The 57,671-nt window shown below is 43.1% G+C and carries 48 protein-coding genes (2 of these 48 cut by a window edge); 17 read left to right on the forward strand and 31 right to left on the reverse strand.

All coding sequences use genetic code 11. The features are described from left to right. On the reverse strand, positions 1-678 hold the 5' portion of the coding sequence (locus tag LAQ65_RS00230) for a glycosyl hydrolase family 95 catalytic domain-containing protein (RefSeq protein WP_224114912.1). 1,521 nt of this gene lie to the left of the window's left edge; the window shows 678 of its 2,199 coding nt (coding positions 1-678); its start codon is at positions 676-678; its stop codon lies beyond the left edge, outside the window. A gap of 315 nt (positions 679-993) precedes the next feature. Between LAQ65_RS00230 and LAQ65_RS00235 the strand changes: the two genes are divergently transcribed. From LAQ65_RS00235 to LAQ65_RS00255, 5 genes are read left to right on the forward strand one after another with little or no spacing between them, the layout of a single operon-like run. Then, positions 994-4,083 (forward strand): SusC/RagA family TonB-linked outer membrane protein, encoded by a 3,090-nt coding sequence (locus LAQ65_RS00235; RefSeq protein ID WP_224114913.1) that lies wholly within the window; start codon positions 994-996, stop codon positions 4,081-4,083. 29 nt (positions 4,084-4,112) lie between these two features. Continuing rightward, positions 4,113-5,789 (forward strand): RagB/SusD family nutrient uptake outer membrane protein, encoded by a 1,677-nt coding sequence (locus LAQ65_RS00240; RefSeq protein WP_224114914.1) that lies wholly within the window; start codon positions 4,113-4,115, stop codon positions 5,787-5,789. Positions 5,790-5,820: 31 nt separating this feature from the next. Then, positions 5,821-7,251: a trehalase family glycosidase gene (locus LAQ65_RS00245; RefSeq protein ID WP_224114915.1), complete on the forward strand. Its 1,431-nt coding sequence runs from the start codon at positions 5,821-5,823 to the stop codon at positions 7,249-7,251. A gap of 11 nt (positions 7,252-7,262) precedes the next feature. Beyond that, positions 7,263-8,273, forward strand: coding sequence for a GntR family transcriptional regulator (locus LAQ65_RS00250; protein WP_224114916.1), 1,011 nt, complete (start codon positions 7,263-7,265; stop codon positions 8,271-8,273). A 35-nt stretch (positions 8,274-8,308) separates the two neighbouring features. Beyond that, positions 8,309-9,907, forward strand: coding sequence for a solute:sodium symporter family transporter (locus tag LAQ65_RS00255; RefSeq protein WP_224114917.1), 1,599 nt, complete (start codon positions 8,309-8,311; stop codon positions 9,905-9,907). 29 nt (positions 9,908-9,936) lie between these two features. On the opposite strand, the gene LAQ65_RS00260 is transcribed toward LAQ65_RS00255, so the two are convergent. The 16 genes from LAQ65_RS00260 to LAQ65_RS00335 form a co-directional block, all read right to left on the reverse strand. Next, the gene (locus tag LAQ65_RS00260; RefSeq protein ID WP_224114918.1) at positions 9,937-10,500 is read right to left on the reverse strand and encodes a PhnA domain-containing protein; all 564 of its coding nucleotides are present in this window, start codon (positions 10,498-10,500) and stop codon (positions 9,937-9,939) included. 92 nt (positions 10,501-10,592) lie between these two features. Continuing rightward, positions 10,593-12,137, reverse strand: coding sequence for a long-chain-fatty-acid--CoA ligase (locus LAQ65_RS00265; protein WP_224114919.1), 1,545 nt, complete (start codon positions 12,135-12,137; stop codon positions 10,593-10,595). A gap of 30 nt (positions 12,138-12,167) precedes the next feature. Next, entirely contained in the window at positions 12,168-12,605 is a 438-nt protein-coding gene (locus LAQ65_RS00270) for a hypothetical protein (RefSeq protein ID WP_224114920.1), read from the reverse strand. A 6-nt stretch (positions 12,606-12,611) separates the two neighbouring features. Further along, positions 12,612-13,427 carry a polysaccharide deacetylase family protein gene (locus tag LAQ65_RS00275; protein ID WP_224114921.1) on the reverse strand — a complete coding sequence of 272 codons (816 nt, stop codon included), beginning with the start codon at positions 13,425-13,427 and terminating at the stop codon, positions 12,612-12,614. A 20-nt stretch (positions 13,428-13,447) separates the two neighbouring features. Then, positions 13,448-16,471 (reverse strand): PVC-type heme-binding CxxCH protein, encoded by a 3,024-nt coding sequence (locus LAQ65_RS00280; protein WP_224114922.1) that lies wholly within the window; start codon positions 16,469-16,471, stop codon positions 13,448-13,450. A gap of 21 nt (positions 16,472-16,492) precedes the next feature. Beyond that, positions 16,493-17,107: a bifunctional nicotinamidase/pyrazinamidase gene (pncA, locus tag LAQ65_RS00285; protein WP_224114923.1), complete on the reverse strand. Its 615-nt coding sequence runs from the start codon at positions 17,105-17,107 to the stop codon at positions 16,493-16,495. 4 nt (positions 17,108-17,111) lie between these two features. Then, the gene (locus tag LAQ65_RS00290; RefSeq protein WP_224114924.1) at positions 17,112-18,521 is read right to left on the reverse strand and encodes a nicotinate phosphoribosyltransferase; all 1,410 of its coding nucleotides are present in this window, start codon (positions 18,519-18,521) and stop codon (positions 17,112-17,114) included. Positions 18,522-18,539: 18 nt separating this feature from the next. Next, complete coding sequence (locus LAQ65_RS00295; protein WP_224114925.1) at positions 18,540-19,070, reverse strand: O-acetyl-ADP-ribose deacetylase; 531 nt, start codon at positions 19,068-19,070, stop codon at positions 18,540-18,542. Between the two features lie 31 nt (positions 19,071-19,101). Next, positions 19,102-19,470, reverse strand: coding sequence for a cupin domain-containing protein (locus LAQ65_RS00300; RefSeq protein WP_224114926.1), 369 nt, complete (start codon positions 19,468-19,470; stop codon positions 19,102-19,104). 659 nt (positions 19,471-20,129) lie between these two features. Continuing rightward, positions 20,130-21,485, reverse strand: a complete 1,356-nt coding sequence (locus LAQ65_RS00305; protein WP_224114927.1) for a vanadium-dependent haloperoxidase — start codon at positions 21,483-21,485, stop codon at positions 20,130-20,132. A gap of 132 nt (positions 21,486-21,617) precedes the next feature. Beyond that, positions 21,618-22,103, reverse strand: a complete 486-nt coding sequence (locus LAQ65_RS00310; protein ID WP_224114928.1) for a GNAT family N-acetyltransferase — start codon at positions 22,101-22,103, stop codon at positions 21,618-21,620. Between the two features lie 288 nt (positions 22,104-22,391). After that, positions 22,392-24,620, reverse strand: coding sequence for a right-handed parallel beta-helix repeat-containing protein (locus LAQ65_RS00315; protein ID WP_224114929.1), 2,229 nt, complete (start codon positions 24,618-24,620; stop codon positions 22,392-22,394). A gap of 41 nt (positions 24,621-24,661) precedes the next feature. Beyond that, on the reverse strand, positions 24,662-25,984 hold the full coding sequence (locus tag LAQ65_RS00320) for a serine hydrolase domain-containing protein (RefSeq protein WP_224114930.1): 1,323 nt from the start codon (positions 25,982-25,984) through the stop codon (positions 24,662-24,664). 32 nt (positions 25,985-26,016) lie between these two features. Next, on the reverse strand, positions 26,017-26,409 hold the full coding sequence (locus LAQ65_RS00325; RefSeq protein ID WP_224114931.1) for a DoxX family protein: 393 nt from the start codon (positions 26,407-26,409) through the stop codon (positions 26,017-26,019). 97 nt (positions 26,410-26,506) lie between these two features. Further along, complete coding sequence (locus tag LAQ65_RS00330; RefSeq protein ID WP_224114932.1) at positions 26,507-26,968, reverse strand: hypothetical protein; 462 nt, start codon at positions 26,966-26,968, stop codon at positions 26,507-26,509. 186 nt (positions 26,969-27,154) lie between these two features. Next, a complete protein-coding gene (locus tag LAQ65_RS00335) occupies positions 27,155-27,478 on the reverse strand; it encodes a hypothetical protein (protein ID WP_224114933.1) in 324 nt (107 codons plus the stop codon). Between the two features lie 289 nt (positions 27,479-27,767). Between LAQ65_RS00335 and LAQ65_RS00340 the strand changes: the two genes are divergently transcribed. The 4 genes from LAQ65_RS00340 (at position 27,768) to LAQ65_RS00355 (ending at position 31,820) form a co-directional block, all read left to right on the forward strand. Beyond that, the gene (locus LAQ65_RS00340) at positions 27,768-28,052 is read left to right on the forward strand and encodes a hypothetical protein (protein ID WP_224114934.1); all 285 of its coding nucleotides are present in this window, start codon (positions 27,768-27,770) and stop codon (positions 28,050-28,052) included. Between the two features lie 293 nt (positions 28,053-28,345). Further along, positions 28,346-28,771 carry a hypothetical protein gene (locus LAQ65_RS00345; RefSeq protein ID WP_224114935.1) on the forward strand — a complete coding sequence of 142 codons (426 nt, stop codon included), beginning with the start codon at positions 28,346-28,348 and terminating at the stop codon, positions 28,769-28,771. A gap of 133 nt (positions 28,772-28,904) precedes the next feature. Further along, complete coding sequence (locus LAQ65_RS00350; RefSeq protein WP_224114936.1) at positions 28,905-30,254, forward strand: sugar porter family MFS transporter; 1,350 nt, start codon at positions 28,905-28,907, stop codon at positions 30,252-30,254. 27 nt (positions 30,255-30,281) lie between these two features. Beyond that, positions 30,282-31,820, forward strand: coding sequence for a family 43 glycosylhydrolase (locus LAQ65_RS00355; RefSeq protein WP_224114937.1), 1,539 nt, complete (start codon positions 30,282-30,284; stop codon positions 31,818-31,820). Between the two features lie 32 nt (positions 31,821-31,852). Here LAQ65_RS00355 and LAQ65_RS00360 read toward each other — a convergent pair whose 3' ends face one another. Further along, entirely contained in the window at positions 31,853-32,587 is a 735-nt protein-coding gene (locus LAQ65_RS00360; RefSeq protein WP_224114938.1) for a class I SAM-dependent methyltransferase, read from the reverse strand. Positions 32,588-32,763: 176 nt separating this feature from the next. Between LAQ65_RS00360 and mgtA the strand changes: the two genes are divergently transcribed. Further along, positions 32,764-35,346 (forward strand): magnesium-translocating P-type ATPase, encoded by a 2,583-nt coding sequence (gene mgtA, locus LAQ65_RS00365; protein ID WP_224114939.1) that lies wholly within the window; start codon positions 32,764-32,766, stop codon positions 35,344-35,346. Between the two features lie 100 nt (positions 35,347-35,446). On the opposite strand, the gene LAQ65_RS00370 is transcribed toward mgtA, so the two are convergent. From LAQ65_RS00370 to LAQ65_RS00390, 5 genes are all read right to left on the reverse strand, one after another. After that, positions 35,447-36,214 (reverse strand): glucose 1-dehydrogenase, encoded by a 768-nt coding sequence (locus LAQ65_RS00370; protein ID WP_224114940.1) that lies wholly within the window; start codon positions 36,212-36,214, stop codon positions 35,447-35,449. A 114-nt stretch (positions 36,215-36,328) separates the two neighbouring features. Then, positions 36,329-38,350, reverse strand: coding sequence for a M1 family metallopeptidase (locus LAQ65_RS00375; RefSeq protein ID WP_224114941.1), 2,022 nt, complete (start codon positions 38,348-38,350; stop codon positions 36,329-36,331). An 87-nt stretch (positions 38,351-38,437) separates the two neighbouring features. After that, on the reverse strand, positions 38,438-38,848 hold the full coding sequence (locus LAQ65_RS00380) for a hypothetical protein (protein WP_224114942.1): 411 nt from the start codon (positions 38,846-38,848) through the stop codon (positions 38,438-38,440). A 59-nt stretch (positions 38,849-38,907) separates the two neighbouring features. After that, positions 38,908-40,290 carry an APC family permease gene (locus tag LAQ65_RS00385; protein WP_224114943.1) on the reverse strand — a complete coding sequence of 461 codons (1,383 nt, stop codon included), beginning with the start codon at positions 40,288-40,290 and terminating at the stop codon, positions 38,908-38,910. Positions 40,291-40,299: 9 nt separating this feature from the next. Continuing rightward, positions 40,300-41,265 (reverse strand): hypothetical protein, encoded by a 966-nt coding sequence (locus tag LAQ65_RS00390; RefSeq protein ID WP_224114944.1) that lies wholly within the window; start codon positions 41,263-41,265, stop codon positions 40,300-40,302. A gap of 955 nt (positions 41,266-42,220) precedes the next feature. On the opposite strand from LAQ65_RS00390, the gene LAQ65_RS00395 reads away from it, so the two are divergent. Beyond that, positions 42,221-44,005 (forward strand): CocE/NonD family hydrolase, encoded by a 1,785-nt coding sequence (locus LAQ65_RS00395; protein WP_224114945.1) that lies wholly within the window; start codon positions 42,221-42,223, stop codon positions 44,003-44,005. A gap of 96 nt (positions 44,006-44,101) precedes the next feature. Here LAQ65_RS00395 and fabV read toward each other — a convergent pair whose 3' ends face one another. After that, positions 44,102-45,292, reverse strand: a complete 1,191-nt coding sequence (gene fabV, locus LAQ65_RS00400) for an enoyl-ACP reductase FabV (protein WP_224114946.1) — start codon at positions 45,290-45,292, stop codon at positions 44,102-44,104. Between the two features lie 364 nt (positions 45,293-45,656). Between fabV and LAQ65_RS00405 the strand changes: the two genes are divergently transcribed. Together LAQ65_RS00405 and LAQ65_RS00410 are read left to right on the forward strand one after the other, a co-directional pair. Next, the gene (locus tag LAQ65_RS00405) at positions 45,657-48,035 is read left to right on the forward strand and encodes a hypothetical protein (protein ID WP_224114947.1); all 2,379 of its coding nucleotides are present in this window, start codon (positions 45,657-45,659) and stop codon (positions 48,033-48,035) included. A gap of 94 nt (positions 48,036-48,129) precedes the next feature. Continuing rightward, positions 48,130-48,459 carry a hypothetical protein gene (locus tag LAQ65_RS00410; RefSeq protein WP_224114948.1) on the forward strand — a complete coding sequence of 110 codons (330 nt, stop codon included), beginning with the start codon at positions 48,130-48,132 and terminating at the stop codon, positions 48,457-48,459. Here LAQ65_RS00410 and LAQ65_RS00415 read toward each other — a convergent pair whose 3' ends face one another. The 4 genes from LAQ65_RS00415 to LAQ65_RS00430 form a co-directional block, all read right to left on the reverse strand. Then, positions 48,460-49,149, reverse strand: a complete 690-nt coding sequence (locus LAQ65_RS00415; RefSeq protein WP_224114949.1) for a DUF6629 family protein — start codon at positions 49,147-49,149, stop codon at positions 48,460-48,462. Between the two features lie 113 nt (positions 49,150-49,262). After that, positions 49,263-49,535 carry a DUF4242 domain-containing protein gene (locus tag LAQ65_RS00420; RefSeq protein WP_224114950.1) on the reverse strand — a complete coding sequence of 91 codons (273 nt, stop codon included), beginning with the start codon at positions 49,533-49,535 and terminating at the stop codon, positions 49,263-49,265. Between the two features lie 158 nt (positions 49,536-49,693). Beyond that, the gene (locus LAQ65_RS00425; protein ID WP_224114951.1) at positions 49,694-50,047 is read right to left on the reverse strand and encodes a YciI family protein; all 354 of its coding nucleotides are present in this window, start codon (positions 50,045-50,047) and stop codon (positions 49,694-49,696) included. Positions 50,048-50,300: 253 nt separating this feature from the next. Beyond that, positions 50,301-50,765: a GNAT family N-acetyltransferase gene (locus LAQ65_RS00430; RefSeq protein WP_224114952.1), complete on the reverse strand. Its 465-nt coding sequence runs from the start codon at positions 50,763-50,765 to the stop codon at positions 50,301-50,303. Between the two features lie 84 nt (positions 50,766-50,849). On the opposite strand from LAQ65_RS00430, the gene LAQ65_RS00435 reads away from it, so the two are divergent. After that, positions 50,850-51,788, forward strand: a complete 939-nt coding sequence (locus LAQ65_RS00435; protein WP_224114953.1) for a sugar phosphate isomerase/epimerase family protein — start codon at positions 50,850-50,852, stop codon at positions 51,786-51,788. On the opposite strand, the gene LAQ65_RS00440 is transcribed toward LAQ65_RS00435, so the two are convergent. Then, the gene (locus LAQ65_RS00440; protein WP_224114954.1) at positions 51,782-52,162 is read right to left on the reverse strand and encodes a hypothetical protein; all 381 of its coding nucleotides are present in this window, start codon (positions 52,160-52,162) and stop codon (positions 51,782-51,784) included. The genes LAQ65_RS00435 and LAQ65_RS00440 overlap by 7 nt on opposite strands. Positions 52,163-52,326: 164 nt before the next feature. Between LAQ65_RS00440 and LAQ65_RS00445 the strand changes: the two genes are divergently transcribed. Further along, positions 52,327-53,265, forward strand: coding sequence for an alpha/beta hydrolase family esterase (locus LAQ65_RS00445; RefSeq protein WP_224114955.1), 939 nt, complete (start codon positions 52,327-52,329; stop codon positions 53,263-53,265). Here LAQ65_RS00445 and LAQ65_RS00450 read toward each other — a convergent pair. Beyond that, a complete protein-coding gene (locus LAQ65_RS00450) occupies positions 53,257-53,397 on the reverse strand; it encodes a hypothetical protein (RefSeq protein WP_224114956.1) in 141 nt (46 codons plus the stop codon). The genes LAQ65_RS00445 and LAQ65_RS00450 overlap by 9 nt on opposite strands. A gap of 469 nt (positions 53,398-53,866) precedes the next feature. Continuing rightward, complete coding sequence (locus LAQ65_RS00455) at positions 53,867-54,640, reverse strand: GDSL-type esterase/lipase family protein (protein WP_224114957.1); 774 nt, start codon at positions 54,638-54,640, stop codon at positions 53,867-53,869. 184 nt (positions 54,641-54,824) lie between these two features. On the opposite strand from LAQ65_RS00455, the gene LAQ65_RS00460 reads away from it, so the two are divergent. Then, positions 54,825-56,606, forward strand: coding sequence for a chloride channel protein (locus LAQ65_RS00460; protein ID WP_224114958.1), 1,782 nt, complete (start codon positions 54,825-54,827; stop codon positions 56,604-56,606). Positions 56,607-56,843: 237 nt separating this feature from the next. Then, positions 56,844-57,671 carry the start of a DNA-directed RNA polymerase subunit beta' gene (gene rpoC, locus LAQ65_RS00465; protein WP_224114959.1) on the forward strand. 3,462 nt of this gene lie beyond the right edge of the window, so the window shows 828 of its 4,290 coding nt (coding positions 1-828); it begins with the start codon at positions 56,844-56,846; its stop codon lies beyond the right edge, outside the window.

Below are 57,671 nucleotides of genomic sequence, written 5' to 3' on the forward strand. Positions count from 1 at the left end.
AGTACATATTGCCAATACCATTTTTTTGCCAGGCCGCAATGATATTTCGGGTCCGGTGCCTGATAATATCTTTAAGCCCACTGCCACTTCGGACACAATATCAACACTGTCAGTAAAGGCACGAGTAAGCCATTGGATTTTGTCCTTTGTCCCGGTTTTCATCTCAGCCTGGTTGTTTTCGGGAGCTGTTAATCTGATACTGAGTTTTATCTCCTTTCTTACTGAGGATAATTCAATAAAAACCATGTCCTCAGTTGCTGAAACCCATGACCTGGCGACCAGTTCCTGATTATTTCCTGTTGACAGGCGGCATGTTGTAATGCCGTTTTGTAAGAGCTGTTCGGCTGAAAAACCTTCAGCCTTGGAGCCAATAATATTGATATTGAGCCAGGCTGCCACACGCGGACCGGATAGGTTGTCGGCCTGGGAACGGAGCCGCCAGAAATCATTCCTGGAAAGGTAATAACGAAGGCAATGATCATTATAGCCAACACTCATGGTCATGCGCCCGTTTCCCATCAGTGGTGCATCAATTGAAGCATTATCAGGGATATGTGCAGGAGGAGTGGTCCAGGTATTTTTAAAGGATCCGGGCTGAGCTATGGCTGGGGAGGAAACCATAGCAGAAACAAACAAAAACCAAAATGATAATGAGGCTGCCAGCGCGTACTTTTTCATGATTGTATTCTTGGGTAGTAATTTTTCTGTTTAAAGATATGTCCCGGGAACTAACCCGTCATCATTAATCCTGTCAGGGCAATTTTTTTACAGGGGAATGCCCATTTTTCTTCCCCTTAAAAAATATTTTTTGTATCAGATAATTTATATATTTACACTAGAACAGACTAGACCAGAATAATAGTCATTCGCCAACCAAAATGATTGCCATGCAAACTATTTTCGCTCGCGTCCCAGGCGACACCAGCTGACCAGCTGCACCATACCTGCATTTATCCCTTTCTACGATCACCATCATTTAATCAAAACAAAAGTATGAGAAAGTGTTCCTTGAGGGCAGCGCTATGCCTGCACCTCCGGTTATCTGCATGCCCGATACTGGCATCTGCACTATTCCAGGCAGCCATATTACTTCCGTCTGCCACCAATGCCCAGCAGCAAAAACAACAACTTACGGGCATTATCAGAAACGACAAGGGAGAACCGGTGCCCGGCGCTTCCATAATCGAAAAGAAACAACTAAATGGTACTACTTCCGGGGAAGATGGCCGGTTCTCCATCTCTGTTAATAACAGCAATCCAACCCTTGTTATCAGCCATGCAGGCTTCGTGCCAGTTGAGCTAAAGGCCGGCAATAACAAGTCGTTGGAAATTGTGATAACCCCCGATGGAAAGTCTATGAACGAGGTAGTGGTAGTTGGTTACGGCACCCAGAAAAAAGGTAGTGTAACCGGCGCAGTTGCTACAGTTAAAGGTGCTGACCTCACACAAAGTCCATCCGTGAATGTTGCTAATGCCATTGCCGGCCGCGTACCGGGTGTGATTGCCAATAACAGGTCGGGCAGGCCCGGCGAAGACGGATCTACCATCCTCATCAGGGGACTGAATTCTTTCGGCGGGGGCACCAGTCCGCTGTTCGTAGTGGATGGAATTCCTGACCGCGACTTCTCCCGAATCAATCCGGCCGATATTGAAAATATCACCGTGCTGAAAGATGCCTCTGCCGCTATCTATGGCGTTCGCTCTGCAAATGGTGTGATTCTGGTAACTACTAAAAGGGGAAAGACGGGCAAACCAACTATTGAATATGACGGTTCCTATGGTGTGCAGCAATTGACACGACTACCCCAGATCGTGAATGCCTGGCAGTACATGACCTACTACAACGAGATTAACCCCAATACTTATGCGCAATCTGAAATTGATAAATACAAAGCAGGCAATGACCCAAACTACACCAGTACAGAATGGATAAATGAAGTGTTCCGCAAAAACGCACCGCAAACATCCCATTCCCTATCGGTACGGGGTGGTTCAGATAATGTGAAATACTTTTTCTCCGGCCAGTTCCTGGCCCAGGGTAGTAATTTCAATAACAGCATCGAAAACTATAAGCAATTCAATATCCGCTCCAATATTGATGCGCGTATTTCAAAAAACCTGAAAGTAAACCTCGACATCGCAGCCCGGTCCGAATTGCGCGAATACCCTACGTATGGGGTGAACAGCATCCTTCATGAAACGCGTTCGATCTATCCTTTCATCCCGGTACACTGGCCAAATGGCTCATTGAGTGCAGGTGTGTCCAATGGCAGGAACCCGGTTATATTAACAACGGGCGATCCGGGCTATAATGATATAGGTAGTTATATCCTGACACCAACCGCTGGCTTCGACTGGCAGTTGCCCTTCATTACCAAAGGATTGTCAGTTAGCGGCTATGGTGCATTTGATATCAATTTCAGGAACCAGAAAATCTTCACTAAACCATGGGACGCATACTCCTATAACAAAACAACTGATACTTACGCTAACCAGTATTCGTCCACTGCAATTACCAGCGTAACGCAGGACAACCGCTACACGAATGCGCAAACCCTTTTCTTTAAAATTGGTTACGACAGGCAGTTTGGTTTACACGGTGTGCAGGCGTTTGTTGGCTATGAACAAAATTCCTCCAACTATACGCAGACTTATGCCTACCGTAAAAACTTACTGAGCAGCCAGGTCGACCAGATCTTTACCGGTAGTTCAGAAGGCCAGATCGGAACCGGGTCAGCAGCGCAGGATGGCCGCCTCAGCTACCTGGGAAGGGTAGCCTACAACTACGATAACAAGTACCTCGCAGAATTTACATTCCGGCAGAATGGTTCCTTTAATTTCCCTTCGGGCCAGCGATGGGGATTCTTCCCAGCTGTTTCAGCAGGCTGGCGTGTTTCTGAAGAAAAGTTTTTCAAGGAGAATATCCATTTCATCGACCAGCTAAAGTTGCGGGCTTCATGGGGACTGATGGGTAATGATGCTGTTGCCCAGTACCTTTTCCTCACCCGGTACCAGATTGTTAACAACATGAACTATAACACGTATTTCGGTAGCGATTATGCTTTGGCAACAACCCTGCAATTATCCAGCACGCCGAACCCCAATATTACCTGGGAAACACAGGATACCCGGAATATTGGCATTGACCTGTCACTCCTGAAGAATAAACTTAATATCAGCGCAGACTTCTTCCAGTACCTGAGAAAAGATATACTTGCCCAACGGAGTGCATCGATCCCCTTATATACCGGTATGGCACTGCCACCAGAAAATATTGGCAAATCACAGAACAGGGGAGTTGATTTCTCTGCCTTGTATACCGACCGCGTCGGGGAATTCACCTATTCTATTGGAGCAAACCTGACCTACGCAAAAAGCAAAGTGATCTTCCGCGATGAAGCGGCCAATGTTCCGGAATGGCAAAAATCAGAAGGATACCCGATCGATTCCTGGCTTGTATATACCACCAATGGTATTTACCACGACCAAAAGGAAATTGAAGAATCCGTTCACCTGCCTGGTGTAAAACCCGGAGACCTTTGGATCATTGATGTTGATAATAACGGAACCATCACCAGCAATGATATGGTCCGCAAATATGAGTCAGCGACACCTAAGATGGTTTACGGCCTTACACTTGGCGGTTCCTATAAAGGATTTGGTTTTAACCTGTTGTTTTCCGGACAGGCAATGGCCAGGCAAATGATTTTGTCGCAGATGCAGGGATCACTTATCGCACCACCGGAGTGGATGTATGATGGCCGCTGGACAGCGGATCATCCCGAAGCCAGTTTGCCCAGGGCATTCAATTCAAATAGTCAGTATAACAGCATATATGCAGACTACTGGTTGAAGTCTGCCGCCTTCCTTCGTTTGAAGACGCTGGAAATTTCCTATTCGTTCCCAAGAGAAACTTTCTCAAAGTTGGGTATTGGCAGCTTCCGTATATATGCGAGTGGCTTTAACCTCTTCTCAATTGACGACATGAAGCAATACGGGATAGATCCGGAAACAAACAATATAACCGGGGTAAACTATCCACAGTCAAAGATATTTCGGTTCGGCGTGAACGTTAGTTTTTAATTCATCCCACCATCATTAATACAGATCATATGAAATATAAAATATTCATAGCAACAAGTATAGCGCTATCCGCCTTATTCGGCACCGGATGTACCAAAGTACTCGACAAAGCGCCATTAGATTCCTATACCGACCAGTCGGTCTGGTCTGACCTTACACTGACAGAAGCATTCGCTGATAATATTTACAACCTGTTGCCAACAAGTACTTACGATTGGGGGAATTCCATCAACCGCAGCTATATACTATCCTGCGCATCAGATGAGGGCTTCAACAAATTTGATTATGCGGGCGTGAGAAGTGTAATTACCAAAGGCATCCTTTCCCCGGATAATGCGGGCGACTTTGATATCTGGGCAAAGAACTATTACCACATCCAGAATGCCAACCTCTTGTTGTCAAAAATAGATGGGGTGCCCGGTGATGAATCAACCCGCAACAGGATCAAAGGGGAAGTGACTTTCCTGAGGGCCTATGCTTACTACCAGCTGGTTAGTGATTACGGTGGTGTTCCCCTGGTGAAAACACCATTTGACCTGAATTCAGATTTCACTGTGCCGAGGAGCAGCTATGAAGAATGTGTGAAGTTCATAGTTGATGAACTGGACCTGGCTGCACAATTATTGCCGGCAAGCAATAACAGTTCCAATATTGGCAAGGTGACATCTGCATTGGCCATGGCGATCAAGTCGAGGGTATTGCTGTATGCCGCAAGTGCGCAGTGGAATCCAACTAACGACCGGGCCAAATGGGAAGCAGCATCGGCTGCTGCAAAAGCGGTAATAGACCTTGGCCAGTTTGCCTTGTATACCGGCAATTACGCAGATATATTTACCACCTTCAATGAAGAACTGATCGGTGTAAAACTATCGGGAAAACAATATAACTGGAACGCTTTCGATGGAGTGGAAATGATGTCATATCCAAGTGGCTTCCACGGATGGGCTGCGTTTGCCCCAACGCAGAACCTGGTGGATGCCTTTGGTATGGCAGATGGCAAGTCCATCGCAGATGCAGGATCAGGCTATAATCCGCAGAAGCCCTATACCAACAGGGATCCGCGCTTCTATGCTGATATTGTATATGATGGCCGTCCACTTGGAAACCCGGCCTATGTTGATTACCGGGTGAGCAGTACGAATCCAACAGGCACCCAGGCAGAATTCTATGAGGGCGGATTGGATTCACCACAGGGATTGGATACCTGGAACAACAGTGAAACAAGGTATACCTTCAGGAAATACATGGATACCACCTACGATTTCAATGCAACAACGCAAACCAATAAATTCTGGATATTATCGAGGCTGGGAGAGATCTACCTGAACTACGCGGAGGCCGAGTTCCACCTCGGTCGCGAAGACAATGCCAGGAAGTACCTGGACCTCATCAGGCAAAGGGCAGGAATTGCAAATCCCCTTACAGAAAGCGGGGCGGCACTTGAAAAAAGGATCCAGAATGAAAGGGAGGTAGAGCTTTGTTTTGAAGGACACCGGTACTATGATGTACGCAGGTGGAAGATCGCAGAAGCCACGCAGAATGTAGATATCGGCCAGGTGATTATCAACAGGGCGGCTGATGGAACCAAAACTTATACCTACCAGACACTGGAACAGCGGATTTTCCAACCGGCCAATTACCTGTTGCCGATCCCTAAAACAGAAATTAACCGGACAAGCCTGCAACAAAATCCCGGATATAATTAAATTGGGCCAGCAGTTGTAAAATCATCCACACATGAGATTTATTTATTGTTTATTGTTTCAACTATTCTTAAATGCGGCGATGGGACAATCATCAACCATTGCCTTCAGTTCAACAGATACAAGCCTTCAAAACGCCTTCCGGGAAGCAAGGAAGATGGCCTTATCGTACCGGGGAAACCCGGCAGACCCTGTGGGTCCCTGGTATGAAGCGGCCTTGCCTTCCCGGAATGCGTTCTGTATGAGGGATGTATCACACCAATGTATAGCCGCAGAGATACTTTCAATGCCGGAAGAAAACAAAAACATGTTCACCCATTTTGTTTCCAATATTTCGGATAGTAAGGACTGGTGTTCTTATTGGGAAATGAATATCAAGGGCCTTCCGGCACCGGAAGACTATCGCAATGATACTGCCTTCTGGTATAACCTGAATGGGAACTTCGACCTGGTTTATGCTAGCTGGCGGCTTTTTCTATGGACAGGCGACAGTACTTATATTTTCAACCCGGCTTTCGAAAAGTTCCGGAATATTTCATCTTCTGAGTTTATTGAAAGGTGGATACTGCAGGCAGATTCCCTGGTGAACCGGCCACCCTACCCCAATACGCCCCTTCATTTTAATTTGGAAGATTATTTCCATCGTTGCCGTGGACTCCCTTCTTATTCGGAGGGCGTGGAGGACCTGCGCATTGGTGTAGACCTGATTGCGGCACTTTACCAGGGAATGCTGACCTGTTCCTCAATTGAAATCATGAAAGGCAATAATAAAGCGGCTGCCCAATACAGTGAAAAGGCCGAAGCTTACCGGAAGCACCTTGATAAATACTGGTGGGACCCATCAGCCGGTTTGTATAATACCCATATCACCAATAATGGCGTTTATGGTAAAGGGGAAGGGGAGACCTACCTGCTTTGGTTCAATGCATTGACCGATACTGCAAGGATAAGGCAAACCCTCAATCACCTTGCCGGTAACAAATGGAATGTTGAGAACCTTTCCTATCATCCTGCCATATTGTACAAGTATGGCTATTGGGAAAAAGCCTATGAAGACATCCTGTACCTGGCCAATCCCGCTACCCCAAGAAGGGATTACCCGGAAGTTTCCTATGGTGTGATAGACGGTATTGTGCAGGGCCTTATGGGTGTTGAAGCAGATGCCCGTTATAACACCATCAAAACGATTTACAGGAGCAGTAATGGCCACAGCGCCACACTTCAACAATTGCCGGTATTACAAACGAGGGTAACCATTATCCATGAGGCAGTTAAGAGTTCCTTCAAAAATGAAGGCAACAAAAACATCGTCTGGCGGGCGGCTTTCAACGGACGGCATAAATTCATTTATGTTGGAGGGCGGAAGTCAAGGGCAAAACAGCAGCAGGAAAAAATGGGTAATATTGTATCTTATATAGATTTGATGGTAGCGCCACAACAGCAAGTGACAGCAGCATTGAAATAATACAACATAAAATGGCCACTGTTTTCCAGAAGATAAAAGAACTAGAAAAAATATCCTCCTTTTCAAAACATGATAGCCTTGTACAGGGTATCATCAATGCAATTGATGATACGGTCATCAGCAAAAATGACACGCTGCCATCGGTGAATACCATGATCAGGGAACTGCATTATTCCAGGGAAACCGTTATGAAAGGATACCGCGAACTGGTTAGCAGGGGAATAATTGAATCGAAGAACCGGCTTGGTTATTTTGTATCCGGCGGGAATACGCTGCAGATGCTGAAAGTGGCGCTGGTGATGTATAATCTCGACACTTTTGAAGAACAATTCTACCGGAATTTCAGGGATACACTGGGTAAGGAAGTTGATGTGCAGATATTTTTTCACCATGGGAATATCGACATCTTTGAAACCATCTTGCAGCGGATCAAAGGACATTTTGGGATATATGTAATTGCACCAATCCCCCATCCCAGGTCCAAAGAACTGCTGGAAACTGTGCCTGGTAATAAACTCCTGATGTTCGACCGGTATGAACCGATTTCCGGTGAGTTCAGCCATATCACCCAGGAATTCGAAGCATCATCCTTCAAAGTATTCAGTGAGCTGGCAGATAACATCAAAAAGTTTGGGGAGATTGTTTTCATTCATTCACCCGATTCCCTGGACCCCAAAGAAATTGTGACTGCGTTTAAGAGGTTTCTTAAGAAGTATAAGATTAAAGGAAGCATTATTCCGGAGTTTGTCCCTGGATCCGTTAGAAAAGGCACTGTGTATTTCACCCTGGATAACTTTATCATGTGGGAGATACTGAAAGAGTGTGTTGCGAAAAAACTCAAGCCGGGAAAAGATGTCGGTATCCTTTCACATAATGACGAGCCTGCGAAAAATTTTGTTGGCATAACAACCTATTCTGCAGATTTCGGTGAAATGGGAAGGCTGGCAGCAAATGCTATTCTCCATAAAGAAAAGGTACAACTGACCGTTCCTATGAACCTGTTCCGGAGAAAGACACTTTGATTTCCGCCTGCAATGGATAAGCCCTATTTTAGGATATGAATTCGATTGTCTTGCTGACCTTTCTTGCCGTAACGGGAGCAATTGCCTTTGTGTCGTGGATCAAGAGCCGGAAGGAGAAGTTGAATACTATTACTGCATTATTTTTTGCCAACAGGAAGCTTGGCTTTTTAGCTGTGGGCTTTGGGCTCTTGTTTGCGAATATCAATACTGCCATGTTCATCGGTGAAAACGAGCTCGCCTATACGAACAATATGAGTGTCATGGCCTGGGGCCTGACCTCTGTTTTCGCCATGCTGCTGGTAGCTGAATTCATCATGCCGATTTACCTGCGGCATGGTATCTCCACAACACCGGAATACCTGGGGATACGATACGACCACCAGACAAAAACTATTGTTACGGTCATATTCCTGGCCAACTACCTGGTGAATTTCTTACCGGCAGTATTGTACAGCGGGGCTGTGGCCCTGAACGGTATATTCGGCATTTCGGAAAATTTCAAATTAGGTTACTGGACAACCATCTGGATACTCGTCTGGTGCCTGGGTATTGTTGGTGTGCTTTATTCATTGTTAGGCGGTCAAAAAGCTATAACTATTTCGGATACCCTACTGGGTTTTGCCATGTTTACAGCAGGACTACTGCTACCTTACTTCGGCCTGAAAGAATTGGGAGAAGGCGATTGGATCGCAGGATTACAAAAGATACTATCTACAAATACAGGACACCTGAACAGTATCGGCCGCGCAGGTGATGCGGTTCCATTCAGCACCATCTTCACCGGTATGTTTTTAGTGAATCTTTACTATTGGGGCACTGAACAGTATATCGTACAGCAGGTATTAGGATCCAGGGACCTTGCCAGTTGCCAGAAAGGGATTGCCCTGGCCTGCGGTGGTAAAATACTCTGCGTGTTACTTGTCAATATCCCGGGCATCATTGCTGTCCACTTGTATAAAGACCTGCCGAATAGTTCAGAAGTCTTTCCAACTTTTCTGAGTGGTGTCGCTCCGCCAGTCTACACCGGATTAATGGCAGCATTACTATTCGGTGCAGCATTTACTTCATTCAATGCAGGACTAAGCGGGTCAAGTACTTTGTTTATATTGAATATATACAAGCCATGGGCGGAAAAAAGGAATCCGGGGGTAACTGAAAAGACGCTTGTCCGGACAGCAAAAAGGTTTGAGATGTTCATCTGCCTGTCAGCGATGATCGTAGCACCCTTCCTGCTTTTTGCCAGCCAGGGATTTTACCAGCATGTGCAGAAAATATCCGCACTCTTTACCGTACCCATCTTTACTATCCTGGCTGCAGGTTTGTTGACCCGCAGGGTTCCTGCCCTGGCAGCCAAGACAGGGCTCTTCTTTTTCATCTTTTGTTATGGTATATCGCAATTCATAGTTGACCTGGAAATGCATTTTTTGCATGTGATCGCCATACTTTTTATCGCAACATTTTTCCTCATGCTGGCCATTGGGAAATGGAAACCAATGACGGTACCTTATGAACCCAAACGGACAGGTTCATTGAATATGTCGCCGTGGAAAAACAGGCACCTGGTATCTGTTGTACTGCTAACCGTTGTTGTAGTTTTATATGTAATTTTTTCGCCGTTGGTGTTGGTGAAATGATAAGCTAATGCTGTGGTATACTGTTTCGACTATGATTTCTTTACATATTTTGTAAGGATCACAATCGTCTGGTCGTTGATTTTTCCCTCTATCTGTTCAGTATTATCGGGAACCAATCGTATTTTCCTTACAATGGTACCTTTTGCTGCTGAGAAGCTGGTGCCTTTTACATTCAGTCCCTGTGTCAGCACAACAGTATCGCCATTGGCCAATTCATTTCCATTGCTGTCGAGGTGGAGGGCCTGGGTTTGGTATGCACTCATTGCCCAATTTACAACCGCTTCATCAAGATCTACGGAGTTGATAATTTCATTGGCCCATTCCTGGTCCTTATATGCATATAAAATGCGGTAACTTAAAGCCTGAACAGCGGGCTCAGTATTCCAAATGCTGCCAGCCAGGCACTGCCAATGCTGGCCCTGGTCTTTTGCATCGAGGGCAGCCAGGCAGGTATTACATAAGGCCACTTCATTTTCTATGGTATCATGATTTTTTGGGCTCACTGCATATGCCGTAGTCGCTTCTTCTGTGGTACACAATTCACACTTCCCTTCGCAACGTTCATTTAATTTGCTGGTTATCCTGCTATTCATGCTTGCCTGTTTTAAGGCCGCAAAGATAGTTATGTTTTAATTTACTGGATTCAAAAAAGCAAAAGGCATTTTGCTCATGGGTAATTACCACTTCATTTTCGCAATTCTTTTTTCAGGATTTTGCCTGTGGCACTCATGGGCAAGGCAGCTAAGAACTCAATATACCGGGGATATTTGTAAGCGGCTACTTTGTCTTTTGTCCAGGTGATCAAATCAATTTCGGAAATGTTTTCACCTTCTTTTAAAACAACAAAAGCTTTTACTTCTTCTCCCAGTTCATGGTGTGGAATACCGACTACAGCCACTAAGGAAACCGCTTGGTGTTTGATGATCACTTCTTCTATTTCCCGCGGATATACTTTATAGCCACCCCTGTTGATCATGTCTTTTGTGCGGTCCACTATAAAGTAAAATCCATCTTCATCTTTAATCGCAATATCACCAGAGTGAAGCCATCCATTTTGTAAGGCCTTTTCTGTTTCTGCTGGTTTTTTATAATACCCTTTCATTACGTTATGACCCCTGTACAGCAATTCGCCTTTTTCTCCAACAGGTACTTCATTACCTTCCTGGTCTACTAATTTCACATCAACACCCCAGACAGGCGTACCAACAGAACCAGGCTTCCGCCCAATAGCCGGTTGGTTAAAAGTTACCGCCGGCGAGCCTTCAGACATACCATAGCCTTCAAAAATGGGTACATTAAAGCGTGCCTCAAAATCTTCGATCACTTGTACTGGCAATGACGCACCACCTGAAATGCATGATTTTAAGTTTGCAGCAATTTTGGTATAATCAAACTTCGGGTTTTTGTAATTCAGCAAACCCCAGTACATAGTGGGTACACCGGCAAATATTGTCACCTTGTGTTTTTGCATCAGGTCAAAAGCAGCTTCAGCATCGAAACGCGGCAGCAAAATATTTGAGCAACCTTTATAGATGCCTGCATTCATTAAAGCCGTCATACCAAAAATATGGAACAGGGGTAAAACAATTAGTGTTACATCAGTTTGGGTAGTAGCCATCAGGTCGCAGAAAAAAATGGCATTTAAGAGTAAGTTTGTGTGTGTGAGTTCAGCCCCTTTTGGCCGGCCTGTAGTACCTGAGGTATAAATAATCACGCAGGTATCCTCTGCTTTACCCTGGTAAATATCAAATTCAGTTGGTTGTCCCGCGATAAGACTGCCCAAAGTTGCTGCACCACCAATAGAAGCTGGCATGGCAGCATCTGACATTATAAGGAAGAAATTCGTACAGGTTTCAACTGCCAGGAAAGCCGCATACCCCATTTCACCTATGGCAATTTCAGGGGTGCCGGTATAGCAGAAATAAGCTTTTGCATCGCTATCCTGCAAATGGTATTCAATTTCATCTTTCTTCAATAAAACACTCAGGGGAACTACTACCGCCCCTGCTTTAAGAATGCCAAAATATATGATCGGGAATTGGGGAAGGTTTAAACAACTCAGTGCCACCTTATCGCCTGGCTGGATACCTATTTCCACCAAGCCATTGGCTACCATATTAGCTACACCATTGATTTCGGCATAGGTAAGGCAGTTGTCCCTGAAGGTAAATGCAGGCTTTCCTGGATACCGCCTGGCGCTATCTTCAAGTATGGTGGAAAGGTTGAGCATGGACTAAGGAATTTGGTTGTAATAACATACTTATTCCATTCCAATGTTATAAGTTGCTGCTAAGTTTTCCCGGTTAAATATCAATATGATTATCCCAACGCAATCAACTTTATGACCATTTTGTATCGCATAATTCCAGTTGGGCATTGAGTCAATTATTAAATTCAGCTTGTCTTTGTCTAATTTGAAATTAGAATTGTTTTCAATCCATTCACAGGCTGTTTTCCCTGTAGTATCAATTAAGACACTTATTTTAATTTCCCCTTCAGTTTTTGGAATTTGATTTTGTAATTTCTCTGCAAAATATTTTTGAAGGGCTAAGCTGTCTGTTCCAAATGTGGGCGGATGTTCACACTTTGTAAATGTTTTATCAAAAGTATTCTGGTGGTAATAAGTTTTATTTTGTCCAAACGTTATAGTTGAAAATAGTATTGACAAAATCATTGCCAGTAATGCAACAGGTTTCATAAAGAATTATTTTCCATTTTTTATGTACTTCGCAACGGTTCCCATCGGGGCGATCCAGATGCCGTTAGCCGGATCCTTTGCATACTCACAAAGTTTTCTTAACATGGAAAGCCGGGTTGTCTGCTCACCTGATTCGCCCATTTCATGTCCGGCAAGCACCAGCCAGAGCCCTTTTTCACTCGCATCCTTGATTAATGGCAGGATCTCGTCAAAGTTTTTTCCATCCATTTCCATTCCGGTTAATTGGGCGAAATTACCGTAGAGTGGATCATTAGGGGCTTCATCCTTCCAACCCCTGCCCAGTATAAACATATCAGCAACAAGGGGTACATAACTTTTTGTATGCGTTCCACTGCCTACAAATTTCTGTCCGCATGGATATGCAAAAACTTCAGCTTTTACACTTAGCAATGCTTCAATTTGTTTGTTACATTCCTGTAAATTGGCGCGCATTTTCTTCAGCGTATAATCTTCCAGGGCATTATCGCGGGACCAGGAAAAGTTGCCTGTGCAAGGGTGGGTGAGGGAATGGTTCCCGATCTCGTGTCCACTTGCGACTGCTTTTTTCCAGCCTTCCAATTGCTTTTCTACAGATGAAGGGACAACAAAAAATGTGGCCTTAACGCCATAGGCATCAAGCAGGGTAGTGCCAACAATTACCTGGCTCTCGCGGGCATCATCAAAACTTAAACTAATGGCGACTTTTTTTCCCTCTGGCCAGCTGAATGGAGAAGCGGATTTTTGTGCAAAGGTTAGCTGGTTCAACAACATAATACCTGCCAATGGCAGCAAAACACGGAAGTTTTTAAATAGTCTTTTCATTGCCTGATTAAGTTAATGAATTATCTGTTCTGCTTTAAAAAAGCAAGTAAATCAGCCATTTGCTGTTGGTTGACCTGTTTTTCCAGTCCGGATGTCATAGCCGACATATTCAATGCCCTTAATGATTTGATATCGGTCCGGTTGATCATTCTTTCTTCAGCGATGGCATTTTTCAGTTTTATTGCAGTTGCTGTTTCGCTGGCAATGATGCCCTGGAATGTTTCCCCATTGGTTTGTACGACTTCCCATAAATCAAATCCGCTCGATATGGATAAGTTAGGTGCCAGGATATTGGCCATTATAGCATCCACTGACCAATTATGAACAGTGCCCAGATCTGGTCCGAAACTAATTCCCATTTCGCCCCTGACCTGGTGGCAGGTGGCGCAGTTTTTCTGAAATACGGTTTTCCCTTTAGCAATATCCCCATTCATAGTAAGCGACTGTTGGTATGCTTTATTAACCTTTTCGGCTTCTGCTTCGGTTTTAGTTAACAGGAGCCTGGCCTTTTCACGAAGTTTTAAATTCGACTGTGCCATCAGTTGTACACTTCTTTGCCAGCCTACACTTGCGGGCTGAACGATGCCCGCTTCAATAGCATTTAACAGCATAGCTACCCGCCTGTCATCTTCCAAAAAAGTATTCATGGCAGCATCCTGTATTTCCGGCGTCAGGTTATTCCACTGGGTTAAGAGGTAATGGGTAGCAATAGTATCCGGGATGTTACTAAGTGTATACACAGCAGCTACCTGGATGGATGAGCGTTCAAAGGGTGCAATTAACTTTTTTAGCTGGTCGGCATATGGAGCCGGGTTTCCAAGCGCCAAAAACCTGATACATTCCACCCTTTTATCTTCGGGTTGATGCTCATCAACAACAATTGCCATGGCTTTTTTTATGGCTTCATTTTTTGAAGCTACATTGGGCATGCCCATTACTTTCAGGAGGTCCAGGCAAGCCTTTCGTGTGTCCGCAGAAGGATGATCAAAAAATGTTTTCACCAATATATCCTGTTCACCAGTAAAAGCAGCGGGAGTTTTTTGCGATTGAAGTCCCTGTGCCAATCCGGCCAGTAAAGGTGCGGGCCAATCGCCATCCTGAACATTCACGGCCTTTTTAATCAGTCGGTGAATAACAGCTGCGTTTCCGCTTCCACCGATTATAGCACTGATACGATGCACCAATGAAATATAAGCAGGCATCCCTTTATGGAAACTATCCAATACTATATTTAACAGCGATTCGGTATTGGCGGTAGCACCCGATAATGCAGCCAGTTGCACCCATTCATCATTGATGTCTTTAAATAATAGTTTATTCCTGGCCGTTAGCGCTTCGGGGCTATTTACAGATCCAAGCGTGCAAAGCAATTGGAACTTTACTTTGGCATCCGTGTCATCCTGCAGGGAAAAAAGAGCTTTGGATAAACCAGGCGCAGCATCCAAATGAAGTTCAGCCAGTTTGATGGCGTTTTCCCTTACACCAGGCTGGTTATCTTTTAATGCCCCTTCAATTATTTGGGGTGTCAGTGCGTCAATACCTTCAAGGGTCCAGAGTGCATGTAACCGGCCCAATGGCGCTTTGGGATTTTGCGCCATTTGTTCAAGTGCATGCAATACAGATTTATCTTTCCTGTCGACCAATAAGCGCTGGGCATTTAAACGCCACCATATATTCGGATTAGCTAGTTGCGCTACAAGTTGTTCGCTTGTTGCATCGCCCAACTTCAGGCCTTTGGTCCAATCTGCCGCTTTTGTACCTGTAGGCGTTATGCGATAAATGCGACCCATGTCATGACCGTTATACAATTTGCCTGATTTGACTACATCTTCGCCCATCCATTCAGGATGCTCGATGATCTCACGGTAGTAGTCTACTACATAGAGAGCGCCATCTGGACCGATATACATATTAACCGGACGAAACCATGCATCAGTGGAAGCCAGGAATTCTTTATGCGGATGAATGCGACTGGCTATAAAGCTGGCGCCTTTTTCGGTTAATCTATCTACGTGGACCAGGTTACTCACCGGTTCTGCCACAAAAGACGCATTGTTGAAAGGCGCGGGGAAAGCGCCTCCCAGGTAAGCCGTTAATCCGCATGCTGAAGTAATCACCCCAATGTCTGTCAGCAATTGGTGTTCCGGATTTTTAGTGATTGGGAACACTTCTGCAGCATTCCCGTGGTCAGACAACGATTCGGTGGCATCAGTGACAACCAGGTAAGGATTGCGTTTCAGGTAAGTTGCCGGCATAACTTCCTGGATAATATGGTTAGCGTTAGTTACAAGAAGATGATGCCCCCATTGATCAAATGTATGCCCAAACTGCGTAATGCTGGAGGTGGTTTCCAGCAGGTGTTGATCGGGACGAAAACGAACGGAACGGCCACTCGCGTTTTTATCAAGGCGTGGACCATTGGGCTGGGCGGGATAATAAATTTCGGTACCCTCGTCGCCAAATTCTTTCTGGTAGGTTTGTGTGGCAACAGCACCCTCATGGCCAAGGTAAATCCAGTTGTCCATTCCCAGTACAGGGCTGTTGAGGTTGTGTTGGGGATTCGATAAGGCAAAACCCGTAAGCAGGGTATCTTTTATATCTGCTTTACCATCATTATTAGTGTCTTCAAAATACAACACGTTAGGAGCGTCAGTAATAATTACGCCCTTTTTCCAGCGCATGATACTGTTGGGCAAGGTCAGTCCATCGGCAAAAACTGTGCTCTTATCAAGTTGGCCGTCACCGTTAGTGTCGTATAATAGTTTGATTACACCAGAACCAGTTTTGTCCAAAGGGTATCCATGCATTTCAACCACATAGAGCCGGCCGTATTCATCGATCTCCATATCAACAGGGTCGGAGATCAGTGGTTCCGCCGCTAGTAACTCGATCTTAAATCCCGGTTCGAGTTCAAAAGATGAAAGGGCATCTTCTGGTCTTAATCCTTGGTTATTGGCTACAGGCTTATCATGACGATTGTGGCAACCTGCCATTAAAAGGATAGTTAATAGCAGGTACAACTGCTTTTTGAATATTATGCCCATCTAATATATTAATTGATTGATTTAAATTTCAATAATCTCTTTGCTGGAGATTAGTTTTCCACCTTTTTCAATAAAGGCCTGGTTTGTTTTTATAAAGTCTTCGGCTTTCAGAGGACGGGTACCATCTTCAATGATAAAGGTTTCAAAACCTTCCCGGAGACTATCCATTGCTGTATAAAACACACATATATCGCCGCACAAACCGGTTATATAAACCTGGGTTACTTTTTTGCTGTGCAGGTAATCGGCAAGACCCGTCGATTTGCGGTGCCCGTTATCATAAAAGCCACTGTAACTGTCAATCTCGGGGTCAGTGCCTTTCCTGAAAATGGCTTCGGCCTTGTTTGTATGAAGCCCTGCCGGAAAAGCTGCACCAAATGAACCCTGCACACAGTGATCGGGCCAGAGTGTTTGTTGAAGCCCGTCTAATTCAATTACATCAAATGGCTTTTTGCCTGCATTATTTGAAGCGAAACTTTTATGGTTTTGAGGGTGCCAGTCCTGCACTGCAACGACCAGATCAAAATAATTTTGCAGCTTATTGATAACGGGGATGATTTGATCACCCCCCGGCACAGCCAGTGCCCCGCCAGGTAAAAAATCATTTTGGACATCTTCAATCAGGAGCACTTTCATGGACTTATTTTTTATAATGGGCCCTTAATTCATTGCGCAGGTCCAGTAATTTTTTACTCAAGCCGACTTTGTAAATGTGCGGGTTTTCGAATCGTTTATATTCAAGTGGAAGGAGCGACAATCTTTCCTTCGCATAACCGGCAATCTGTTTTAAGGAATGCGGCGCATCAATTATTTTTCCCTGATGCATAACCTTGGAAAGCAAGGGCTGGTGCTGGAAATTATCTATTGATAATGATTCACCAGGTTCAAAGGGATGGTACATGGTGGCAGTTTTTTGTTCCCCGGCAAGCGCAATTACATCGGCACCAAGGAACATTCCATTTTCAGAAATCACACGGCTAACCTGTTTAATTCCGGGTAAGGTTGTTTTTTCGAAGGTTTCAGATAATTTAAGGCGTGGTTTCCCTGAAGCCATAGATAGCTTGTAAACGCCGTCCAGGGCAGCGTCCGGCTGGCCTGTAACAAGGCGGGTACCTACACCGAAAATATCAATTACAGCGCCCTGGTCTTTTAAGCTTTTAATTACAAATTCATCAAGCTGGTTTGATGCGGCAATCTTCATGTAAGGCAATCCTGCTTCATCAAACATTTGCCTGGCTGCTTTAGAGAGATATGCTAGGTCACCGCTATCGAGTCGGATACCCTTAGCGCGATACCCTTCTTTCTCCATTTCCTTTGCAACAGTGATGGCATTGGGCACACCACTTTTCAGTGTGTCGTATGTGTCTGCAAGAAATATACAATCATCGGGTCGTGACCTGGCAAAAGCACGGAAAGCGTCAAGTTCATTGTCATAACTCTCAATAAAAGAATGGGCCATGGTACCTGCCGCGGGGAGTCCATACAGGCGTGCGCCATAGACATTGCTTGTTGAATCAAACCCACCGATCACCGCTGCTTTTGTGGCAAGCATCCCACCCATGCCCTGCGCCCTGCGTAGTCCAAAATCGCTTAAGAGGCTATTACCTGCGACCCCTTTCATACGCGCGGCTTTTGTTGCAATAAGCGATTCAAAATTCAGGATATTCAGCAGCAGGGTTTCCACCATCTGCGCTTCAATAATATTTCCCTCAACCCGAAGGACAGGAGAGTTGGGGAACACAGTTTCACCTTCCTGGCAGGAATAAACATCACCCCTGAACCTGAAGTTTTTTAAGAATTCAAGGAATGAGGGATGAAATTTTATTTCCTTGAGGTAAGCAAGGTCGTCATCGGTAAAATGCAGGTCTGACAATATGTTCAGTACATCCTGTAGTCCTGCGAAAACCACATAACCACCCTTGTTGGGCACTTTGCGAAAGAAGTAATCGAAGCAGGCTGTATCATCTTTCCGTCCTTCCTTGAAATATGTTTCCGCCATTGTTATTTCGTACAGGTCGGTATAGGTTCCGCTTATTGAAAAGGATAACATGCATATAAGTTATGCATTTTATTCCTTATTTAAATCCAGTTGAAGTTTTACCAGTTCAAAATTTTCATCATCAAAACAAACAAATAAAACTTTGTCTATTTTATTTGTCCCGGAGAGGAAATCCTTAACTGTTTTTACGGCAATTTGAGCAGCGGCTTCCTTTGGGAATCCATATATCCCGGTACTAATGTTTGGGAAAGCAATTGACCTGCAATTATTTTCGACGGCCAATTGTAATGAATTTTGATAGCAATGTGCGAGCTTTTCTTTTTCCCCGTGGTTTCCGCCATTCCAGACAGGACCGACTGTGTGAATGACATACTTTGAAGGCATATTTCCCGCTGTAGTAATAACTGCTTCACCAGTCTTGCAACCACCCTGCCTGGCAATAATCTTCCGGCAATCTTCTAATATAGAGGGGCCGCCGGCCCTATGAATGGCACCGTCAACCCCGCCTCCACCCAGGAGGGAAGTGTTTGCCGCATTAACAATACAGTCAACATGGGCCTTTGTAATATCAGCCTTTTGAAGTTCGATTTTTGCATGCATGTTTGATATTGTTTTGCCGCAAATGTTTGCGTTATTTTATTTCGGTAACAATCATTGTAAGGGGTTTTTTGCCAACATTGGTTATTTTATGCGTTACAGCTGCTGACCACATTGCCTGCCCCGCTTTCATTTCGACCGTACTGGCTTCTTTATCTTTTATTTCCACTTTTATTTTTATATCGGTAATAGCATAAACTGTGTGTTGCGGATGTGAATGCCAGTCTGCAATGGCACCCGGCGCAAAAGTTGCTTCTGATATTTTAACCTTGTCATTTTCGGTTAAGACTTTAACAGTAACCCCGGGCCATGGTTGTTTTTTGTCCTGTGCACTGGTGGTTTGCACGGCTACAAATGTCATGATTGTAATCACTGACAGCATTACCAGCATTAACTTTTTCATTTTATTTGTTGTTTTCTTAAAGATAAATTATTGTTGTGTTTTTACCCTTTTTCAACTTCCAGAAGACTGATCATGGGAGGTTCCTTCCCTTTAGCAGGATAGGGCCCGCATATTGATATCCATAAAGATTACCGGGTGTTGTTTTTTGGGCTTGGCCAGGATCCGGATTGAGTTGGCATTATCACAATCCAGTAAAGCGCTTTAATAATACTGCAAGCCCTCATAGAACCGGGCATATTGCTTCCTGGGACCTGGCCATAAGCGATTGCTTTTCAAAAGCCAATTGAGCGGCCGTTCCAGGCTTTCCAGCAACTTGCCGGGAAATAGTAAACTATGTGGCAATATAGATGAAGGAGGAGGCCAAGCCCCAGTTGATTATCCGCATTATTGTTTACTCCTATTGTCGTGATATTATGCACATGCACAAAGAACCAGGAAACCAACATATTTGTGCAGGGTTGTCCTGCGCCTTCACCCTGGACGGTTGAGTTCTTAGATTTGGGTTTGATATGTTTTTCAACCAAATAAGCCTGCATGCAATGGGGTCAGGATCATTTCAATAGCAGCAGCCGTTGTTTTACCTGTAACTAATGACCATGGTTTTGACAAAAAGCCCCAACCTAAACTGGTCGGGGCAATTTTTTTATTAATGGTAAATATTATTTTTCCTTCAACCCATTTTCAAAAATATAATCGCCGATATTAATGCCGGTAGCAGATCCTACCGTAATGGCTTTCCGGAAATGGTAGCCTATATAAATCCTGGATAGCGCATTTTCCCAGATAGCCGATTTTACATCGTCGTAAGTACGGGTACCGGGCCAGTAGCCACTGGTAGTGGTAAAAGGCAAATGGGAAGTTTTGAAGAACCTTATAATGACTTCCCCGGCTGCTGCACCAGTAAGAGCGTGTGCAGAAGAATATTCACCAACTGGTGGAGTTGCCAGTTCCGATTGCCAGGTTGGGTCACCCACGGTGGCTGGATTATTATCATTATCGCCCGAATGAATGGCTGAAATCGGCCGCCAGAAATAATAATGCATTTTAGTATCAAATACAGCAATATAGCCATCTGCAATAGCCAGGTGCAACAATGCCAGTAAGCGGGCTGTTTTCCAGGCATCCATGCTATTAGCTGGCCTTTGTGCCAAAATGTCCCTTGCAACAGAATTCCATCCACGGGATGAATTTTCAGCCCAGAAATACCCGATTGCTTTTTGTTCAGGTGTACGAATTGTACTGTTTAGCTGTCCCAGCGTTTTCACCTCATTGTAATCTGCGGCATAGGCGGCACTGTTAACAGGGTATGGCGGGCCGGGAAGAAACTGGCTGGCGGTTTTAATAATCCAGGGTTGTTGCAGGTGAAAGCCTGCAAGGGCATAGGTATTTAGCGGCGGGAAATAACTGAATTCACCTGGATTAACACCTGAGGCGGGAGTTGGATTAAAACCTACCATCGGTATATAAGGGATATCTGCGCTGCGTTTTGCCAGTACGGCCTGTGCAACCGCCTTACCAAGTGCAATACCTTTAGTTTTAGCATCCCCGTCTGGGATTGCTGCAAGTGAACCAGCCAACAGGTTTTCGAATGGTGCAAAACCTGCTCCCTGTGGACCGACAACTTTTAAAACTTCGTATACCGCCTGCGAAACAGCCGCATCCGGATCTGCATCTTTATCGACCTGGTGGTAAGCGTAAGTTTCAAATTTTGGTTTGATGCAGTTGAGGGCATCGTGCATAGCCACATGGTACATGGCGAAAAGCCTTGAAACAAGCGGGGGCGAAACACCAACATTCACTGGAAATGTATAAGCTTTCTGAATTTCAAGGTTCCAGGCCATAACTAAATCAGGAGAGGTCCAGCCATTATTAAGGTTCTGTGAGAGGCCCTTTGAAATAGAATCCTTAATTAGCAGCTGATCGTTTTTCTGGCAGGAGAAAAGTAATATGGCACAACAGGCTATGCACATGGAATAGCCCAGTCGTTTTGGAAATACGGGAATAATTCTTTGCATAAAAAAAGTTTAATGGTGAATGGTATACAATATGGCTTTTGCGCTATTGTTTCTTAAAGTTCATTCAAATGCAAAGAATTCTGGTGGTACAAAAACGACATATTGAAGAAAAAAATGGCGCCAGGAAATCGCTTATTTTGGCTCTCCCCGCCTATATAAGGGTAGTGAAGTAAGGTGTGCAATGGATTCAGCACCCGAATCCCCTTCTTTACTGAAAGGCCATACAAATAATGCTTTCAGTGGATGGTCTTTGCGGATTTTTTCTATTGCACCAAGAATAAGGTTTGTTGCAATTCCTTTTCTGCGGTACTCTTCCAAAACCATTGCTGAACAAAGGTAGAGCGCCTCATAAGTTGTGTCAAGTGGTGTAAGGTCAAATAGCTCCTTTTCTGAAATTTTATTTGCAAGAAACCTGTCCATTAATTCCAGAGTAGTAGGTATTAGTAAAATCCAGGCAACAGGGCCATTACCATCATCATATTCTGAAACTGTTGCAGGATGTATTTTTTTTAACCGCTCTATTATATCCTGGTTGACATCAAGCTGGTCTGGATCATTTTTTGTGGCGAAAACTTCATCTGCCAGTTGAATCATCCGTTCAAAGTTGCTTAAAGGCATGAGGTGATTTTATTTGAATGAAACAGCTTCTCTTAGGTATAAACAGGCAGCTTGCGGATCCGCTTTCCTGTTGCAGCGAAAACGGGGTTGGTTAATCCAGGTGCATTTGTTGCGAATGTTACTTAACCTGGCATTACCGCAGCGAGTCATTTAACGGTCGCTTGTAAGGCAAAAGATATAATGAGTCCGCCACAAGATGCCCGGTATAACCTATGTAAGATTTTTTAAACGCTAAGATTTATCCGGTAGAACAAATACTTACAGCATGTTATATAGCCAAAGGTACCCCTAGTTTCTATATTCATCCTTATATAAACCCATCTTATCGAATGGGACCAATTCAAAACCCGGGATCATTTGAAATACTTTGGCGTCAGGCTTCAGCATAAAATTGCCATTTTTAAAATCAACGAAACCCGGATCTTCCTTTGTTACAAAATTCTGTTCGCTCTTCATTGTGGCATATTCCCCACCCATTAAATTCACCGGGTTATCCGCACCGCCTACAATAACATTCCGGATAAGTGCATTTCCCCTGGAACGCATGCCTGCCCATTCTTTTCCGGCAACAATGGTGTCTAAATAAGGCAGTAGTGAAGGGTATCTTTCGGCATAGGGTGATTCATTGAAACGGATATTTTGAGTCAGTCTTTTCCTGAGTAGCCCATCCTTGCCAAACATTTCTTCCACTTCGTTAGCGGCCCAGGTATAGTAATGTGCAGAGATAGCAGCTGTATATGAAATCGGGTTTACTACAATATTGTTTTTCATGACCAGGTCCCACCCGGTATTGCTGAACAGTACGCCATGATTTGTGGACATATCATTAAAGACATTGCCAAAAATATATACGTCCGTGGAAGAGTCATCACAATAAATCCCCATATTCATCCTGTTGGGATTGCCACAATGATGGAAATAGTTGTAGCGGATAATATTACCGCGGTCGCTCGGGTCCCGCCCTATATACCAGGGGGAAGTGTCATCTGAATTTAATGTAACATCATGAATGTTATTGTATTCAAATACATGATCATTGCCATGAACGAAAATGGCCTGCCAGTCAGAATTATAGATCTCACAATGTGAGATTTTGTTGCCACAGCCATCTACATTAATACCCGACCATGAATTCTTATTGCGCCGGTTGTAATCATGTATTTTGCAATTGTCCACATAATTATTCCCTTTAATTAGTTTACGTTTACTTCCCCCACTCAGGTAAATACCTCCACTACCTGTATTGTAAACATCACAGCTGATAATTCCATGATCATGCCCCGCTAAACGATCCCAGGAAGTGTAGGTATATAAATGATTGGAGAGGCTTCCGATTTGCCTTGATACTGGTGTGCCGTCATAATCATCTATTGAAGTGTCATCAGCATATTGAGTGGCTCCCTGGCCCATGAAAATACCTGAGGTGCCAACATTCCTTACGGTACAGCCGGTAATTAAATTGTTGTTACCCCTTTCGATGTAAATTCCAATACCGCGGCCAGTTTCAACTGTTAATCCATTCAGGGTAATATAACTGGCACCTTCAAGTGATATGATTGGATCTTCCAGCATAGATACCGTAATATTCGCTGTTTGAAGGTTTGCAGGAGGCCAGAAATACAATATGCCAGTCTTACGGTCCAGGTACCACTCCCCAGGTGCATCCAATTCATCAAGAATATTAGTGGCGATATAATGCTGGAAGTCTTTGCCACTTGCAACTCCATATAAATGGGGATTGGATAATTTAATGGTATTCCTGACAGGATCAATTGTATCAACTGGAATGTAATCATCGGCGAAGCCATAATTAAATGTTCCTTGCAGCCAGATGTCTTTTTGTCCGGCCCATTTTGAATGCCTTGGGTCTTCATACATGAACTTTGCCCCCCTGCCTGACTTGTCGCCAATACGGGGAACGGATCCCTTATCAATAACTTTCCCAATTTTCAGGTAGCCATCATTCGGATACCTTGCAAGAACCATTGGGTTGTCATTGAAATACAATTCCAATGGTGCAGGAACCACCGGTAATCCATGACCGAATTGCTGGTGCTTTCCATAATCATGGATGCCTGATTCGTTTAAATTCACTTGCCATAAATTCTTCCGGGTCTCTTTGGTTAGCCTGTCCAGGATTGATTTTGAATTTACCTGCCGGAATTTACCAGCCGGAATGTTTATTCCTCCTGTAATATTAACCTTCGCCCCCTTTATGGTAGTCCAGGTGATTGGGCAACCCGGAAGGCCACTATCTTTTTCATCAAGCACCAGGGAAGCCCCCTGGTTATAATTACCCTCATTGATCCATACTGTTATCCCGCCTTTGGGAAGGTCATGAAGCGATTTAAATTTCCTGATCCTTTCCCTTGCTGCCTGCAAAGTTGCCAGGGGTTGGTCTTTCGTCCCGGGATATTTATCGTTCCCTTTTTTATCAATGTATATATCCTGGGCATTGGCTAATCTGGTTAATAAACATGTCATCAATAAAAAGGAAAGAAAAATGGATGTCTTCATAAACACAAATATATGCAAGGTGGAAGGAGCATCACGGCCAGTTACCTGTCTCTTTTCAAATAATAGGTATTATCGGTTTCCTTGATCAGCAATTCGTTCTTTTCGGGATGGAAATCGAAGAAATAACCAGTTGAGGAATGCATAAAATAGTTTTTAGCTACTTCTTCTAATTCAAATCTTTTTCCTTTCGTTTCAGCAAATATTTTCAAACCTTCCTTTGTAACGGTCACTATAATTGAGCGCTGATCGGTTGCGTACATTCCTGTCAATTTATTAAGTTCATTGCTGTCAAGAATTGTTTTCCTGGAGAACGGTATAATAAATGTTTCATTATAACAGATTTTCAATATGCCCTCTATGATATCAATTCTTGGGTAGTCGATGCCATTCGTGCAATAGGCAAAGGATAATTGATCACCGGGAAAATACCTGAGCGCGGAATAAAATTCTTCTATGCGGCCATTATGTCCAAAGCCTTTTATCGTGCCATGATCGAAAGGGAACATTCCCATTCCATAGCCATCCACTATGGTTTGCATTTTTTCAAGGCTGGATTTTTTGATCAATTTGCCTGTGAATAATGCTTCCATGAATTTTACCAGGTCCGTTGGGGTAGACACCAGCGAACCCGCACCGCTGTGGATGCTAAGGTCGGTTTCCTTTTCTTTTTTCCAGGTCTTATCACCGTATTTATAGGAAGTGCTTTCGTTTCTACTGTAATCAATAGGTTGACCAAAATAAGTATCAGTTAATCCGATTTTTTTGGTTATTCTTTGCTTCAGTGCCTGTTCATATGGCATGCTGCATATGTGTTCAATGATATAACTTAGTAAGAGGTAATTGGAGTTAGAATAATCCACCTGGGTGCCAGGTTCGAAGTCTGATCCTTTTTCCTTTATAATCTCCAGCATTTCTTCATGTGTTTTGGGCTTATCCATCCAGTCTGGGAAATTGGTATCATGCGTATAATCGTGCAGGCCGCTCCTGTGGTTAAGCAGGTTACTGATGGTGATTTTATTGGCATTGGGGAGGTCCGGGAAATATTGCTCCAGTTTTTGGTTGAGGTTAAGTTTACCTTCTTCCATGAGCTGGAAGATCATCACTGCCGTAAACATTTTGGAGGTAGATCCGATCCTGTATTTTGTATGGATGTCAGCGGGTATTTTTTTTCCGGCATCAATTAAAGCATAACCTATTGCCCGCTGGTACAAAATTTTCCCATTTTTTGAAATGGCAAGGCTGCCCATTGCCAGGTCCTGATTGGCTAAAGCACTAAGAAAGCTATCAAGTTTAGCGACATTGAATGTTTGGCCCCATGTTGTAATACTGGCGAGTAGCAGGATAGAGGTGATCAGCCTTTGCATGGTTGCGTAGGATGTAGTTTATAATTATGGTTCTATCGGTTTTTCCGCCACTCCCGCCATGCGTCGGTGCACCATAATGCCCAGATGACCAATACCGGTTGAAACAGGAGGCGAATCGCGCGGGCATGATCTGTATCCAATCCAAATGCAGGAGTGTGGTTGGTGTATTGGGCGATATTGCCTGGAAAAACAAGTACAAAGAAAGCGGCCACTATCCAGCCCAGTTTAATTTTTAGTTTCGGAAGGGTAATTAATGCTACGCCAAGGGTGATCTCAACAATGCCGGACAGGATTACCACCAGGTTTGCGTTCAGTGGCAACCATTTGGGAACCTGCGCAAAGAATTCTGTTCGGGACCAGCTGAGGTGCCCAATGCCTGCCAGCAGCAGAAACAGGCCCAGTACAATGCGGCCGATGATTCGCATGTTATTGTGGTGGTTTAATTTTCAGTATTGAATATAATGAATAAGTCCCTCTCTTATTAAGGGAAGGACTTATTCATCCTTGAATTATGTAAGAAAACTAATTATTTCTATTCATGGTTTGGTAGGTACCTGTATATGATTGTCCACTCACGTCCTGCCATCTTCCACCCGTTAGTACACCTGAACTATCATATGTCAATTGTCCCTGATTAACAACTATTCCGCCACTATATAATATTGTTGTGTCTTTATATTCAAGGATATTACCTGTGATGGTCCATCTTCCTTTGGTAAGTCCATATTCCCCATTTGCCCCTACTACTTTAGTCCTTTTCATAAAAGTGCCATCCGGGAAGATGATGAAACTGATATATGTAGGGTTGTGAGTGACCTGGTCAGTCTGGTAGGTGCCTTCCCAAAGTCCTGTGACCGGATATTTAGCAACCGGACATGAATTTGGTGGATCCGCCAAAGCTTTTGTACAGCTTGTAATCTGGAATAATCCAATGGACAAAGCGAGTGTAGTAATGGCTAACGATGCCATAAATAATTTTTTCATAGTGAAGTTTTATTATGCCTGCTTTTGTTTATGCTTCAGGTTTAGGCCTTCCTGAATATTAATTTATTTGACAATATATCTTGAACGTATGAAAATCAAAAATATTTTTGATTATATGTACAAAAAAAGCGCTGCATTTGCAGCGCTTAGTCAATTTTGGGAACCCGGCAGTATGTCCGGTTCGGCTTATTGTTTTTTGTTGGCTTTATACCGTTTATCAGGTGTGCCATCTTTTTTAACGGGTCCCGCTGGTTCCTGTGAATTTTTATACCGCTTATCCGGGGTGCCATCTTTCTTCAGGACAACACCAGTGCTTGGAGTGCTACCGGCAGCAGCAGAAGGTTTTTCGGCTGGTTTGGCAGCAGGCGCTTTTGTCGCTGCAGCTTTTGGTTCTGCAGCTTTTGTAGTTGCAGGCTTTACCTCATGTGTTGCAGTAACAGCAGGCGTTTGAGCAAAAGTGAAGCTGAATAAGCCAGTAAGCATAGTAAATACAAGGAGTAACTTTTTCATTGTGTTTGATTTCTTATTGTTTGAAAATATGGCCGATCTTGGTATTGCAAAATTGCTGCCTGTTTAAATAGTGCAGAAAGCATTAACCAACGATTAACGCAGGATTTTTTTGGAACATTGATTGTCTTAATTTTACCCACTGCCATATATAATTTCAGTGCCAATAAAAGCAGTATAGGATTAACAGAAAACCTGCCAACTTTAATAGTCCAACATGGCCTGTATAACCAGGGTAAGAAGTTTATGTAATCTCATTATAGTATTTTATTTAGCCTAATTTTATATGCAAATGGATAGCGTAGAATTTATCTCCTCGGTCAATAAAAAAAAGCTGCCAGTTTCACTAAGCATTTACCTGGAAACACTTTGGTATGCAGGAGCTGGTAACTGGCATAAGGCGCATGAACTGATCCAGGACGAACCCGGAAAAGATGCCGCATTATTACATGCCTACCTGCACCGCGTAGAAGGTGATCAGTGGAATGCCAATTATTGGTACCATAAAGCCGGGGAAAAATTCCCGGAGAACAGTTTGGAAGAAGAATGGGAAGAACTGGTTAAAAGGTTCCTGTAGTCTTACCTCCCCTAAGTCCATAAATAACAACTAAAAGGGAAAATGCCATGGTCAGGCCAACTGAAGCCAACTCTGCTGTAACCAGGTTTTCCTGAAGTTGCGTAACAGTATCATACCAGGTAATTTCAGCTGCCTTGAAATGTGTTCATCCATATGTATTGTTTGATGGCCAGGGCTTGGTTTCTGTCTTACAATTTGGTGAAATCCTGATATAGATCAGTTCGGGTGTTATTGCCCGTCATAGTACAGATAAGAGTGATGTTTTATATTTATTACCAGTAAATCTGTTTATAATGAAAAATATTCTTTTAACTATAGGGGTGATTTTGTTTGGCATTTCAGTATTTGGGCAACAATTGACAAAGCAGGATTACCTGGCTAAAAGTAAAAACCAGAAAACCTGGGCCATTATTTTAACAGCTGGTGGAGGTCTGGCGGTTGTTGGAGGCATAATTTCGTACGGGGCAGAATCCACAACCAGTTATTACCCTGGTCATGAAGTTGGTATTGCCCTGATGATTGGTGGTGCCGCTGCTATTACCGGTGGTATTGTCTTGTTTTCAGCATCAAAAAGAAATGAAAAAAAGGCGAATGAAATGGCCGTGGCATTCCGGTTTAAATTAGAAAGCACGGATATGTATAAATATAATCATGCCGTTAGGAATAGTTATCCTGCAATGTCTGTAAACATCGGCCTTGGAAATCTTGTTCATCGATAAATAATAAAACGCAGGAAATTATTTTACAATATTTATTGCAATGACCGCCTGAAGTGGAAAAGACTTTTGTACATGTGGGAATTAATTGCGATTTTAATAGGAGTTATCCCACTTTACCAAAACGATACTTGCAATGAATAAACGAAAATTACTGCTATGGTCTGTTGTGGCCGCCCTGGCCGGATTTATATTTGGATTTGATACCGTAGTTATATCAGGCGCCAACCTGCCTATAAAAGAGTTGTGGCATACTTCCCCTCTGTTTCATGGCTTCTTTATAATGTCTATGGCCCTTTGGGGTACCGTAGTGGGAGCCCTGTTCGGCGGCATCCCTACAGAGAAATATGGCCGTAAAAAAGTGTTATTATGGGTTGGTATTTTATTCAGTGTTTCTGCTCTCGGTTCGGCATTAGCGCAGGATCCTTACCTTTTTTCAATATTCAGGTTCCTGGGTGGGCTGGGTATTGGTGTGTCTTCTGTAGCAGCACCTACTTATATTTCTGAAATATCTACTGCAAAAACAAGGGGGCGCCTTGTGGGTATGTACCAGTTCAATATCGTATTTGGCATATTGATCGCCTTTTTCTCAAACTACCTGCTGAAAGGTTTTGATGGTGCAAATGACTGGCGCTGGATGCTTGGCGTAATGGCCATACCTTCATTATTGTATACCATTATGGTATTTGGGGTTTCTGAAAGTCCCCGCTGGCTGATCAGTGCGAAAAATGACCTGAAGTCTGCAAAGGAAATACTGATTCAGGCCGGGGCTGATAATCCTGATGAAGAGATCAACAGCATCATTGCTGCAAATAATGAGATCAAAGGATCCGGTAATAACGAACATTTCTTTAGCAGTAAATACAAAGCGGTATTGTGGCTTGCCTTCTTCGTCGCCTTTTTCAACCAATGGTCGGGTATCAATTTTATTTTATACTATGCCCCTGAAATATTGGAAAGTGCAGGCATCGCTTCAAAGGAATCACTGGCAAATTCCATTGCTATTGGTGGTACCCTGCTGGTCTTCACTTTTGTTGGTTTGTATTTTATTGACAGGATCGGTAGAAAGCAATTACTGCTAATTGGCGCTATAGGATATATCATAAGCCTTACTGCTGTGGCCTGGAGTTTCTATGCACATGCGGGGAGCAGTATCCTTATGTTTTCCCTTCTGCTGTTTATAGCTTCACATTCTGTTGGCCAGGGTACGGTGATCTGGGTTTTTATTTCTGAGATATTTCCCAATACAATACGGGCTTTCGGGCAATCATTCGGGGCCAGCGTGCATTGGGTTTTTGCTGCAATGATCACCTTAATCACCCCTTTATTCCTGGATAAGGACAATGGCATATTTGGTGATAATCCTTACCCGATTTTTGCCTTCTTTGCCTTTATGATGGTACTGCAATTAATATGGATAATCAGGAAAGTGCCGGAAACTAAAGGTATTTCATTGGAAGAACTGGAAAAACAGCTGGTGGATTAAGGTGTTATCGTCAATTAAATTGTATTTATGAAAAGAAGGAAATTTATCAAGGCTACAGGTTTGCTTCCCTTTTTGTCCAGTACTGTATTTGTCCAGGCAAATTCTGCCGTAACACCTGAAAAGCGGTTACATAAGGCTGTGGAAGACGGTACCCGGGATTTTTTTTATAAACCTGTCGGGGCCTGGGCCGCAGATTTTATCCCTTTTTATGATAATGGGGAATTTCATTTGTTTTACCTGCTTGACTGGAGGGATACTGATAAGCATGGTGAAGGCACACCCTGGTACAGGATCTCTACCAAAGACTTCGTGCATTTTACGGAACATGGGGAAATGCTTCCCCGTGGAACTGCTGAAGAACAGGACCTGTATGTATTTACAGGTTCGGTTATTAAGGCTAATGGGCAATACCATATTTTCTATACTGGCCATAACGGCAAAATGCGGGAGAAGGGAAAACCAGAACAGGGGATAATGCATGCCGTTAGCAACGATATGGTAAAATGGACAAAGATCCCGGAACATACTTTTTTTGCACCTGCTGATAAGTACGAGCCACATGACTGGCGCGATCCTTTTGTATTCTGGAATGAGGAGGCAAATGAATTCAATATGCTGCTCGCTGCAAGGTTCAAAAAAGGTATTCCAAGGCGAAGGGGATTAACCGGTCTATGCGCTTCAAAAGACCTTATTAAATGGGAAGTGAAAGAACCATTCTACACGCCTGGTTTGTATTACACCCATGAATGTCCTGATTTATTTAAAATGGGCGACTGGTGGTACCTCGTATTTTCTGAATTCACAGATTTGACCCGCACAAGATATCGGATGAGCCGTTCTATGCACGGCCCATGGCTTGCACCTGAAAGGGACAGTTTTGACGGGCATGCCTTTTATGCAGCGAAGACGGCAACAGACGGTAAGGATCGTTATATTTTTGGATGGAACCCAACACGAAGTGAAAGTAAAGACAATGGTGGATGGGAGTGGGGCGGAAACCTTGTTGTGCATAAAATTGTGCAGCAAAAAAATGGTGAATTGGCGGTACGCGTTCCTGATACAGTAACAAAAGCTTTTTCCAATAAATTGGAACATTCATTTGCTACCGGTGCAGGGAACTATAGCACCCATAATGGGGAAGTGACCATTAAAGCACCTGGCAGTTTTGCAGCTGCCAGTGGCGGGAAAATGCCAGCTACCTGTAAAATTTCAGCCAGCATTTCCTTTGAGAAAAATACCAGGGAATGTGGTATTCTTTTGCGGTGCAGCGAGGATTTTAATGACACTTATTATATCAGGCTGGAACCCCGGAAGAACAGGCTGGTGTTTGATATGTGGCCCAGAGACCAAATGACCCACCAGGCTGAGCTGGACCGTGAAATAATACTCACACCTGGTGTCCCTGTCGAAATGCAGGTATTTATAGATGGCAATAAAGGTGTGGTTTATGTCAACAATATCATTGCAATGAACTTCAGGGCATATAATTTAAAAGAAGGGAACTGGGGCTTATTTACAACCGATGGCAATGCTGTGTTTAAAAATTTAAGTATAGCAATGCTTTAAAGTGACACCGCTAAAAATAAGTGCATCAATCCCTATTTTTTCCCATACAATAGAAAATGCTGGATAGGTAAAAATTCCCCTTTATAATTTAAAATAAAGCCGTTCCTGTTCAATTCCCTGTTCAATTGTGCCACGCTGGTTTTATGTAGTTCCTTTATGGGTATTGCCGGATCTTCAAGCCGGTATTCAATCAGCAGGATTTTCCCATCGGGTTTTAAGCATTTTCGAATGGCCTGCAACATTTCCTGCGGGAATTCAAGTTCATGGTAAACATCCACCATAATAGCGAGGTCAACACTATTGTCCGGAAGGTTGGGTGATTTACGGCTACTCTTCACCACTTCAACTATGCTGTCGCGCAATTCCTTTTTTTTGTTTTTAAGATAGCTGATCAGCTCCTCCTGGATATCCACTGCATATACTTTCCCGGCAGGCACTTTGGCTGTTAGCCTGAAACTGTAATAGCCTGTTCCGGCGCCAATATCTGCAATGACCCCATTGGGTGGCACTGTAATTTTTTCGATCGACAATGAGGTGTTTTCTTCCATATTGCGGGTATCCCTTTCGAGCCAGTCGCTGCCTGCAGCGCCCATTACCTGCGCTATTTCACGGCCCATATAAAACTTCCCGATCCCATCCCGGGAAGCGGGGCGATAAGTGTAGGCAGTATCCCCGGCCGTTTTTGGCTGAGTTGTTTTTTGCTGGGATTTGCAGGACGAAAAGCCTCCAAGGAAAATAACAGCGAAAAGGATAATGGCCGGTTTCATATTAAATACTATAACCTGAAAGTAAAAAATGTAATGGGTTATTCTGAAATAATATGACTGAGCATACCAGATAATCTATTTCCAGGCGTAGAAAAGGGAAGCAATCAGGCTATTTAATACTATTTTTAAAAAGCAATGCTGGCAGCAAATTTTAAGGCTAGTCATTATTTTAACAGATGGACCTTCTACAACAATCTGATGCCGACAAAAAAATCCTGGGACTTAGCCTTCCCGAGATGCAATCGGCAGTTGGCTTCATACCCGGGGGGCTCACTGAAGAAGAAGCAAAGCGCCGGTTAATTAAATATGGCTTTAATGAAATTGCCAGCGAAAAACCGTTATCGCCAATTCAGCGTATCCGGAACAATATTAAAAACCCTTTGGTAATTCTCCTGGCAGCTTTAGGTATTGTTTCATTTCTGACCGGCGATATCCGGTCAACAGTGGTCATATTCATTATGGTCATTTTAGGGATTGTGTTGAGGTATATCCAGGAAAACAGGGCAGATAAGGCCGCTGAAAAGTTGAAGGCCATGGTTAGTACGCATGCAACAGTATGCAGGAATGGAAAGGATATTGAAATACCGCTGAAAATGCTGGTCCCGGGTGATACTGTACGATTGGGATCTGGTGATATGGTGCCGGCTGATGTAAGGGTACTTAGTGCCAAAGACCTTTTTATAAACCAGTCTTCGCTAACCGGAGAATCCCTGGCGGTTGAAAAGAAATCCAATCCGTCTTCTTCAGAAATCGAAAACCCGCTGGAATTGGACTATATCTGCTTCCTGGGCTCCAATGTTGAAAGTGGAACTGCCACTGCGATGGTGGTAAATACGGGAGATAAAACCAGCTTTGGTGCTCTTGCATCAGAAATTGTCGGTCAGCAGGAGTCAACCAGTTTCGATATTGGGATCAACAAATTTACCTGGTTAATGATCCGGTTTATTATGGTCATGGTGCCTGCGGTATTCCTTATCAATGGGTTCAGCAGGCATAACTGGCTTGAAGCGTTCCTTTTCGCACTTGCAGTGGCAGTTGGACTAACTCCCGAAATGCTTCCCATGATCGTAACCGTGAACTTATCCAAGGGAGCCATTTCCATGTCACGCAAGAAAGTGATTGTTAAAAGACTGAATGCGATCCAGAATTTCGGGGCGATGGATGTGCTCTGTACCGATAAAACCGGCACGCTTACCCAAGGAAAGATTGTGCTGGAACTACATATCGATCCTTACGGTGAACCCAGCAAGAAAACCCTCGATTTCGGGTTTCTGAACAGCTATTACCAGACGGGTTTAAAGAACCTGATGGATAAGGCGATACTGGACCACGAAGAGCTTGAAGAGGGATTGGGTGTGAAGGAGAAATACAATAAAATTGATGAAATCCCTTTTGATTTTATCCGGAAACGCATGTCCGTTATTTTGGAGGATAAGCAAGGATTAAATATCCTGATCTGTAAGGGGGCAGTAGAAGGGGTAATGGAGCTTTGCAGCAAGGTGGAGATCAATGGTGTTGTTGAGGATATGTCACAAAATCAACACCTGAAATGTGTGGAGAAAGTAAGGTGGTTGAACGGACAGGGTTTCAGGGTTGTAGCATTGGCATATAAAACTATGGAAGGAGCACCTGATGAACCGGTCTATACCGTAAAAGATGAGTCGGACATGGTATTACTTGGTTTCCTTTGTTTTTTAGATCCTCCAAAAGATTCTGCAACCGAAGCACTTAAACGTCTTGCCTCACTTAAAGTTGATGTCAAGATACTTACCGGTGATAACGAAATCATAACAGCATATATCTGTAAAAAAGTGGGCGTGCTGGTAGAGGACCGTTTGTTGCTGGGTGCGCAAATTGAAAAAATGGATGATGGCGAATTGGCAGAAGCAGTAAATAAATATAGTGTGTTTGCAAGGCTGGTGCCAGTTCACAAGCAGCGGATTATCCAGGCCCTTAAAAAAAATGGGCATGTTACCGGTTTTATGGGTGACGGAATTAATGATGCACCTGCTTTAAAAGTGGCGGATGTGGGGATCTCGGTTGACAGTGCTGTTGATATTGCAAAAGAGTCTTCTGATATTATCCTCCTGGAAAACAGCCTGCTCGTATTGGAACAGGGAGTGGCAGAGGGGCGAAGGGTGTTTGGGAATATCATCAAGTATGTTAAGATGGCGGCAAGTTCCAATTTTGGCAATATGTTCAGTGTGGTTGGCGCGAGTGCATTTTTACCCTATTTGCCAATGCTTCCCATCCAGGTGTTAACCAATAACCTGTTGTACGATTTTTCACAAACTACTATTCCAACAGACAATGTTGATGCAGACTGGTTGATCAAACCGCGAAAGTGGGCTATTAATGAGATACAGCGCTTTATTTTATTTGTCGGTCCGATCAGCTCTGTTTTTGATTACGTGACTTTCTTTATTCTCTGGCATTTCTTCGATTGCAAAAATAACCCGGCACTATTCCATACGGGATGGTTTGTTGAATCGTTGTTTACGCAAACCCTGATCATTCATGTGATCCGTACCAACAAGATTCCTTTTATACAGAGCCGCGCAAGTTGGCCACTAATGCTGACATCTTTGGTCATTGTTGCGGTCGGTGCATGGCTTACGGTTTCACCACTAGCCGATACCCTTGGATTTGTTCAATTACCCTTATTGTATTGGGTATGGCTCGCAGGCATTTTAATCTGCTACGTTATGCTTACCCAGTTGATTAAAAACTGGTTTAATAGAAAATACAGTATGCAATAATATTTTCAGGATGCAAAAAAGCAATGATTTATCGGGTAGTAGTACAACTGGCGGGGAGATGGCTTTTTTCTATTGAGCTGTTAAGGAAATCGCTGAATTATTAATAGGCTGTCCATCCACCATCAGCAGTTACCACAGTGCCGTTAATAAAACTGGCTTCATCCGATGCCAGGAAGAGTGCAACACTGGCAACTTCCGATGGATTGGAACTCCTGGGGTTTAAAGCCATACCGGGCATTATCCTTTCATTAGCCAATGGAGAAATTTTAGTGAAATCTATGGTAGCCCCTATATTGGTTTCCATTGCCCCTGGCGCTATGGCATTACAACGGATGCCCGATTTGGCATAAACGTAACCAGTGTTTTTTGTTAGCCCGATTAGTGCATGTTTACTGGCTGTATATGCTGCACCAGCCCTTGCTCCCTGCAAACCGCCTATAGATGCAATATTGACAATAACACCGGATTTTTGTTCCAGCATTATTTTTAAAACGCTTCGCATAGCTTTAAATGGGCCGTTAAGGTTTATGGCCATTACACGATCCCACATCTGGTCAGTCACATCTGAAGCCGGACTAAAATCATCCATAATGCCGGCATTGTTCACCAGGATATCCACTGTTCCATACGAAGCCACAGCAACTTTGACCATGTTTTCGATATCCTCCTCTTTAGCCATGTTTGCAATAACAGTAGTTATTGTGCCGCTTTTTGCCATCACTTCATCTTTCAATGAACCCAGGGCGATTTCATTAATATCTGCTGCCACAACTTTAGCACCTTCTGCCGTATAGAGCAATGTAATTGCCTTTCCAAGTCCGGAAGCTGCGCCCGTAACAATAGCCACTTTATTTTCTAACCGTTTCATTTTTTTTCTAAAAATAAAAGATAATAGCACCCTGAATATTGATTAATATCAGCAGGCGGTTTGATTTTTACCCTGATGTATAATTTTCTTTCGCATGAATAATTAAACCCTGGTTCATTTCAGCGATTTGTAGGAAAAATTGTTATTGTCGCGGTTAACATCAGGGAAAACTTTATTCGGGTCAATGATAATGCTCTGGATGCTCTCAGTGGTATTTGTTTTTAAAATATACTCATGATCATTTTCCCAGATTTCTACCGGTAATTTATACACCTGTTTTATGCCGCTGGTGGTGGTGACTTCAACGGTCATTGGCATGGCAGCTTTTTCCAGGTTGGCGAGGTATATATTGGCGCCCTTAGATGGGGTATTGTCGATATAGCTTAAGCGGGTAACAGCCTGGTCGAGCTTGTAATTTTCAATAAACATGGCTTTCCAGAACCAGGTGAGGTCTTCGCCGGTAGTATTATTTATGCTCCGGAAAAAATCCCAAGGTGTGGGGTGTTTATAAGCCCAGTCGCGGATGTATTTTTTGAGGGCATAATCAAAGCGTTCTTCACCCACAACCTGCTCCCTTAGCAATCGCAAAACATAAGCAGTTTTCAGGTATTGTGTTGTAAAAACCATGAAGCTGCCTTTTAATGCATCGGGGCGGGTTATGATAGGTGTCAGGCTGTCTGTGAAGTACTGATCGTAGGGAAGTTCGTCGGCTGTATATCCTTTAAATTCCCCTTTGTTGAATTGGCCATCTGCTATATAATCAATAAAGACATTAAAGCCTTCATCCATCCAGGCATATTTGCGTTCATTGCTACCAACGATCATAGGGAACCAGGTATGTCCCAGTTCATGTTTCACTACCTTGAAATAATTATTGCCTGTATCTTTTGCGGAACAAAATACAATGCCGGGGTATTCCATGCCATCCAGATTTGAGGCCACATTAACTGCGCAGGGATAAGGGTAGGGATACCATTTATCCGAAAAATATTCTATGCTGAATTTGATATATTCGCTTGACCTGTCCCAACTCTGGGGTTGTTTAGAAGCCACCGGGTAAACCGAAATGCCCATTGCTTTTTTGCCTGCAGGCAGGTTGATATTGATGCCTTCCATCACAAAGGATTTGGAGGCTCCCCATGCAAAATCGCGGGCGTTCCTGAGCGAAAATTTCCAGGTGCAGGTGGACTTCTGCGGCCGTGAGGAATTGTTGGTCACTTCATCCGGCGTGCGGATAAATACTTTTTGTTCACTGTGCTTCGCCTGGTTCCATCTTTTCAGTTGAAGTGGTGTCATCACTTCCTGCGGATTTAATAATTCCCCGGATGCCACTACGATATAAGCTGATGGCAGGGTGAGGTTAACATTGAAATCACCATATTCCAGGTAAAACTCACCGTTGCCCAGGTAAGGAAGTGTATTCCAGCCCTCGACATCATCTAACACGCACATGCGGGGGTACCATTGTGCAATCGAATAAATAGGGCCATCTTTTGTGGGCAGGATATCCGTCCTGTTTACATTAAAATCGGCGTTATAGAAGTTTTCCGGGATGCGGTAATTGTATTTTACCTGGAAGCTGACAGACTTCCCCTTAGCCAAAGGCTGGGGTAAGAAGACCTGCATACGGGTGTCTTCCACCTTGTAGGTGGCCAAAGTCTTTTTTGAAGGATTAGTTGCAGAATTGATGATTTCAACCCCATTAATTATATAACCGTAAGCAGGTATATTGCTCCTTTTTATATCGTTACTGTCCAGGAATAATTTGGCATCCAACCCACGGGAATGCGGCCGGAAGGCATTCTGGTCCAGCTGAAGCCATAAGTAGGGCAGGGCGTGCGGACTGTTATTTGTAAAGGTAATTGTTTCAGAACCAGTAATGGTGTTTTGCTTGTCATCCAATGAAGCGTTGATGGTATAACTTGCACGGTTTTGCCAATAGGACTCTCCAGGTTCGCCTGTAGCACTGCGGTAGGCATTTCCCGGGGGAATGATCGGGTTGGCCGGGAAAAGGTCACGCGGGTCGTATATAGTGGGTTTATGTTGCTGGCTTATAACAGTGGTCGCTATGGATAAACCTAGAAGGAGGAACAGGGAATATTTCATGCGTGCAGGAAGTTTGCCTAATATAGACATTTTCGGTATTTAGTAACGTATATCACTTAATAATACACAAGGGGGTAAAATCATTGGGTTAATTGTAAAAACAGGCCAGCGCCGATTTTAAAGCGTACTGGTTGGTGTTGGGGTGCCGGAAAATTTTTTAATGATAAAGCTGGCGATAAATGCTTCCAGCAAACTGAGCGGGATGGCTATATATAATATGCCTTTTGGCAGGACACCCATATTTCCAAGCACAACCCACATGAGAACAAAACCTGCAAACCAGGAAAGAAGGGTGGTTTCCAGTAACGTGAATTTCCTGGCTATAATAAAAATTACAATGGCAAACAAAAATGACCAAAGTCCCCAAATTGCACCATTAATTGGTTCAGCTGGAAAAACCAGTCCGAGTTTTACGTAGTGCCTGGTCCAATAAGACTTTACAAAAAACTCATTCCTGGCAAATTCGGAAATACTAATCCAGATTGTGGCAAGCAAAATGGGTAGAATAATTTTTTTTAATGTGGTCATTTTCAGTAGTTTATTTAGGCTTTCTAAATGTTAAGGTTGCCGTTTTTTGTGCTTATTTCCTAATCTTTAAGGGCCTGTTCAATTGGTTCAGGATCAAGTAATCCTTTTTTCATTTTATATCGCACCCAAAAAAATGCATACGTGGCAGAAATACCTAAAAAGATGCCTGAATTCAGATAAACTTTCCAGGTTAATTCAGCAGTAGGTGCATTGTTGTATATGGCATATCCCATGCTCAATATTCCAATAACCTGGGGCAGGGGATAAAACGGCGATTTGAATGGCCGGTTAAATAATGGGTATCTTTTACGCAATACCATCACATTAATGTGGGCTATGATATAGGTTACCAGCCAGCAGGAAGCTGACGAAATCAACAGTAGCAATAAGAAATCCGGATTGTTTCCAAAAAGTAATAGTGGTACTATGATTAGTGCTGAAAGAAATAGAATTCCGAACCACGGTGTTTTCCACTTTGGATGCAGTTTCATGAAAACTGGTGGCAGGTGTTTGTGGTGTGCCATGCCATAGAGGACCCTGGGAACGGCCGCTAGCACTGCATTAATTAGACCAGTAGTCGTAGTAATCGCTAATACCGCAGCAATAATTTTACCTGGGTTTCCAAAAAGTGCCTGGGCCAGGACTACGTGAGGGATATCTGTATTAACCAGTTGCTCAACAGGCACCTGTCTTAATGCCGTAAATGCCAGCAAATTATATCCTATAAACATCACAAGGCTAGCCATAAACATTGCTTTGGGAATATTTTTTTCAGGCTGCTTTGTTTCTTCAATCAATGGACAGATTAATTCGAAAGACAAAAATGCCCACAGGGAAATCACCACCAGGGAAAAAACCGGGCTACCCGCATGAATAAACCCTACCCATATCTGTGCCGGTGTTGCTCCATTTACAATTGCAGGATTTAACCCGGTAAATCCAATTACAAATAGGGTTACCAACATTGTGTAGGTAATAACAGATTGAATGGAAGCAAATAAATCAATGCCCAGGATATTTAACAAGGTTAATAAGAGCAACAACAGTAATGCGATATGAGGAAAAGAAACCGGGGCAACACTATCAAGTACGTGTTGTAATAACAGTAATTCAGCGGGCCCAGCAAAGACAGCTGGCGCTAAATTAGCCGCAATTGCAGCTATTATTGCAGGGAAATGCCCTATTGAAACCGAGGTATAGGTGCTAATACTTCCAGCTTTGGGCATCATCAAAGCCAATTCGGAATAAGTAGCTATATAGCAAAGTGTAAGAACGTAGGCAATCAGTATAGCAAATAAAAATGAACCACCACCAATACCAGCTCCCTGAATAATTGATACTACTGAAGATTGGGAAACTACAAGGCCAATGGATATTATTAATAAGGATGGAAATCCAAGCACTTTTTTTAATCCACTGGTTACCGGTTGGTTTTCTTTCATGTTTATTTATTATTGTAATCGAATTATATACAACATAGATCCGCTATCTTTCCCCGAAATATAACCATCTGTACTTGACGCAATTCCTTCTAAAGCTTCTGAGCTTTCATGAACCAGTTTTGAATGTCGGTACGGTGAAAAATGGACCCTTACTCCGCCTAGTATTTCGCAGGCTGCACCAGTCCATTGATTGGCTGCAGATATGACCAGGTATTCAAAACCTGATTGCTGGTATCGTTCTGCTGTTTCAGCAACTAATTCGAAAGTGTCTTCTTTGGCGAGTGATGGTGACCGGGCGATCAAATTCAGGTCAGCCACTTTATTATCCGCAAGCGCTATCCTGAAGGCCGGATAAGCACTGCGCAGGGCGCCAAGGGAAAGATTTATTTGTAAGCTTAGTAACTGATAGACAGGCTCGAAAAAGGGTAATACGGCATTTATAAAAGGATCGTTCGATCGTATCGGTTGCTCTGTTTCAGGCAGTGATAGATTTATATTTATGGCGCCTCCGATAATTTCTCCGGCGTTATTGAAAACCGCTAATGAATGTTTGATGACATGCGCATTCACAGAAATATCATGCAGCCGGCTTGCAGGATTAGTAATGATGAATAAGCGGAATACCCAAAACAGGATGTTTTCTTTTGTCCATTCACCGAACAGGTCTTCACCCAATGAATCTTTATGCACTTTTCCTATAACTTCTGCCGGGCATGCTTTTGGTGGTTGCAGATGCTTTGCCATAGGTTCATTAATTGAAAATGACCTGGCGATTACCTTTGTTAGTTCCAGGAATTGAGTACTGTTAAGTGTTTCGGTACTCTTTATTGTATATAGTGTGCTGCGGTATGGTTGAACTGCATCCAAAGAAATAATTGGCAATTCCGCAGGAAGAGCCTGAAGACCGTGTTCGCCAATGTCAATTGATTTAGGGTATTTGCAGAAAGGCAATTTTTGCGCACTTTGAAGGGGCATATATTAAAAGCTAATCTGATAAAACGTAATGCAGGGAACCGGTATGGCACCCATGAATAATTTACACTTTTTTTCCAAATAAATAATACAAACTGCTTACTGCACCTGTTCCGCCATTTCTATTCCAGGTTATTTGTTGAACTTAAACTTAAAACTTGTTTTTGTTGATTTCGACTTTATATAATAGGCAAAACATCAGGAACTACTAAAATGATCAACTGAATGGCATGTCTAATTTGTTCAGTTGCAGTCATGGCCTTCTCTGTTGTTCCCTCCTTATAATTAAGCGTCCAAATGGAAGCAAATCATCCAGGGTCCATCCCCGTTGAGGGTTGCAGTGTGATTAATGACAAATTGATTCCTGTAGTTACAGTTATTCCGCCAGGCAAGGCGGTAGCCAGGCCGATAATGAATGCCATGCAAAAGGACCCGAAAATTCTGATTGTACTGACCAGAGTGTAATGCAGGCTCTGCCTTTAAGAAATTGTAAATCGGGTGTATGCCAGGATTAGGATCAAAATAAATGCAAATAGCCTATTAGCAATCCAATGAAAAATCGTTGCAGTGTACTATGCTCCCAGACCATTCCGGCTTCCCTGGAATTTGATTTCTCGATTTTTAGTGCCAATAAGTTTGGAAAAAAATGTGCAAATTGTTCCCTTATTCCATAAGCGAATCGCTCCCGATTTTCAGGAAATACCTGCAACTGTAACGAAACCGCACACGAATAATAAAAGTTTGAAGATCAGCCAAAACAAGCCATTTCGGAAAATAGATGCAATTGCCTGGGTAGTAATAGCAGTTTGGCGGGATTTCATATCCGGACTAATTTACTAAGATAGCAGAAAAGAATTCCGTAAATAAAATAGTAAATATTGTATCCTGAAATCAGATTGATACCGGATTTTTTAACTTACTTGTATTAGAGCAGGATGCTCAATAAAACTTAAACAATATGAATAAGTTGTTTTCATTGCTTTGCATCAGTATTATCCTGGTTGGCCTTAAGTTCCAGGTTCAGGCCCAGGCGATTAACAACGAAATACGTATCGAGCGGTATAAAACCATTGTTTTGCGTGATGGGGTTAAATTATTTGCCGACGTTTACCTTCCTGCTAAACCTGGAAAATATCCAACTATTGTAGTCAGAACATGCTATGGTGTGCAAAGGGATGGTGGCCATCAGGATAAAATAAAGTTTGCGCAACAGGGCTATGCAGTAGTCTTTGCGGATGTTAGGGGCCGTTATGAAAGTGAAGGGGTTTGGGAGCCGTTCCGCGACGAGGCCAGGGATGGCTATGATGTGATTGAATGGGCTGCCGCCCAACCATTTTCAAATGGGAAAGTGGGTATGCAGGGCGGCAGTTATTTAGGGCATAACCAATGGGCAGCCATGAGCCTGGCACCGCCCCATTTAGTCGCTGCTTTTCCTGGAGTTGCTTCAACAAATATTTATGCTAACTGGATAACCATGGGCGGTGCCTTCAGGCTAAGCTTCAATTATGGCTGGGGGGTGGTTCGCATGCCCAACCGGATTATGCTGCCACAATACTGGCATACTGAAGCCTATGCACCTGAAGAGTTGAAATATGACAATATCTTAAGGCACCTGCCCCTTAAAGACGGCGACCTTGAAAGCGCAGGCTATGCAGTTAAGCATTACCGTGACTGGATAAAGCATGAATCTTATGACGATTACTGGAAAGCGATAAGTGATGAGGAACGCTTTAATAAAATGAACGTCCCTGCACATACTTATGGTGGCTGGTTTGATATCTTTTTAATGGGTACTATCAATGGTTACATTGGCATGAAGAATAAAGCAGCTACCCCCGAAGCCCGTGCAGGTGCCCGCATGATCATTGGTCCATGGGGCCATGGACCCAGCCAGTCATTCGGCGGTGTTGATTTCGGTCCGGCTGCTAATATGAAAATGTTTGACCGTGAATTACGTTTTTTTGATTTTCACCTGAAGGGCATAAAAAATGGCCTGGACCAGGAAGACCCGGTACAGTTGTTTTATATGGGAATAAACAAATGGCGAAGTGAAAAAGATTATCCTATACCGGGTACCCAATATAAAAACATGTACCTGTCCAGCAATGGCAATGCCAACTCTGTGCGTGGCGACGGAATATTAAGTTTCGATCCACCAAAGGCAGCCGGTGTGGACAGGTATACTTATGATCCGAGAATGCCGGTTAACACACTGGGTGGAAATAACTGTTGCGGAACGCCAACCGAAGCTGGTCCAATTGATCAAAGACCTATCGAACGCCGGGAAGATTTATTGGTTTATACCTCAGAATTTTTAAATGCCCCCATTACTATTGCCGGCCCCGTAAAAATGAAATTGTTTGCCGCAACTGATGGTCCGGACACGGACTGGATGATTAAGCTGGTTGATGTATTTCCTGATGGCACAGCTATGCCGGTTTCAGAAGGTATTTTGCGGGCCCGGTTTCGCGAAGGGTTAGATAAAATAAAATTATTGATACCTGACCAGGTGTATGAATATAATATTGAATTGACGGGTACTGCTAATGTATTTCTGCCAGGGCACCGGATTCGTATCGATATCACCTCAAGTGATTTTCCACAGTTTGACAGGAATCCCAATACAGGGGAGCCGTTAGGCAGCAGTGCGAAAGTTCGGGTGGCCCAACAAAGTATACACCATGGCGGTCAGCGGTTAAGTAGTATTATACTTCCATTGGTTAGCCCCGTGGATAACAACTAATCTTGCATTCTTTTATACTTACCCGTTAGTATCATCCCGGGATAATAAATATCGTCTTATTTCGCATGGCTGGCCTGATTATGGTTTGGTGAAATATTATTGCAGTCCGTCGATAGTAATATTTTCATTGACGTCTTTTGCATAGTTAACATCCGCAAATCCAAAGCCGAATAAGTTTAAAAAGTCAGATTTGTATCCCTGTAAGTCCCCGATTTCGGGCAGGTTTTCTGTGGTGGCCAGGGACCAAAGTTCAGCTACTTTGTCCTGCACGTCTTTCCGCATTTCCCAATCGTCAATCCTGATCCTGCCCTTTTCATCAGTTGGTACTCCATTGCCTGTATAGAGTCGTTCTTTAAACAAGCGTTGAATTTGTTCTATACAACCTTCATGGATACCCTTTTCTTTCATTGTCTTGTAAAGCAGGGAAATATAAAGGGGTATAACGGGAATGGCAGAACTGGCCTGTGTTACCAAAGCCTTGTTTACAGAAACATAGGCTTTGCCGTTTAAGCTTTGCAATTTATCGGTAATCTTAAATGCGGTTGCCTCCAGGTGGTCTTTGGCTTTTCCAATTGTTCCTTTTCGGTAAACAGCTTCGGTCAGTGATGGACCTATGTAGGAATAGGCAAGCGTGATGGCATGATCGCTAAGTGCATCTGCCTTGATTAACGCATCAATCCACATTTCCCAGTCTTCGCCACCCATAACTGCTACAGTATTGTTGATGTCCTCTTCCGTGCAGGGAGTTATGGTTATAGTTGAAACATTACCTGTATGGAAGTCGACGGTTTTATTGGTATATGGGCTACCAATTGGTTTAAGTACGGAACGGTGGGTTATCCCGGTTACAGGGTGGGTCCGTACGGGTGAAGCAAGGCTATAAATAACCAGGTCAACTTTTCCTAAATCCGATTTAATCAGGTTAATGGTTTTTTGCTTGATCTCATTGGAAAAGGCATCACCATTTATACTTTTCGCATATAGCCCGGATTCCCTGGCCTGGGTTTGAAATGCCGCGCTGTTATACCAACCGGGCGAAGCAGTTTTGCCATCCAGGGGCGGTTTTTCAAAAAAAACACCAATTGTTGCAGCATTTGCACCAAAAGCACTGGTTATCCTTGATGCAAGTCCGAACCCTGTAGAAGCACCAATTACCAGTACTTTTTTTGGTCCTTCAATTTGTCCTTTGGATTTTATATAATTGATTTGATTCAAAACGGCTTTTTCGCACCCTTCCGGATGTGCAGTGAGGCATATAAATCCCCTCATTTTCGGTTCAATTACCATGTCTTGTTATGTTTTTAGTGGTTGTATCGAAGATTCCACTTGGCAATTATAGTGAAAATAAAATTGGCTGTTCACTTACCGGAACTGGTTAAGCCTGGTTATACTATTATAACAAGCCAATCCTTTTTCGCTATAAATCACAAGGGCACTGGAATATATGGTTATAGACAGGTCCGGATATGTTTGTTTTACATGCGCAAAAAAATCTTTATTAATTGTCTTTGGAAGGTATTCGATTTTCGGGGTAGTGGATTTTTTGCCAGCCGGATAAAAATCGACTATATTCTTTTAAATTTAAACAACTATCCTCCTTACGGAAAAGCTAATTTGCACAGTTGTTTTCATCTCTTTATTAAAACTTTTTATGATGACCTCCGGAATGGCAAAATCCCTGCTGTCTTTGATCCTGCTTCTGTTTGTTTTAAGCAGTAATGCACAGGTACAGTTATCTTCCGGCAGCTTGAAGGTGGAGTTGAATAACAAGGGGTCGCTTACTGCTTTAAGCAACGTAGAAACGGGGAAAAACTATTTATATGCCGATACTTCTGCACCACTGCTTACCCTGGTGAGTAATAATACCAGGTACCTTCCTACGTCTTTAACTTACAATAAGGCTGCTAATACAATTAGCTTAAAATACCAGCCTATAGGTGTTGCTATTGACATTAAGTGTGTTTTAAAGAAAACTTACCTGGTACTTGAAGTAATAAAGGCCACACCCGAAAAAAATATTGATGCCATAATCTGGGGTCCTTTTCCCACCAATATCAGCCAGGTAGTGGGCGAGGTGATTGGCGTGGTGCGCGATGCCAATATAGCTTTGGGATTACAGGTGCTTACCGTCAAAACATTGGGCGGCGATTATCCTAATAATGAAGGGACTACCTGGGCGAGGGGCATTGCAGCAACAACGCACAGTTGGGGCAGTAGCTTTCAGGCTTATACCATCAATCGCAACCGCGACCGTCATATTGATGCATGGGGAGGTGAGTTTAAAAATATGCCCGTTGCGGCAATTAAGGGCGAGACAGTTACAGGCAGTAAGATCGCTTTATTTTCTTGCCCCGTAGCTGCAACGCTGGATCAACTGGAGGCGATTACTGTTGGAGAGAAATTACCTTACCCCACTGTTAATAAAACCTGGTTTAAAAAATCACAACTATTTGGACGTTCCTACCTTATTTCATCATTCGGTGAAAAGGATGTAGATGAAATGATCAGCTATACTAAAAGAGCCGGTTTGATGTCTTTGTACCATGAGGGTCCTTTTAAAAGCTGGGGCCATTATATCCTGGATCCTGAAATTTTCCCAAATGGGAAAGAAGGCCTGAAAATCGCTGTTGATAAAGCACATGCTGCAGGGTTACATTTTGGGGTGCATACCCTAACCAATTTCATCAATACGAACGACCCCTATGTTACGCCGGTACCTGATGACAGGCTTAGCCTGACGGGATCCTCGCCATTGGTTGCTGATATTGATGCCCAGCAAAAAGAAATTGAAGTGGCATCACCGGAGTATTTTAACCAGGAAAAAAATAACAATCTCCATACCGTTAAAATTGGTAAGGAACTCATCCGGTACAAATCAGTTACCAGCAAGCCGCCATATCAATTGCTCGATTGTCAGCGGGGTGCTTTTGGCACTACTGCATCGACGCATAAAAAAGGAGAGATTGCAGGTAAATTATTTGACCATGCTTACCAGGTGTTTTTTCCTAACCTTGATATGCAGCGTGAAATAGCCAGGAATATGGCTAAACTTTTTAATGAAACCGGTGTGGACCATTTTGATTTCGATGGTCATGAGGGTTGCCTGGCTTCTGGTGAGGGCGATTATGCCATAGAGCTGTTTGCGAAAGATGTTTATGATAATATGGACCATGAATTTATTTGCGGCACAAGCCTTAGCAAAACATATTTCTGGAATATTGGTTCGTATTACAATTGGGGGGAACCCTGGTATGGCGGGTTTAAGGAAAGCATGCAGCAATACCGGATCGATAACCAGGGACTGTTCGACAGAAATTATATGCCACACATGTTAGGTTGGTATTTGCTGAGCGAAACCACTACAATGGCTGATATGGAATGGATGCTGGCCCGCGCTGCTGCTTACAATGCCGGGTTTGCAATGGTTGCCCGACCCAAAGCTCTCCGCTCCAATCCGCTAACACCAGAGTTGCTGGATGCTATCCGGGAATGGGAAACTGCCAGAACCGGAAATGGTTTCAGTATTGCCCAGCAGCAGGAATTGAAAAATACCCAAAAAGAATTCCACCTGGAGAAAGTTTCTGAAAAAAAATGGAACCTCTATACCTATAGTTTATCCCCCTTATTGGTAAGGGAGAAATTTGAACGGCAACCAGGAGAACCAACACATACTGTCTGGACTTATATCCAGCAGGCAAAAGAGCAACCGCTACAATATCGTTTGAACCTTATCGGGAAATCCGGGGGCATCAGGAATCTTAAAATGCAGATAGATAATTATACAGAAATAAATTTACCTATAGAATTGGTTGCCGGTGAATCAATAGTTTGTGATGGCACACAGGAGCTTAGGTTATTCGATGCAAACGGGAAGCCCAAAGGAACTTACCACATGGCGAATATGCCTCCCATGACTTCCCCGGCAAGGCACAGCATTATTTTTGATTGCGGGTTTATGGAAGGGGAATCACCAAAGCTGGAGATGCAGTTCAGGTACCTTGACAAGACGGATTTGGTGCAGGCGAAGTAAAATTTGAGTAGGTAATCTGTTAAGATATTTAAATAAATCATTATCTTAATAGGGGTGCTTTACAAAGATTTTCTGTTCATTTTAAACGATTGTTATGGCCTATACTACTGTTGTAAGTCCATCTACCATTCAACAATGGATCACTGAAAAACTGGATATACAAAAAATACAGGAGTCCCTGCAGGCCCTTGGTTACGATGATGAAACCATAGATGCCCACATTAAGGAGTTTAAGAAAGCAAAATATGGCAGGAAACAATTCACCGGGTTTATTTGCCTGGGTGCAGGTGCTTTTCTCGGTTTTGTAAGCTGTGTACTTACGCTTGCCAACCCGATCCCGGAACTGTTCAATATTATACTTTACGGACTAACCTCTATCGCCATTTTAATTATTTGTATTGGATTGTATTTTGTGCTGGAATAATTAGAAGGGTGTAAACCCGAATTGGTCCTGGGAGGAAGAAAAATCTTTGTTTGGTTTATTTAGTTCAAGGATAACTGCATATACAGCAATACTAATTACCGAAGCGAAGAAACACCAGACAGAAACGATATAATCGGTATAAAATATTTTGGTCATGATATAAGAAACCAGGATGGCTATTCCTAAATACCACATCCGTTTAATGCTCGAGAAAAATGGCGGAAGGATGGTTGCCATAACATAAAGTAAACCTCCAATAGTACTAAACCTGGCAGGATAGTTTTGACTGTAGGAAATATGGTAACCAAGGATACTTGCTTCAACAGGGTAGGACAACAGGCAAAAAGACAGGTACACTGATATAATCGCACCTATTCCAATAAGCATCCTGAGTGTTTTTAACCGGTTAGGTTTTTTTTCGAGCAGAAAAATAGCTAATGGTACAATAGTTGGCCAGATGATTTGTGCGAACGCAAGGAAAATATAGGTTGCGGGCTGTTGCAGAAAGCCATAACCCGGGTTTTTAAGTGCAAGCCATAAAAACCCTTCAGTAATTTGTTGCACGGCAAATAGCAATGGTATACTGGCAAAAAAACTTTGTGAAGGTTGTTTTGTTTTTTTTAAGGAGGCAATACCGATTGCAGAAAGAACAATACCTGCGCCGAAACTTGCACTGGCTGAAAAACACATTTGCTTTAATTTATAGAAGAGTACAAACCTTCCTGATTAAAGCTAACCTTTAGATAGCCATATTCTGCTTAAATGAATATGATATTCGTCATGCCGTCGTGTTATTTACAAAATCACTCTGCCGTAGTCGGGTCAATGATGGAAAATACCCGGTTTACTGCATTCGCGGGAAATCCGCCTTGTTTAGCGTGCTCACGAACCATTTCCTCATTCGGTGCATTGTAAATGCAATAAATTTTGTCGCCTGTTACATAACTATGCACCCATTGTATCTGAGGCCCCATATTACTTAGCACGCCACAGGAAGTTTGTGAAATGGCTTTTAATTGTTCCGCAGACAGGTTACCTGCACCGGGGATTTCCCTTTCGATTACATACTTAGGCATAAAAGTGGTTTATGTTTGTGAGTATACAAATTACTGTTTTTTTTATGCATGTGTAACTGCCTAATTGCCCTGTTCTTTGGTGGTCAGCGTGTACGACAAAAATCCATAATCAGTAAATTGTGCCTGTACTATCCTGATAAGACGGTGACCGTTTAACTTTAATGGGTGCCATCATTTTTGGCAATTTTCCTGACTTCCACACTATTTCCTTCTCCCTGTAAGACAGGGCTGCCCTTGGCAAATTCAACTGCTTCTTCCACAGTATCGGCTTTTACAATGATGAATCCACCAATAGTTTCCCTGGTTTTTCCAAATGGCCTATTGGTTACAACATTATCGTGCCATACCACCCTGGCATCTTCAAAGGGTAAACCTGTACCGCTAACAAATTTATTCTGTGCCGCTATAGTGGCAATCCAATCCATAGTTTGTTTCATCCACACTTCAATTTGCTCAGGGGAAGCAACTTTGGAACCGTCTTCGTGCCGGAAAATCAGCATAAACTCGTTCATTGTTTTGATTTTTATTATATAGTTAATAGGTGAACCTTTTAAAATAACAAATGCGTATTCTGGAATTGGTCAATTATTATTTTAATGCTGCCAGATAAGATGGGATGGTACACCTAAAGGTAGGCCCTGCAGGCAAAAAATCAACATGTAAGACCTGTTATGCTTTCAGGAATGCCGATCATTTTTTGCCTGTAACAGGTTAAAAAAAGCAAATTGAAATTTAATGAGCCTAACCGGCAATATTGGATTGTTGTCATTTTTCCGGAAGCAGTAACTCTTTTTCAAAACACACACTGTTGCCAATATTTTTATATTGCCCATAGTTAGGGATAATTGAATAGCCATTTTTCTTGTATAAGGCGATAGCTTCCGGTTGGTTTTTACCGGTCTCTAAAATGCATTTTGTATAATTCAGTTCTGCACACCAGTCTTCTAAGTGTTTTAAGATTCTGGATGCAATGCCTTTTCCCCGGAAGGCAGGTGGTACATACATTCGTTTTACCTCCATAGTACCTGGCGAATATTCCCTGATGGCTCCACAGCCTGCAGGCAGGTCATTATTATAAGCTACTATAACTTGTTTGATGGCAGCAGTTTTATTGAATTGTGCATAAAATGCATGATCCGCTCCATCCCGGATGGCTAAATCTTCATCCAGTTCAGTTACCAGTTTTTGAAAGTCATTATTGCCGGAATTCGTCCGGATATATTGTACCATAACAGTTCAACTTATTGTTCTGCTTATTTACCCTTATTAAAATAGTGTAAATTTATTAATACCGCATTTAAATAAACTACCAGTATGTCCATGATCAATTCGGGGTATGCAGTTAACCCGGCTCAAAAAACTATTATCGTTTTATTTGTGGTTATACTTTTTTCCTGTTACAACGGGTTGGGCCAAACAGGCCCGGAGACAGGTAAAGTCTTTTCCAAAAGCAATTTAGTTGCCTGGTGCATAGTCCCTTTCGATAGTAAACACAGGAATCCGGAAGAACGGGCACAGATGTTGAATAAATTGGGGATTACAAAATTGGCTTATGACTGGCGTGAAGAGCATGTACCTCAATTTGACGAAGAAATGGAAGCACTTAAAAAACACCATATAGAACTGCAGGCATTTTGGATGCCCTATGGTCCTGATCCGGTCAGCAATGAACATTACCCCGAAATTTTGGCATTACTGAAGCGGCATAAAATTAAAACACAATTGTGGTGGTCATATGGTTCATCTGATGATGCCCTGAAAAACCTTGCACAGGAAGAAAGGGTTCAGCTGATTGGCGAAATGGTGCTTGATATGGCTGCTGATGCCGAAAAAATTGGCTGTACTGTTGGCCTTTATGGACACGGTGGTTGGTTTGGGGAACCGGAAAACCAACTGGCGATTCTGGCATATGTAAAAGCACAGAATGTAGGTATTGTTTATAATTTCAATCATGCAGAGGAACAGGTGGATCGGTTTGTAGCATTCTTTCCAGCCATAGTGCCGCGCCTGATTGCCTTGAATATAGCCGGACTTAAAAAAGGTCCTCCAGGAAAAGTGGTTGCAGTTGGTGAAGGTGATAGTGAAAAGGAAATGATCCGGATCATTGCTGCAAGTGAGTATAGGGGAACTATTGGGATAATTAATGAGGATACAGCCCCCGATGCGGAAGTCGGACTTCAAATGAATATCGATGGACTGAAAAATATATTAAAGTCCCTGGGTTATACCAAAGCATTGAAATCCTATCAATAATTCCGCCCGTTAAGTTTAGCATATTTCAGCTCATCATCTTCCAGCCAGAATTCCCAGTTAGGATGCATAATATCATCAGTGGCATGCAGCCACCTTCCCCCATTCAGTGGAAGGATAAATGATTTTAACTGGTTTTTCAGTTCATTGCTATTGTTCAGAATAGCGTCCTGTTCTGCCCGCAATAAACACAATTCCTCGTGAAGCACGTTAATAGCCAGCATCTCCGCATCAGTATATACTTTATCAGGATTTTTCATCAGCAGGTGGTTATACTGCGCCGTTTTCGTTTTGATTTCTTTCTCGATGGTACGGACCTGCTGGTCCTGCTCAAAAAGGTCGGTGACCATTGTTTTCAGGTTGCTCATACCATTCATAACGTAAAAAATTACCTGTTTTGTCTGTTCATGGCAAAAAAAAGAGTAACAAATTTCGTCCCGGGCAATTAACCCGGTATCGGCCCGTTTTAGTTGCTGCTGAATGGGCATGTTAAACCTATAAGCAGTTTGGCAGTCCCATTTCCACCAACAAACAGATTCTTATGCGTTTTAAAATATCAATACCCACCCTGATAGCCCTGCTTGTCATTTTATGCAGTACAGGATGTTCCAAGAACGGTCCGGCACCCGCTGAAAAAGTTTACCGGTTCAGTGAATCCATCACCGTAGATGGACTAACCCGCACCTATACATTGAACCTTCCCTCCAATTATTATGAGACCGACGGTTTTTACCTGGTCATTGCCCTGCATGGCGGTGGTGGAAGCGGAACCCAGTTTGAAACAAGTTCGTTATTAACCAATAAAGCAAATGCCGCTAAGTTTATTGTAGTTTACCCTGATGGTGTGCAGAGCAACGGACTACTGAAAGCGCGTACCTGGAATGCCGGCGGATGTTGTGATTATGCACGGGATAATAATATCAACGATGTAAAATTCATTAGCGAACTCATTGATACCCTTGTATCGAAATATAAAATTAATCCGAAAAAAGTGTATGCAACAGGCCACTCCAATGGCGGGATGATGTCTTACCGGTTGGCCTGTGAATTGTCAAATAAAATCGCCGCCATTGCTGTAAATGGCTGTGCCCTGATGGTTACATCGCCCTGTAATCCTTCCCGCCCCGTGCCTATCTTACATATGCACTCCTACCTGGATGAGAATGTGCCTTACCTGGGTGGAGTGGGTACTGGTCCTTCGAAAGATTATTTTCACCCTGTTGATTCCGGATTGAATGTCTGGTCTACCATAAATGCCTGCGGTAATAAGGCTGTTGAAGTTGAAGATAATGCAGGGTATACATTAACGCAATGGACTAACTGCAGCAATGCAGTTACCATACAATGGTATATGACCAAAGACGGTGGACATGCCTGGCCCGGCGGTTTGCCGGGAAGTGCCAATGGTGATACGCCTTCCACAGCGATCAATGCCGATGACCTGCTATGGGATTTTTTCCAGCAATACCAGTTACCATAAAAAATGAACGGGTTTGCTAATTGAATTCCCGCCTGGTGCAACTGCCTCCTTGGCAAAAACAGAAGCCTCAGTAACCTGTCCCTGATCTTCACCTGTTTTCTGTCTGTTCAGCATTTTGTTGATTTTGGGCATAAGGGTAATTTTCTCCATTTACAAGCAAGTATCCTGTAATTGTGGCCATTGGATAGATTTTTTGAATAAATAATCAGCTGTGATACCCAATTCCGTGTTTTCGGATGTTCCGGCATTAAAACAGGGGCGGTTTTTACTCAATTATGCGGTGAAAGGAATTTACAGGGGGTGGTAAAACGCGTTGGCTCAACTGCTGATCCATGTGCCAACCATGTGCCATTCATGTGCCAACCATGCTAAAACAGGCCATTTTACGCAGGATTACACATGGATGGCACATGGTTGGCACATGGTTTATAGAATGAATTGCCAGTACCCGATCATTATTCTCCAACTTTTTTTACATGCAGCAAGGCCTTCAATAAGGATCAACCCCATTGAACATATAAAAATCATTAAAGAGGATGTTGAATGTTGATTAAACACTAATCCGTAGTACCCAGGTTGCAGGGGAAACCTGCCGGGCAGTTCAGTCTTTAATAGCTTTTTCAATTCCTTTTACCCAAATCTTTGCCAGTTCTTCCGACCCTTTTTCATTGGGATGCAGGTAAAATGTGCCGGAATTTCCTTTTTCAGGAATCAGCAGGGCTTCTTTCTTTTTCCTGAAATAATCAAATCCGGATTTTGATCCTGCGTATACCCGTTGCGGGTAAGCGCTATTGTATTCCCGGACAAGCTCATCCAGTTGGGGATAATATGATTCCAGGCGGTCCAGTCCTTCCTGCAAATACCGGGCACCATTATGCGTGTTCGGACTATACCAGATAGGATACTGGATAATTATTTTTGCCTGTGGGAATTCATGCAATAAATTATCAATGATAACCTGCATGTTCTTTTTATAATCAGCCGGTGAAACGGGTGAACCATTCGGGCCGAAAATGGCACTGTCGTTGGTGCCCAGCATAATTGAAAATACAAGTGTTGCTTCTGTGTCTTGCGCGAAAGCATTAGCAGAGGCTATTACAAGGGGAAAATCTGTATTGGTTGCCGGCAAAAAATCAAGAGTGGTATGACCGCTGTAACCATTATTGGCAATTTGTACCGCCGAGAAGGATTTTTTAGTCCGGAGCAATTTTCCGGCAAATACTGGTGGTGCATCTTTTAATGGATTTAATAGAGCAGAACCTTCAGTAATACTGTCTCCAAGAAAGACGATATTCACTTTTTTCCTGGTTGTAAGGCTGAAAGAACTTACTGCGAAAAGTAAAAAGACCAACAGGCACTTGATGGATAGTTTCATTATGATTTTTTTATCATCCTTTAGTGGCTGTCCATAGGAGGGAATCCCGGAAAATATTCCTGGCATCTAATATATCCCTTTTTGATAAACTGGCTCTTCCCGCTTCTGTCTTTTATTTCCGACTTTGAATTAAAAAGAAGATAGCCAGGGTTGATTCTATATTTGTGCTAATTTTTACAATTGCATGGTTAAGTCATTTTACAAGCGAATTATAGAGTTTCTGCGAACAAAACTCAGCAGGATGCAGGTGATAATGCTGATTGCTACATTAGTTGGATTCGCTTCCGGTATGGTAGCTGTGTTGCTTAAAACCTTAGTCCACTATATCCAGCACTGGATCAAGGAAATACCGGTAAGCCACTATGCATACCTTATGTTTCCTGCAATTGGCCTTCTGGTCACCGTATTCATAATCCGGCATTTTTATGGAGGACAGCTGGAAAGAGGCATAGCGATGGTCTTAAAAGCCATTGCCCGTAAATATTCTTTTATTCCGTTGAACCATACCTACAGCCACGTTATAACTAGTTCTATTACAGTGGGGCTTGGAGGGTCTGTCGGACTAGAGGCGCCCATTGTTGCAACAGGTTCGGCTATTGGTTCCAATATTTCCAGGATCAGCGACCTGAGTTACCAGGAAAGGACTTTGCTGATTGCCTGCGGTGCTGCGGCAGGAATTTCTGCAGTCTTCAATGCACCCATTGCCGGTGTAATCTTTTCGGTAGAAGTATTATTGGCAGAAACAGTAGTAAGTTATTTTATCCCCCTGATTATTTCTTCTGTTGTAGGGGTTTTGTGTTCAAAGATTATATTACAGGAAGCTTCCTTATTTAATTTTGTACTGAAACAGACATTTGATTACCGGAATGTTCCATTTTATATACTATTGGGAATTATAGCAGGATTTATTTCCCTCTACTATGCAAGGGTCTTTAAGCGTACAGAAAACATATTGCATAGCTGGACAATCAATGTATATGTTAAGGCAATAATCGGGGGGGCATTCCTGATGGCCATCTATTTTGTTTTCCCTCCACTATTCGGGGAAGGCTATGATAGTGTGAAAACGGTTGCTAATGACACCTTCTCACATTTTTCCGATAATACTTCCCTGTTTTCCAGGCTTGGCGACAACTGGGCAATTATTGCCTTTTCAGCTTTGATTGTACTGGTAAAACCTATGGCAGCCGGCATTACGATCGGCAGTGGTGGCAATGGGGGGAATTTTGCCCCGTCACTGTTTGCAGGCTCTTACCTGGGTTTCTTCTTTTCCAACCTGTTCAACAGTACACCCTGGGTTAAAATTCCGGTAGGCAATTTCAGCCTTGTAGGCATGGCCGGCGTATTAAGCGGCGTGATGTATTGTCCATTAACCGCTATTTTCCTGATTGCAGAAATTACTAATGGGTACGAATTGTTTATTCCCCTGATGATCGTTTCCTCCATTTCTTTTTTCATCGTTAAATCCTATGAACCGTTTTCTATGGAAACGAAGAAACTGGCTATGGAAGGCCAGATTTTCACCCATAAAAAAGAAAAAAATATACTTACATCCATCCAGATCGGGGAAATGTTGCAGGATGAATATGTTAGCCTCAGGACTGATCAGAAATTAAAAGACCTGGTAGAGGCCATTAAAGGGAGTGAAAAAAACATTTTCGCTGTACTTGATAAACAAGGAAAATTTACCGGTATAATTGAATTGAACGATATCAAACAAAAACTATTCCAGCCAGATCAGTTTGAAAAGGTTAATATTCAGTCACTTATGAAAAAACCTGCTGGTATTTTAAGGTTAAACCAGGATATGCATATGGTAATGGACAAGTTTGACCATACCCAAAGCTGGTACTTACCTGTACTTGACCCTGAGAACAGGTTCGTGGGATTTATTTCAAAAACCAAACTCTTTAACAAATACCGGGAAATCCTCTCTTCCCAGGGTGATTTGTACGACCAGGAATAAGTGTTTCGCTTTTAAAATGCGGACAAACCATAAATAAGGGTAAAGATGTAGAGTCAACAAGATTTTCCTTATCTTTGCCCACTATTTAAGTTGGGAAAGCTAGCTATATTTCATACAATTAATTGATTATCAGCCTGTTTCGTTGATACTTTGACCAGTATTGACGAACAGGAACCTGTATGTTTCAGCGGCTGACAACCCAGATAGGATCCATAAAACACAATCTGCAGTATATCTATGGCTATCAAAAAAGAAAATCGTCCCAAGTTCAACTTCTCCAAAATTACGATTGGACTGGCATCACCTGATTCGATCCTGGAAAAGAGTTATGGTGAAGTGTTGAAGCCTGAAACCATTAACTACCGGACCTACAAACCCGAGCGCGACGGTCTTTTCTGTGAAAGGATCTTCGGACCGGTGAAGGATTACGAGTGCGCCTGTGGAAAGTACAAGCGTATCCGTTATAAAGGTATCGTGTGCGACCGTTGTGGTGTAGAGGTTACCGAAAAGAAAGTTCGCCGTGAGCGCATGGGCCACATTAAACTGGTGGTACCTGTTGTGCACATCTGGTATTTCAAGAGCTTGCCGAATAAAATCGGTTACCTGCTGGGCATGAGTTCCAAGAAACTCGAAAGCATTGTTTATTACGAAAGATTTGTTGTGATCCAGCCAGGTATCCGTACCGATAAGGGTCAGAATGTGGGTGACCTGTTGACTGAAGAAGAATACCTCGATATATTAGAAACCCTGCCAAAAGATAACCAGTACCTGCCGGATGAAGATCCGAACAAGTTCATGGCGAAAATGGGTGCAGAAGCGGTGCATGACCTCCTGCAGAGAATTGACCTGGACCAGTTGAGTTATGACCTGCGTAATGCAGCAGCAACAGAAACTTCACAACAACGCAAAGCAGATGCCCTTAAGCGTTTGAGCGTAGTGGAAGCTTTCCGTGATGCCAATAGCAGAATTACCAACCGTCCCGAATGGATGGTGATGCAATATATTCCTGTCATTCCACCTGAATTGCGCCCGCTCGTTCCATTGGATGGTGGCCGTTTCGCATCT

The sequence above is a fragment of the Flavihumibacter profundi genome, assembly GCF_020076305.1.
Lineage (GTDB): Bacteria > Bacteroidota > Bacteroidia > Chitinophagales > Chitinophagaceae > Flavihumibacter > Flavihumibacter profundi.

Coding starts and splice junctions, on each gene's coding strand:
- LAQ65_RS00305 (WP_224114927.1), bottom strand. CDS start 21,485: ATGCAAAGAATTATTCCCGTATTTCCAAAACGACTGGGCTATTCCATG.
- LAQ65_RS00325 (WP_224114931.1), bottom strand. CDS start 26,409: ATGCGAATCATCGGCCGCATTGTACTGGGCCTGTTTCTGCTGCTGGCA.
- LAQ65_RS00370 (WP_224114940.1), bottom strand. CDS start 36,214: ATGAAACGGTTAGAAAATAAAGTGGCTATTGTTACGGGCGCAGCTTCC.
- LAQ65_RS00385 (WP_224114943.1), bottom strand. CDS start 40,290: ATGAAAGAAAACCAACCGGTAACCAGTGGATTAAAAAAAGTGCTTGGA.
- LAQ65_RS00410 (WP_224114948.1), top strand. CDS start 48,130: ATGGCCTATACTACTGTTGTAAGTCCATCTACCATTCAACAATGGATC.
- LAQ65_RS00360 (WP_224114938.1), bottom strand. CDS start 32,587: ATGAAACCGGCCATTATCCTTTTCGCTGTTATTTTCCTTGGAGGCTTT.
- LAQ65_RS00405 (WP_224114947.1), top strand. CDS start 45,657: ATGATGACCTCCGGAATGGCAAAATCCCTGCTGTCTTTGATCCTGCTT.
- LAQ65_RS00245 (WP_224114915.1), top strand. CDS start 5,821: ATGAGATTTATTTATTGTTTATTGTTTCAACTATTCTTAAATGCGGCG.
- LAQ65_RS00430 (WP_224114952.1), bottom strand. CDS start 50,765: ATGGTACAATATATCCGGACGAATTCCGGCAATAATGACTTTCAAAAA.
- LAQ65_RS00435 (WP_224114953.1), top strand. CDS start 50,850: ATGTCCATGATCAATTCGGGGTATGCAGTTAACCCGGCTCAAAAAACT.
- LAQ65_RS00255 (WP_224114917.1), top strand. CDS start 8,309: ATGAATTCGATTGTCTTGCTGACCTTTCTTGCCGTAACGGGAGCAATT.
- LAQ65_RS00425 (WP_224114951.1), bottom strand. CDS start 50,047: ATGAACGAGTTTATGCTGATTTTCCGGCACGAAGACGGTTCCAAAGTT.
- LAQ65_RS00350 (WP_224114936.1), top strand. CDS start 28,905: ATGAATAAACGAAAATTACTGCTATGGTCTGTTGTGGCCGCCCTGGCC.
- LAQ65_RS00310 (WP_224114928.1), bottom strand. CDS start 22,103: ATGCCTTTAAGCAACTTTGAACGGATGATTCAACTGGCAGATGAAGTT.
- pncA (WP_224114923.1), bottom strand. CDS start 17,107: ATGAAAGTGCTCCTGATTGAAGATGTCCAAAATGATTTTTTACCTGGC.
- LAQ65_RS00280 (WP_224114922.1), bottom strand. CDS start 16,471: ATGGGCATAATATTCAAAAAGCAGTTGTACCTGCTATTAACTATCCTT.
- LAQ65_RS00420 (WP_224114950.1), bottom strand. CDS start 49,535: ATGCCTAAGTATGTAATCGAAAGGGAAATCCCCGGTGCAGGTAACCTG.
- mgtA (WP_224114939.1), top strand. CDS start 32,764: ATGGACCTTCTACAACAATCTGATGCCGACAAAAAAATCCTGGGACTT.
- LAQ65_RS00300 (WP_224114926.1), bottom strand. CDS start 19,470: ATGAAAAAGTTAATGCTGGTAATGCTGTCAGTGATTACAATCATGACA.
- LAQ65_RS00260 (WP_224114918.1), bottom strand. CDS start 10,500: ATGAATAGCAGGATAACCAGCAAATTAAATGAACGTTGCGAAGGGAAG.
- LAQ65_RS00460 (WP_224114958.1), top strand. CDS start 54,825: ATGGTTAAGTCATTTTACAAGCGAATTATAGAGTTTCTGCGAACAAAA.
- LAQ65_RS00440 (WP_224114954.1), bottom strand. CDS start 52,162: ATGAATGGTATGAGCAACCTGAAAACAATGGTCACCGACCTTTTTGAG.
- LAQ65_RS00290 (WP_224114924.1), bottom strand. CDS start 18,521: ATGTTATCCTTTTCAATAAGCGGAACCTATACCGACCTGTACGAAATA.
- LAQ65_RS00270 (WP_224114920.1), bottom strand. CDS start 12,605: ATGAAACCTGTTGCATTACTGGCAATGATTTTGTCAATACTATTTTCA.
- LAQ65_RS00235 (WP_224114913.1), top strand. CDS start 994: ATGAGAAAGTGTTCCTTGAGGGCAGCGCTATGCCTGCACCTCCGGTTA.
- LAQ65_RS00240 (WP_224114914.1), top strand. CDS start 4,113: ATGAAATATAAAATATTCATAGCAACAAGTATAGCGCTATCCGCCTTA.
- LAQ65_RS00330 (WP_224114932.1), bottom strand. CDS start 26,968: ATGAAAAAATTATTTATGGCATCGTTAGCCATTACTACACTCGCTTTG.
- LAQ65_RS00335 (WP_224114933.1), bottom strand. CDS start 27,478: ATGAAAAAGTTACTCCTTGTATTTACTATGCTTACTGGCTTATTCAGC.
- LAQ65_RS00320 (WP_224114930.1), bottom strand. CDS start 25,984: ATGCAAAGGCTGATCACCTCTATCCTGCTACTCGCCAGTATTACAACA.
- LAQ65_RS00395 (WP_224114945.1), top strand. CDS start 42,221: ATGAATAAGTTGTTTTCATTGCTTTGCATCAGTATTATCCTGGTTGGC.
- LAQ65_RS00345 (WP_224114935.1), top strand. CDS start 28,346: ATGAAAAATATTCTTTTAACTATAGGGGTGATTTTGTTTGGCATTTCA.
- LAQ65_RS00390 (WP_224114944.1), bottom strand. CDS start 41,265: ATGCCCCTTCAAAGTGCGCAAAAATTGCCTTTCTGCAAATACCCTAAA.
- LAQ65_RS00295 (WP_224114925.1), bottom strand. CDS start 19,070: ATGCATGCAAAAATCGAACTTCAAAAGGCTGATATTACAAAGGCCCAT.
- LAQ65_RS00275 (WP_224114921.1), bottom strand. CDS start 13,427: ATGAAAAGACTATTTAAAAACTTCCGTGTTTTGCTGCCATTGGCAGGT.
- fabV (WP_224114946.1), bottom strand. CDS start 45,292: ATGGTAATTGAACCGAAAATGAGGGGATTTATATGCCTCACTGCACAT.
- LAQ65_RS00455 (WP_224114957.1), bottom strand. CDS start 54,640: ATGAAACTATCCATCAAGTGCCTGTTGGTCTTTTTACTTTTCGCAGTA.
- LAQ65_RS00415 (WP_224114949.1), bottom strand. CDS start 49,149: ATGTGTTTTTCAGCCAGTGCAAGTTTCGGCGCAGGTATTGTTCTTTCT.
- LAQ65_RS00375 (WP_224114941.1), bottom strand. CDS start 38,350: ATGTCTATATTAGGCAAACTTCCTGCACGCATGAAATATTCCCTGTTC.
- LAQ65_RS00380 (WP_224114942.1), bottom strand. CDS start 38,848: ATGACCACATTAAAAAAAATTATTCTACCCATTTTGCTTGCCACAATC.
- LAQ65_RS00315 (WP_224114929.1), bottom strand. CDS start 24,620: ATGAAGACATCCATTTTTCTTTCCTTTTTATTGATGACATGTTTATTA.
- LAQ65_RS00340 (WP_224114934.1), top strand. CDS start 27,768: ATGGATAGCGTAGAATTTATCTCCTCGGTCAATAAAAAAAAGCTGCCA.
- LAQ65_RS00445 (WP_224114955.1), top strand. CDS start 52,327: ATGCGTTTTAAAATATCAATACCCACCCTGATAGCCCTGCTTGTCATT.
- LAQ65_RS00250 (WP_224114916.1), top strand. CDS start 7,263: ATGGCCACTGTTTTCCAGAAGATAAAAGAACTAGAAAAAATATCCTCC.
- LAQ65_RS00355 (WP_224114937.1), top strand. CDS start 30,282: ATGAAAAGAAGGAAATTTATCAAGGCTACAGGTTTGCTTCCCTTTTTG.
- LAQ65_RS00450 (WP_224114956.1), bottom strand. CDS start 53,397: ATGCCCAAAATCAACAAAATGCTGAACAGACAGAAAACAGGTGAAGAT.
- LAQ65_RS00265 (WP_224114919.1), bottom strand. CDS start 12,137: ATGCTCAACCTTTCCACCATACTTGAAGATAGCGCCAGGCGGTATCCA.